This window comes from Bacillus sp. 220_BSPC, assembly GCF_001054655.1.
Classification (GTDB): Bacteria; Bacillota; Bacilli; order Bacillales; family DSM-1321; genus Peribacillus; species Peribacillus frigoritolerans.
Genome location: NZ_JVPL01000154.1, coordinates 1 through 48,128 on the forward strand (window position 1 = coordinate 1; position 48,128 = coordinate 48,128).

The following is a 48,128-nucleotide window of genomic DNA, read 5'->3' on the forward strand; positions in this document are numbered from 1 at the left end:
TACAAGCCATAAAAATAGACAAACTCGATTTTAATCGAGTTTGTCTACAATCTGAGAGCCTTCATATTGAAGGCTCCCTTAATACCTGTCATTCATCTAACTTTAACGGCACGGCCCTTCACTAATGGGAATCGTTTCTTCTCCGTGGTATCGACCTGTGTGATTTCACCATCATGTACGGTTATTAAAACCGATCCATATTGCAGATCTTCCAACCTTGAAATGATATGCCTGATTTTCATTTCTTCTTTCTTTTCCATAATATCTCCCCTTCACTACTGGTAATAAAGCTTCGTTTCATGCCTAATGTTAAAAAGGTTCGCACGACAAGCACATGTGCGCTTCCCACTTTCAATGTGTTCTTGGGAACTTGGTTCACCTATCATATCCTCATCACTTAACTTTCCGTATAAGAATAACCAGTTAATAGGAACTCCATATTCCCTCCCTTCCCTATAAAAAATAAAAGGCACCCGCCATCTAACAGATTAGATGTAAGGGTGCCTTTAGTTAACTAATCGGCAATATTCGGGAATGGCAAATGTTATAGAAAAATACGATTTAATGTGCCAAACCGCATTATTCTTACCAACTAACTTGGTATTTACTAATATAATCCATTTTTATCCTTTTGTCAATCCTGTGTTTAAATTTTCTGATTAGTCCGCCTTTTACATTTTACTTATTTACCACTTTACCAAACTAAACTATTTGAGATATACTATTTTAGTATAAGTTGTCGGTATTAACACACACTTTGTATTTAAGAAAGGTTCGATATAAATGGTAAATAAAAAATGGGGTTTATTGATTTTGACCACTTTCGTAATTGGAAATATGGTCGGCGGCGGAATTTTCATGCTCCCTGCTCAATTAGCACAGGTATCCAGCCCGTTAGGGGCCACATTGGCATGGATCGTTACTGGACTTGGAGTTTTTCTAATAGCTTTGGTGTTTGGTAACCTGGCAGTCCGGAAACCTGATTTGAAGGCTGGACCGCAAAGTTATGCTCAATCATTATTTAAATCTCCTGTTAAAGGAAGAGTTTCAGGGTATAGCATGGCTTGGGGGTATTGGGCTGCGAATTGGGCTGCGACAGCTTCTGTCATCATTTCATTTGCTGGTTATCTATCAACGTTTTTCCCTGTGATGCATAGTCCAAAAGTGATTTATACAGCGGGTTCGTTTCAACTTGAACTAGGTAAAGCATTAACGTTTGCGGTATGTTCCGCTGCCCTTTGGGGGATTCAGGCAATCTTGGTAAGAAGTTTTAACAGTGCTGGGAAAATGAATCTTTTTGCTACAGTTACCAAAGTGCTTGGATTCTTATTTTTCATCATTATCACGATATTCATCTTCGATACTTCCAATCTAGGAAACGGAGCTGAATTTTATGATAAGGCGGGAACTGCAATCTCTTTAGGAGATCAAGTGAACGCTGCTGCCATTTCAACATTATGGGCCTTCATCGGTATCGAAGCTGCCGTCATGCTTTCAAACCGTGCCAAGTCTCAAAATGATGTAAAGAAAGCGACGATTCTTGGTTTACTTATCGCTGTTGCCATTTATATCGGCATTACTTTATTGACGATGGGTGCCATATCACAAGACGAGTTGAAAATATCACAAAAACCGCTTGTTGACGCACTACAAGCAGTAGTTGGTTCAAGCGGCACGTATATAATGGCTGCTCTTGCCGTCATTTCCTTATTGGGATCGACGATCGGATGGATTGTCGTTGCCTCGGAAGTTCCTTACCAGGCAGCGAAATCGGACTTGTTCCCGGCCTATTTTGCGAAAGCAAACAAAAATGGCACACCTGTCCGTTCTATGACTATAACAAATATCATGACACAGATATTCTTATTCTCCACTATTTCAGGTACGATTTTGGAGGCTTATAAATTTTCGATGATCGTCGCTACACTTGCTTACTTGATCCCGTACCTTGCATCCGTTCTGTATCAATTGAAACTGGTGATGACCGGGGAAACCTATGACATCATGAAAGGCTCAAGGATACGTGATGGCATTATTACAATCTTGGCGTTAATCTACTCGATTTGGGTCATCAAGACAGGTACAGCCGATATGAATACATTCATACTTGGCATTGCCTTATATGTATTCGGAATCATCCTATACCCACTCTGGATGAGAAAAAAAGCATAACCTTAAACACCTAGGCATTTATAAATGCCTAGGTGTTTTTTATATTTCTTTCACAATCAATCTGGTTTTCAGCTGTACCGTTTCCCCTGAGCATAACTCCCTCAATCCAGTCAATTTTGCAGGCAAATCCAAATTAGGAGCATTCGTTACCCAAGTATATGGTTCAGGACAAACGAACCCCTCCTGATTGAACAATACCCAAAACTTAAAATGTTGATCGCCTTGATAGATGACTTGTATGCCAGCCTCTTGATCAGTGAGAATGCACTCGTTTTCCGGATTTCTTTCCTTATCATAGCCAAATAAGTCATCAAATTGCCGGCCGTCCAAGCTAATACCGTTTTGGATTTCCAATGTATTGGCCGTTTCATGAATTACACCTGTGGGCAATGATCTTTCATTCAACTCCCAATGTTTATTGACGGGAAGGGATATTCTGCAATCCTCCCATTTACTCACTGCTCCAAATGGAAAATTGAATACAGTATGATAACCTGCTCCCCACGGAAAAGGTTCAATGCCCTTGTTGGCGATTTCCAATTGTATTTCCAATGTTTCAGCCCTTAAAGATAAAGACATATTCACAGTGATATCTTGTGGAAAGCTACCTTTTAGATCAAAATCACTGCTTGAGAATTCAGTATTAATCACGATTTCTTTCCCGTTTACTTCCTTTTTGCGGACTTGCCACGGCATGTCATGCAAAAAACCATGAATATGATTATATTTTTCCATTTCATTGATTGGGAACTTATACGAAGTCCCCTTATATGTAAATTGACCATCTTCAATTCGATTAGGAGGAAACAGGATTGGCATTCCGTATAAAATGGAAGCTTTTTTATACTCCTCTACACTATCCGGAGTTCGCAGCAACTCAATATCCTTATGCTTGTATTTCAATGAAAGCAGATTGCTTCCTAAAGATGGCACAAGTATCCCTTCCACTTTTTCATTGCCGAACTTTATGGCCTTTTCATTTAAAAAAGTGATATCTTCTATATACCCTTTCACTTTTTCTCCTCCTTTGGCTTGAACATATATCCATCCTACTTCCACGGTCCATTTTTTTCAACAAATGGAAAATATATTTCGTCCTTAATCTTTCTAAGTTTGAAATTGTAATCGAGGATTTTGCTTAATTTGCTTTGCTATTTTTCTATTTTTCTTTTATCCTTTTCCTTCTTCCGAACGACTTGTAACTTTTTAAATAAAAAAAGAATGCCGTTACGGCATCCTTTTTTACTTATCTATTACTTTCACTTACCAAAGCCACTATACCTTCATCATCATCCAAAACAAGTTCAATACCTGAGTATGGATCTTTATTCATATATTCATCCAGCCATAAACGAAGCGCTTCTATCAAGTTGATGGTGATTAACACTTGTTTCCGGCCATCGACAAACGCTTCCGCCGAAAAGCCATAATCATCATCATACATTAACTCCACTTCCACATCATTAGGTTGTACCTGCTTTTTACGGGCAATGTAAACACAAACCGCATTGATGATATCTTGTTCGGAAATCTTTAGCCTCTCCATGGGTTTGGATCTTCTTTCTTCTTCTTATCTTTGAAATATGTGAATATTTTACGGATTACAACGATTAATACCACAACCGCCATCACGTTGATTAATAGACCAAGTATAGAACCAAGCATTCCCATATTGGCAAATAGGCTACCAAAAAGTAAACCTGCCAATCCTCCTAGCATAAGTCCTTTCATTAAGCCGCCTTTTGCGAATGTGTTTCCACTCTTGGCTTTATTGGCAGTAGTGGCATCGGATTTCTTCGTTTCTTTATTTTGGAAATTCGAATTATTATTGTTGTTGCTGTTAAAGCTTCTTTTTCCGGACTTGTAACCCCTTGCATCGACTGACTCCGTATGATCCTGGAATACATACGTGCCGACTGGCGAGAATGCTAGTGTAATTGTAAGTAATGCAGCCATAAATTTTTTCATCATGTTTTTTTGCCTCCGTTTAATAGTATGGAATGTTGTTTCATTATATCTTTTCCCAGATTAACTGAAAGTCCACATCACCTATCCTTGTTTTATCTTATAGTATTTACGTTGAAATTCAAAATAAGTTTCATTTTTTTTTGATTTTTTTCAAAAAAATAAGCAGGGGCATTTTCTCCCCTGCTTATTATTGAACTATTAGTTTACACGAACGACACGGCCGTTGAACTTACTTGCCCAATATCCGCTATCCATATTGGCAATTGCAACACCTGTTGAACTTTGGGAACCGATAAATTTGCCGCCGCCGACATAAATACCGACATGCCCATCAGTTTTGTAGGTATTGAAGAATACTAAATCTCCAGGTTGTTTTTGACTGCTAGATACTTGACGTCCTGCACCTTTCAATGCATCCGTACTGGCTGGAAGGTTCACACCAGCTTGTTTATAAGCCCATGCAACGAATCCTGAACAATCGAAAAGACCGTTAGCGATATCGGATGCCGTTCTTCCGCCACCAAATTTATACGTGGAGTTACCGATATATTTATAACCTGCTGTAATGGCAGAGCCTGTATTTGCACTACTTGGCTTACTTGATGTTTCAGTTTTACTTGCTGCAGGTTTAGCTGCAGAACTGTTTTTAGATGAATTTGAAGATGATTCAGCTTTAGACGAACTTTTTGCCGAAGCCTCTCCTTTAGACGAACTTGATGATCCTTCACTGGAAGAACTTGATGATTCTTCACTGGAAGCATTTGAAGAATTCACTTCTTCAGCAGCACGGTCAAGATCTGCTTTTTCCGATGCTTTACGTTCTTCCTCTTTTTTGATATTTTCACGAATGGAAGCTATTTGTGCTTCTAGACCAGCATCTTTATTCTCTAAAGATTGTTTAAGCGCCTCTGTTTCAGATTCTTTCTTTTCGATCTTAGCCTTCATATTGACAGTTTCAGCTTTTTGATCTTCAATTTGCGATTGCATGCCTTTAAGCTCTACTTCCATATCCTTAAGGCTTTGCAATTTCTTCTCAACGGTCGCTTGTTTTTTCTCTAAGTCAGCTTTATCCGCTTCCTGCTCGCTAAGAATCTGTTGGTCAGCTTCCACGATAGTGGCTACCGCCCCAACACGATTAACGAATTCACCAAAGCTTTTAGAACCTAAAACAACTTCCAGGTACTCAACGTCCCCGCCGCTCTCTTGGAAAGAAAGTGCGCGCTCTTTCAAGACTTCCTCGCGTTTTGCGATTCTTTCTTCCAACGCTTTAATTTCTTTCTTTAAAGATTCTATGTCTTTTTCGGTGTCTTTAATTTCTTGTTTAGTATCTTTGATTTTTTGATCATTTTCCTTCATTGCCGATTCGATCTGGGCAATTTGGGCATTCATTTTCGATTGTTCTTTTTTCAATTGCTGAATAACTTGTTCTGCCTCTGAAATATCTGATTGTATTCCTGTACGTTGCGATTGAATATCCGTGATAGATTCAGCTTTTACAGACGGTATGGCAAAAGCGCTTCCTAATCCAAGCATAATTGTCGTGTTCAATACGATAAGTTTTTTCTTCAAACTCATTTCCCCTGCTTTCCTCCCCTTGCATTTCCATCGACCCACTTCTTTTTCTCTATGAAAAATGATTAGTCAAAATAAATTGCTGGGAACTCTTCTCTATTTTTTTTACTCTTTATGTAATCTTCTAAGGTTGAGATAATATTAAATACATTTCTTAAACTCTACTATGTTTTCATCTAAGTCGTAGTATATCATCAGATTTTGTCAAATACGTGATAACAATATTACAATTATATTTCAATTTTAACATTAAACATAAAGATTCGACTTTTTCACGTGATAAAACATCCAATATCTTACATAATCACCTTCACATTTTGATGCAAGACTTTCTATCTAGTGTTTAGCACCAAGGGACCATGGACTATTGGCAGGCAAAAACTTACCACCTGTGAATGCACGGTAGCCCTTTTGGAACAGATTTCAGCTCATTTACCAATCTTAGAGGAAGGTTTACTGACAGCCTATTAAAAAAAACCGCTTTCAGCGGTTTTTCCGACAATATTCGACCCACTCTTAAATTCCAGCCATAAAGTCGACAAAAACTTTCAATTCTTTCGGTCGGACGAATACCCTTTCCCCTTTGCTTATTTCCAGATTCATATATTGTTCCTTCGTCAGTTCGATTTCCAGCGGTTCGTTTGTATCCTGACGAATGACTTCTATCCGGACGATGGGGCCAATAGTATGGATGTGGTCAATTATGGATGCGATCGAATCCTTTTCCGCTGGTTCTCTTTCTATGATAAAGTTATGGGCCCTTACATAACCGGTGCCCGCTCCATCTTCACTGCCCGGGGCATTCATTTCTACATTGCCAGTAACCAATTTCCCTTTATGCACGTTGCCCTTGAATAGATTGACACTGCCTAGAAAATCATAAACAAAGGGATTTTCAGGGTGATCATATACTTCTTCCGGGGTTCCAATTTGTTCAATTTTCCCTTCATTCATGATTACGACCCGATCAGCAACATCCATCGCCTCTTCCTGATCATGTGTCACGAACACGCTCGTTACATTGAATTCGTCGTGAAGCCTTCTTAGCCAACGCCGAAGTTCTTTGCGAACCTTGGCATCCAATGCCCCGAATGGTTCATCAAGCAAGAGGATATTCGGTTCAACCGCCAGTGCCCTTGCCAATGCGACACGCTGGCGCTGGCCGCCTGATAATTGCGATGGATAACGATCTTTATATCCTTCCAGCTTGACGAGTTGAAGCAATTCGGTAACCTTTTGTTCGATAACTTCTTTACTGGGCCTTGTTTTTCTTGGGCGGACCTTTAATCCATAGGCGATATTATCAAAAATGGTCATATTACGAAAAAGGGCATAATGCTGAAAGACGAAACCCACATTTCGATCTTTTACATGCTTATGCGTGTAATTCTCTTCATTAAAAAGGATTTTTCCGTTCTCAGCCTGTTCAAGGCCTGCGATGATACGCAGTAATGACGTTTTTCCCGATCCGGAAGGGCCAAGCAGGGCTACGAGTTCACCGCTCTTTATTTCCAGATCGATGTTCCGGAGTGCTTGATAGGACCCGTAATATTTTGTAACATTTTCAATGATGATACTCATTTCATTCCTCCTATCTCGCTTTGGTTGATTTAAAGTCCGTTTTCCACTCTATGAAGCTTTTAATGATCAACGTTATGATTGCAAAGATGGACATCAGGGATGCAACCGCAAAAGCGGCCGAAAATTGATATTCATTGTATAAGATTTCAATATGAAGCGGCATCGTATTGGTCATGCCCCGTATATGTCCCGATACGACCGATACAGCTCCAAACTCCCCAATTATTCTGGCATTGCAAAGGCTGATTCCATATAGAAGTCCCCATTTTATATTGGGAAGCGTCACATACCAAAATGTCTTGAACCCTCCCGCACCCAGCGTGAGAGATGCCTCTTCTTCAGAAGTCCCCTGACTTTGCATGAGCGGGATCAATTCGCGTGCAATGAATGGGAAGGTGATGAAAATGGAGGCAATGACAATCCCTGGTATTGAAAAGATCACTTTAATGTCAAGTGATTGCAGCAGTGGACCAAGTGTTCCATGTAAGCCGAACAGAAGGACAAAAATCAACCCGGCAATGACCGGTGATACGGAAAAAGGCAAATCTATCAATGTTATTAAGAAGTTTTTTCCCTTGAAATCATATTTTGTTATGGTCCAAGCGGCAACCACTCCAAATATGGCATTGAGCGGCAAGGTGATGAGGACAACGATCAATGTTAACTTAATCGCAGCCACGGCATCAGGATGGGCGATGGCCGCAAAATAAGCTTCGGCACCTTTTTCAAAGGCTTTTACAAAGATTGCGATTAATGGGACTACTAAAAACAAAGTGAGAAATAGCAATACAATGGAAATGAGGATCCACTGTATGGACTTAGGCTCTTTAGTTGCGTTTCTCGTAATAATGACTGGGTGATTCGCTTTTGCAACCACTGAATTATCATGTTCCATCATATCCCCCCTACTTCCCTGAATATCTTTTGCCGGTCCACCATTGTAAGATATTGATGGTGAACAAAATTATAAATGTAATAATGAGCATGACGGCTGCAACAGCTGTTGCACCTTCATAATCATACTGTTCAAGCTTTGTCATGATGATCAGCGGGGAAATTTCCGTTTTAAATGGCATATTTCCGGCAATGAAGACAACGGATCCATACTCTCCAAGTGCCCTCGCAAAAGAAAGGGCAAAACCCGTCAATATCGCTGGGATCAATTCCGGGAAGATGATTTTAATGAATGTCTGCATTCGATTCGCCCCTAAAGAGGCAGATGCTTCTTCCATCCCTTTTTCGATATTTTCAAGCACCGGTTGAACCATCCGCACCACGAATGGCAGACCGATAAATATAAGGGCGATGATGATCCCTGCGGGAGTGAAAGCGACTTTAAAGCTGAAAAATTGCCCGATCCATCCGTTCGGTGAATACAAGGTGGTCAACGTAATCCCTGCAACGGCAGTCGGGAGGGCAAAAGGCAAATCAACCAGTCCATCGATGATCTTTTTGCCGGGAAACTCATAACGAGTAAGCACCCAGGCAATCAATACACCAAAAACTGCGTTAACAATGGCCGCAGTTAACGCTGTCAAGAAACTCAATTTATAAGAAGCGAGAACCCTCGGTTCAGTTATGGTCGCCCAAAAATCCTGGAACCCCATTGAAAATGTGTTTAGAAAAACCATCGATAACGGGATCAAAACGATGATGGTGAGATACAGTAGCGTAAAACCCATCGTCAATCCAAAACCGGGTATGGTCCTCTTTTTCGTCTGTTTACCTTCAGTCACTATATTCATCGCTTCGCCTCAACCCTTTTTCTGATTTATGAAGGAGAAGATGTTAAAGCCACACCTTCTCCTTCATGCTTATTGCTGTTGGTAAATCTCGTCAAATGTGCCACCATCATTAAAATGTGTTTCCTGGGCACTTTCCCAACCGCCAAATGTATCATCAACAGTCACCATCTCGATATTGGCAAATTGGTCTCCATATTCAGCGAGAACCTTCTCATCCCTTGGACGATAGAAGTTTTTCGCGGCAATTTCCTGACCGGCATCCGTATACAGATATTCCAGGTAGGCTTCGGCCACTTCCTTTGTTCCTTTTTTCTCGACCACTTCATCGATAACAGCTACCGGTGGCTCTGCTAATATACTGATTGAAGGGTTGACGATTTCATATTTGTCATCACCGAATTCTTCCAGTGTTAAATAGGCTTCATTCTCCCAAGCGATCAGTACGTCACCGATTCCCCTTTCCACAAAAGTGGTCGTTGCACCGCGGGCCCCTGAATCCAGGACTTCAACATTCTGATAAAGTTTTTTCATGAAATCCTTCACTTTTGTTTCGTCATTATCGAAATTTTTCTCCGCATAAGCCCAGGCAGCCAGGTAATTCCACCTTGCCCCTCCGCTTGTCTTTGGGTTTGGTGTAATGACGGATACATCCTTTTTAGTCAGATCATCCCAATCTTTAATGCCTTTAGGGTTATCTTTTTTCACCAAAAACACAATCGTTGATGTATATGGTGTCGAGTTCTCCGGTAAACGTTTTTGCCAATCCTTCGCTAATAGGTTACTAGCTTCATAAATGGCATCAATATCATAAGCCAATGCCAATGTAACGACATCCGCCTCCAATCCGTCAATGACAGCCCTGCCCTGTTTACCAGATCCGCCATGTGATTGTTGAATCGTTACATCCTGACCTGATTCTTCTTTCCAGTGCTTCACGAACGCTTCATTGAATTCCTGGTACAATTCCCTTGTCGGATCATATGACACATTCAAAAGCTCTACTGACTTCGATGTTCCGTCCCCTTTCGTTTTTTCCGAGTTGCATCCAGCAAGTACACCGAAGGCTAAAATCAAACTTGTCAATAACATCAACTTTTTCATGAGCTTCCCCCCCTTTTTTTTACAGCAAAAAAGGCATTCTATTTCCCTTCAATTATTTTTCGGGAGATAGTATGCCTTCAGTTCTCTGATCAGCAATTATTTTATTTTTTGTATATCCTTACCATAAAACAAAGTTCACCAAGTTGTCAACTAGGTATTGAATGTCCCTTTAATTAAATTCATTCACGCTTTGCAGGTTGAAAAATCCCCTAAACGAGAAGGGCTCGATCCACCGGGGAGATCGAGCCCTTTTGAATACCTTGCCAACAATTATGAATTGGATGATTTTTGATAAAGCTTATTTTCCACGATATACTGATAACACTGATCAGGCAGTAAATATCTTGGTTCCCCGCCCATTGCGAATTCATCCCTTATATATGTAGAACTGATTTCCATGGAAAGGCCTTTATCAATAAGGTGAAATGTATTGCCATCATCATAATTCCTTAGCAATGGACTTTTGGATATGATTTTCAGCATATCGATTCCATCCCGAGCCATGACGATGAATTTATGATTGGCAATCAATTTTTCCCTGAATTTCCATCGTAAGTGTACCGGCAACTCCTGATTATCAATATCTTCAAGTAAATCTGCACCCATTATGAAGTAAACTTCGTCTTTTGGAAATCGTGATTTAAAATATTCCATCGTATACCAAGTATATTGTTTACTCGTTCCGGCACGTTCATTAATTTCATAATCACTGACTTCGAATATCGGGTTGCCCCCTATTGCCAGCTCGAGCATTTGCCAACGGTGTTCATTGCTTGTTTTCATCTGTTTATCGATACGGCCATTTGCGCAAGGTAAAAAAATCACCTTGTCCAGCTTAGCACGATGCGCAATGGTGGATGCTGTCCATAAATGCACATTCGTGACCGGATCGAAGGAAGATCCGTAAATCCCAATTTTGCCCATCCTATTATCCCCCTAATCAGCCTTTCTTTTTCACCACGGCCCTGACCGGGCTCCCGTCCCCTGCTTCCAATGCCAGCGGCAATGCAGCCAAATCGTACAGCCCAGGCTCCAGTCCATCAAGGACCAGCCCTTCGAGGATATGAATTCCGCAGCCTGACAGTTTATTGTGGGCAGGCAATTCTTTGCTGTCGAGACAGTCGACTGAAGGTAAATCAAGCCCAAGGAGCCTAACCCCTTTATTTGCAAGGAAGGGAGCTAAATCTGGTTCAACCGGTGGAATCCATTCCGGAAAACGGCTAAGGTCCTTCCATTGACCTGTTGCCACCAACAACCGCCGGACCCCTGTCAATTCGATGCCTTCAAAAGCTTTAATGCCAATGCTTTCAGCTGCATCCACCTTTACTACGGTAGCAGTGCCAATATATAAATCAAGATCGAGTTCGATGATTTTTTTTCCATTCTCATCAAAATGATAGGGAGCATCAATATGAGTTCCTAAATGTGTACTCATCCGGATTTCCCCTACATTGACGGAAGACCCTTCAGCCATTGATGAATTCAGCCGATATGAATATTGCGTATCTCCTGGCCAATATGGCGTATTTTCATTCAGGCGCTGAGAAATATCTAACCATTGATTCATGTGTTCACCCCTCTTTACAGTTTGGTCCTTAATGTCCATAGCTCAGGAAAAAATGGCTGTTCGACCACTTTCTTCAGATAACTTACACCGGACGATCCGCCAGTTCCCTTTTTATTGCCGATGATACGTTCTACGGTGCTCATATGATTGAATCTCCAGAATTGTTGTTGACTTCCAATATCAACGAGTTTTTCGGCCAGCTCATACAAATCCCAGTAGTTATGCACATCACGGTAAACGGTCAGCCACGCGCTTTCAACACTTGCATTTTCCTGATAAATGACAGACCAGTCCCTGTTCAATACCGATTGATCAATGGGAAGCCCCCTTGCAGCCAAAGCCCCTATAGCCGCATCATAAATACTAGGTTTATTCAAGGCTGCCATCATCGACTCATAAAGCTCAGGCTGATGACGGAAAACGGCCAATATTTGCGAATTCTTTTGACCCATCGCAAATTCTATCAACCTGTTCTGAAATGATTGAAACCCTGAAGAGTTTCCTAGTTTCTCCCGGAATTCCATATAATCGGATGGCGTCAAGGTCGAAAGCACATTCCAGGATTGAACTAGTTGCTGTTGGACCCTGGCCACTCTGGATAGCATCTTAAAGGACGGCTCCAAATGTCCTGCCACAATATGATCAGTTGCCGCAGTCAATTCATGGATGATCAATTTCATCCATAATTCACTTGTTTGATGAATGATGATGAACAGCATTTCATCGTGATGGCCGGAAAGCCGATGCTGACTTGATAAAATTTGATTTAAATGCAGATAGTCCCCATAGGACATATCTTTTTCAAAATCAGTTACCATACTTTCTTCCAAACGATGTTCATCTCTTGGACCCTTATCCATACCATCCCTCTTTCCCTTTACTTTCTTTTGAATTTCGACATCAATAAATAAACGATGCAAAGAAAGATCAGCCAAGGAACCCCGAACTGGAGCACGATTTTAAATGGGCCAGTGAACCAGGTGGATACCGTCAATGCAAACAAAAGAAATGCACCAAGAATCGTTAGATATGGAAATCCATACATTTTAACCGGTAATTTGCGGCCCCCTGATTTCTCCCACCTCTTCCTGAAATATAAATGGGAAATGAACACCATGAACCAGGTTAGAATGGCTCCGAACATCGATATCCCCATCATGAATGCATATGAAGTATCCGGAAGCAGGACTTTTACTCCTGCAGCAAGAAATATTCCTAAAGTGGATATGAGAAGGGCCCTTAGCGGGACACCTTTCCTGCTCACTTTTTGAAATAGGGCTGGAGCCTGATGTTGCTCGGATAATGAAAATATCATTCTGGTGGAGGCATATAATTGACTATTCATTGCAGATAAAGCAGCGGTTAAAATAATGAAATTCATTATCCCAGATGCCCCGGGGACATTCAGGATTTCCATTACCTTGACAAATGGGCTCTTATCAATACCGGCAGCTTGCCAGGGAACAATCATTAACATGATCCCGATAGTCAGTACATAAAAAGTGGCAAGCCTGAAGACAGTTGCCTTCAAAGCTTTAGGTACGGCTATATCCGGGTCCTTTGCTTCCCCCGCCGTCACCGCAATCAGCTCAGTTCCTAAAAAGCTGAAGAGCGAAATGAATATGGCGACCCAGAGCCCCCAAAATCCGAAAGGCATAAAACCTCCATCATTGGCATAGTTCTCTACACCGATCCCGCTTGAAGGTTCGGCGCCAATCACCACATAGGCCCCCAGTAGAATGAATATGACAATGGCGCTTATCTTGATCATTGAAAATACATACTCAAAATTGCCGAATGTATTGACACTCGTCGCATTTACATAGATTAGCAGTGCAGCAAAAAGAAAAATCCAAATGCTTCCAGGTATATCCGGAAACCAATATTTCATATAAACAGCGATGGCACTCACTTCGACACCAATGGCAAGAACATTCGCTATCCAATAGGAATACCTCACAACAAAACCCGCAAATGGACTTATATATTTTTCCGCAATGGTTCCAAAGGATCCCGATGTTGGATAGGCTACAGTCATTTCCGCCAAACATCCCATCAGCAGAAGGACAATGAATGCACCTATTGCATAGCTGATAAGTACACTTGGACCAGCCGTTCAGCCGTTGAAATCGCAAGGCCGCTGCCCAAAAATAACCCGGTGCCAATTGCACACCCCATGGCTATCATAGTGATTTGATTCGATGATAATTCACGTTGCAGCTTATTATTCTCCATATGTTGCTCCCATTCTAGGCAATGATTCCCCTTTTATTTTCATAGTTTTCATATAATCTGCCGTCCATGATCTTCTTGAGTACCTGTACAGTTTCATAGACTTCCTGAAAAGAGGTATAAAGAGCGACAGGTGCTAAACGAATCATATTCGGTTCACGATAGTCGGGAATGATGGCCTCTTGTTTCAATGCTTTACATATTCTCGCAGCTTCTGGATGTTCAAGGATGATATGACCGCCCCTTTTTGATTCATGCCTTGGGCTCCCAATTTCAAATCCATATCCCGTTAATTCCGATTGTATTAAATCCATAAGATATTGAGTCAGCCTCAAGGATTTCTTCCGAACTTGTTCTATCCCCGCTTCCGCAAACATTTCAAGCGAGCCTAAAAGGGGAGCCATGCTTAATATATGGGGAGTTCCAATTTGAAATGCACCTGCCGAATTGGCCTGGGTAAAGGTATGTTCCATAGCGAACTGCTTATCTTTCCGCGAGCCAAACCATCCAGCCAATCCAGGCTTCCTTGCGAAATGCTTCCGATTCACATATAACCCCGCTACACATCCTGGTCCGCCATTCAAATGCTTATAATTACACCAAAAAGCGAAATCCACTTCCCAATTATCAAACAAATGCGGGATGGCACCCACAGAATGACAGGCATCGAATCCTATCATGATTCCACGCGCATGCGCTTCCTTCGTTAACCTTTCCATATCAAGTATCTGACCGCTTCGATATAAAACCGTCGGAAGGACAATCAACGCTATTTCCTCGTTCATCTCTTCAATGATGTCATCTTCTTCAAGGAATTTACCATCTTGGCTTTTCACCTGAACCAAGTGTGCCGAAGGGTCAAGCCCATGCAATCGTAACTGGCTTTGAAGTGCATAGATATCACTTGGGAAGGTTAGTTCATCCGCCAAAACCTTATTCCTGCCAGCTCTCGGTTCAAAAAAAGTGGCTGCAAGCTGATGCAGATTAGCCGTAGTCGACCCTCCCATTATCACTTCATCCTCTAAAGCTCCTACCAACGGGGCACTCAATTCACCCAATCTCTCAGAAAAGTAAAACCAGGGCTCTGCACCCTCCGTCCAGCCATCGATCCCATACTTTTTCCAATCTTCCAATGACTTCATTAAACTTTTCTCAGCCCGCTTCGATAAAAGTCCCAATGAGTTGCCATCCATATAAATCATCCCGGGGTTTAAATAGAACTCCTCTCTGTAAGAAACTAATGGATCTTCCTGATCCAACGTTTTCGCATACTCTTTCGTTGACATGAAATTATTGATATCCATGTTCTCCCCGCTTCCTTCCAATCCACTTTTTTTCACTTGTAAATCCCTACCCCTTCCCATGCCAACCTTATCATTCTGTCAGGATCTTTTTCAATATAATCCTTTTTATCAAAAATCATTGTGTAGTGGTTGGTTTCATCATATTTCGGCCAAATTTCACCTTCCGGGGGGTTGGGGTTTCCATATTTCGCAAAGTTGACCCAATGGCCCTGCATTCTATGGGAAACCTTTAGGGCAGCTGACCTTGAACCATATGAAACAATCCGTTTCCCGAATGCCGAGTCGAAGGTCTGGAAAGCAAAAGGGATATCCATACCATGTGTCGCCCCTAATTTACTTATGCGCATGGCCGCCGTTTTATAATCAAAACGATACATCCATGTTTTTTCAAAGCGGCTGTATGCCTCTGCATACCAAACCGAGGGAATATGGAATGTCGCATCACGGCCAATGCCTAGTACAGCTTCCTTTTCTGGGTAGTTTGTATAAGCATTCGTAATTCGCTCTTTCGCCTTCGGATCAGTATTTTCGAACATTTTATGAATCATCGCCATATTAGTTGGGATTAAAGGGGGGTCCATCTGATCGAATAATGTCGCTTCGTCCCTATTTGTTCCTATAAGCAAGGGTATTCCCCCTGCTCTTCCCGATCGAATCGAATCTAGTGGATAATCGGGCAGGAAGTCACCATCTACGACTGGTCCAAATGCTAGTGAGCCCGGCATTTCCTGTGAATTTTCCTGCAAGAGTTGGTGGGAGGCAGCGACAATCTCTTGAACTGGTAGTGTTTTTAATCGGTGGATTTCACCCTTTCCAATGCCCAATATCTCAAGGAACCTTTCACTGAATTGGCGCGCAAATCCTTTTCCGTAAACAGATGTCGGAGCAGGACTTTCTGCAATGGCCTGTTTAAAAAGCCCCCTCGCTGAAGGTACAGTAAGTAAAGTCGTCACCGCATTACCGCCAGCTGATTCACCAAATATCGTAACATTATCAGGGTCGCCGCCAAACGCTTCTATATTTTCTTTAACCCATTTCAGAGACGCAACTTGATCATGTAAACCTAAATTGTTTTCAAATATTTCCCCTTCACCTGCCAACTCGGTAAAATCCAGATATCCCAGTGCCCCCAGCCTATAGTTGATGCTTACCACGACTACATCTCCATTTTTAGCCAGTAAGTGTCCATTGTACATATCAAGGGATCCAGCTCCCGTTATATATGCTCCTCCTGGAATCCACACCATGACCGGGCGTTTATTATCATCAGCTCTAGGGGACCAAATATTCAGGAACAAGCAATCCTCATCCATTTTTTCATTTCCGCTCATTCCTGTTCTTACCGCACGATCCATCGGCTGCGGGGGAACGGGACCAAAATCCACTGCATCCATGACACCGCTCCAATTATCAACTGGCTCCGGAGAACGGAAACGCAGCCCATCAATCGGCGCTTTCGCATACCTGACTCCACGCCAAACGCATATATCGTTTTCCATAGTACCTTGAAGATGTCCTTTTACCGTCGTAACTATTGATCCAATCATTCCCACTCACCTCTTCATATAGTAGTAGATATGTAAGTTCTTCTTTTTCCATTCCCTTATATCCTTCATCTTTATCGAAAAAAGATCTATGGAGTCCGTTCATCCGAAATAAAGGAATGCCATTGTATATAAAGCTCCGGTTATCCTCAGGAGTTTGAATTGTTATTTTAAATAATGGTTTTCAAATGACCCGTTCAACAAAAAAAGACCCAATCAGGTCTTTTTTGTTGAACTCGGCAAAAATCTTAGGCAAGCATGGCAAGGATACTCAATAAAGAGCTGCCCCGAACGGAAAGCTGCTGTGCAGCATATGTTAATTGCTGTTCATCGAGCTGTTCCAATAAAGGCTTTAATTCCAGCAATTCATTCTCCAGGCCTCTAAGGTCTGTAGATAGCTTGTCCACCATCAAGAGCACTTGCTCAGAATCAACAGTGGTTTCAGACAAGACTTGTAACCGTTCCTTGATTTCATTCAAAGGCATATTCTGTTCTTTATACCGATTAATCATTTGAAGACGATTTAAAGCATCTTCTGTGTAATACCGATATCTTGACCCAGTTTTTTCATAGTTCAGCATTCCTAATTGTGTGTAATAGTCAATGGTTCTTCTCGAAACATTCGCAAGTTCAGCAAGCTGGCCAATCCGATATACATTCACCCAGATAGTCACCTTCTTTAAAAAATCTACTGTTAACGATACTATAACACATCTATCCAAAAAGGTGACTTCAAGATGAAACTATTAGACTACTTTATCCGAATTGCCCTTCAGCTGGTTCTTGGCAAAATACAGGGCATCTTCCTTCGATTTAAAAAAGTGCTGTTTTTCTATTTTATGATACAACCCAGTGCTGAGTAACAATTCCTTTGGTTGCTGCTGAATTCCGGAAATGATCAATTTCCCCTTATATTTTCGAATGCGATTAACGATCGCCAATAGTGCTGCCTCTGCTGAAGTGTCCATATATGTTACCCGGCGCATGCTTAATACCAAAACTTTCGTCTTATTATCCAAGTTAGCCAATATCGATGACTCCAGGACGTCTATCGAACCAAAGAAAAGAGGTCCTTCCAAGTTATACACATTGATCTTTGAATCCGAATTATCAATTGGAACAATCTCGGTAATCTCATGACTTCTTTCCCTAACCTTTAACGTGTGGCTCATTTTTGCAATGAAGGTGATGAATGCAATCAATAAGCCGATTCCCACTCCCATGATTAAATCAGTGAAGACAGTGATGAGGAAGGTGACTAGCAAAACCGCAGAATCCGCCGTCTTCGTTTTCAATACATGAGCGAATTCCTTTCTTTCACTCATATTCCAGGCAACATACATCAATATGGGTGCCATGCTAGCCAACGGTATATGCGCTGCATATGGGGAAAGCACCAGCAAAACCAGTAAAACGACAATTCCGTGAATGACTCCGGACATCGGGGAGGCTGCCCCGCTTTTTATATTGGTAGCGGTCCTGGCGATTGCTCCTGTTGCAGGTATCCCGCCAAAGAATGGGGTCGCGATGTTCGCAATTCCTTGCCCAACCAACTCTTTGTTACTATCATGCTTGGTACCGCCCATGTTATCCGCCACGGTAGCGGATAACAATGACTCGACACCGCCTAACAAGGCAATTGTAAAAGCAACGGGAAGGAGTGTGATAAGGACTTCCACTGAAAGATCCGGTGCTTGGAATTCCGGAAAACCTCTCGGAATCGCTCCATACGTGGAACCAATCGTAGCCACCTTATCGGGAAATAAAAGGTAAGCTGCCATTGTTGATATTAGCAGACCCAGAAGCGGTCCTGGCACTCGTGGCACAAACCTAGGTGCCAGCAGTATGACGACAAAACATATAATCGCAACAATCACACTATATAGATTGATCGTGTCTGCTTTAATCACCAGTTCCTTCATGTTATCCATGAACGCTTCATGTTTTTCCACTTTCATACCAAAGAAGTTGGCAATTTGCCCTGAAAAGATTATTATCGCAATGCCTGTTGTAAATCCAATGATGACAGGACGGGGAATGAACTTCATCAAATTGCCTAACTTAAGCAGACCCATCAGGACTAACATTATCCCCGCTAAAAACCCGGCAATAAGCAGGCTTTCATACCCATATTGCATAACGATTCCAAATAATAAAGGAACGAACGCCCCGGTCGGCCCTCCAATTTGATATTTTGAGCCACCCAAAATCGAAATGAGAATACCAGCGATGATGGTCGTATATAACCCATATATCGGTTCGACGCCTGAAGAAATTGCAAAAGCCAGCCCTAAAGGAATGGCTACAACCCCTACGACCAAACCTGCCGTCACGTCTTTTTGAAAACCCTTCATGTTATATCCTTGAAATCTAGAATCTTTTATCATCTTTATCAAACTCACATCCTTAGTCGTTTTTTAAGATTGGAATCTAGCATCATCATGAAAATGACATTCTTTCAATTTAGAGGGAGTTACTTGTTTGAAAATAATCTAATTATTGTAGGCATTTTTCAACGGGACAAACCAAGCGGGGGACTTTTCAAAACTAAGAAATAATCGTCATATATAATCTCCTTTTGTAAGGTTATTTGACATGGACTCGACCACGCTTCAACATTATACAGTAAAACGTAAAACTGTACATTGTTAGAAACGTTAACATTTGTTTACAACTTTTTGAATATTTTTACATTATTATTACAATCCGGGACCATTTTTCCAGTCTAGTTAATTTGAAGCTGGAGATTCAGACTACGAATCAGGAGGTTTGAACTTTGGTCTAATTCCCCATACCGGAAACTTGATCAGTGGACAATGGAAAAAGCATGTTTTGAGAAAGATTGCTCAAAACATGCTCTGCCCTAATACACACTTTCAGTTTACAGCTCTTCTCCTCTCGTCTCGATAATATGTTTATACCAATGAAACGACAGCTTCTTTTTCCGGTTTAACTGATCATGATGATCCACGTAAATAAATCCGTATTGCTTCTTATACCCGTTTAACCAACTTAATAGATCAATGACAGACCATGCGTAATATCCTTTTAAATGGATGCCTTCGTTGATTGCCCGCTTAATCACTTTTAAGTGCTCCTCAATATATTTAATACGGGGAACATCAACTATTTCACCATCGATAATCGGATCCTCATCACCAAGTCCGTTTTCTGTAACATACATTTTAATATCGCCGTAACGTTCTTTTAACATATGCAGCCCATCTAAAAATCCTTGAGGTGAGATTTCCCAGCCCCATTTTGTATAGGTTTTATCTTCCATTTTTACGGTCCGATAAAAGCCATCAAAAGACGGGTTCCCTGGAGCCAGAGTAGATGTTTCTCTTGAATGCTCCATGTTTGAAACGGCTTCCAGGTATTTTTTCACCCGAATGGGCTGGTAGTAATTGAGTCCAATAAAATCATTTTTCCCCGCATTCCTTTTTAGCGTATCCAGTTCTTCTTCTGTCCAACTTGGTGTCCAGCCTCTCTCCTTTAATTGCTCAACCACATAAGCTGGATATTCACCGTTTAAAATTGGATCATAATACCAAAAAGTTTCATATTCATTGGCATGCCTAGCAGCTAATACATTCTCATGTTTGTCATCAATACTATAAGCTGGCAGGAATACATGGGTAATCCCAATTTCACCGTAATGATTCAGTGCCTTGTATACCTCTACCGCTTTGGCATGTGCATAAAATACATAATGTGTCGCTTGAAAGTATTTATTTTCATCGTTTTGGATTCCAGGCGGGTGAGCTCCTTTTAAATACCCTAAACCGCAAAACATAACCGTTTCATTAAACGTGATCCAATGTTTGACGCGATCTCCGAATGCGCGAAAACAAATTTCCGCATACTTGACGAATGCTTCAGCTGTTCGCTTATTCGTCCATCCCCCATCTTGTTCAAGCGTCAAAGGCAAATCCCAATGATACAGCGTAACAAATGGGACAATCCCATAATTTAAGCATTCATTAATCACATTATTATAAAATTCCAAGCCTTTTACATTGACTTCCCCATCACCTGTTGGCAAAATACGGGCCCATGAAATGGAGAAGCGATATGATTCAAGTCCCATCTCTGCCATTAATTTAATATCTTCTTTGTAACGATGATAATGGTCTATCGCTACATCCCCATTTGTACCTTCAAATGTTTTCCCCGGAATCTTTGAAAAAACATCCCAATTCGTTATACCTTTACCATCTTCATCCCATGCTCCTTCTATTTGAAAAGAAGCAGAAGCTGCTCCGAATAAAAAATCGTGTGGAAATTTCATTAAAAACCCTCCCTTTTCATACCTGCTTATTAAATTGATAATAATATATTTTATTCATTGGTACAAATATTTTTTTTAGTTCACGTAAAACATAAGCCTTATAGATAGTATTTACTATCACGGAATGATTAAATCCAGAATTCCGCTGAATCAATTTCTCTTTTTCTAGCAAAAGATGATTGATACTTAGTAGCATATGAACATACAAAAACCCGTCCACCTTATGGGGACGGGTTACACATATTAAAGATGTTAGCAATCATTCCACAACCGGGAGCCAGCCTTTTATCCTGATCAACTTTTCCCAAAGCGGATCTGGAATGACCAGTTCATGCTGATCTTTTTTTGAGAGGGTAGTCCGTATTTCCGCTTCTTTTCCAGACCTGATTTTTTCAATCCAATGCGGTTCCATAAGAAGTTCACGGCCAAGGGCGATAAAAGGGACCCCCGTTTCCATGGCTTCTGCAACTTCATCGGGTGTATGCAGTGAACCTACACCGACCACCGGGATACGATTACCTACTTTATCGTAAATTTTAACGATACGCGACTTTGTCCTATCACTCTCACGGAATGAGCCATTCCAGAAGTGACCTACCGATATATGTAGATAATCCAGGTTTTGATTCGCTAATCTATCAACGAATTGAATCGTATCATCTAAAGTGATTCCAGGATTGCTGCCTTCTTCAGGAGAAAGGCGGTAGCCAATTATAAACGGCTTTTCTGCATGCTCGGCAACCGTTCTCTCGACTTCATTCACAATGGTAAGCGGGAAAATCAATCGTTTTCCCAATGTTCCACCCCATTTATCTGTACGGCGGTTCGAGTGTGGCGAGAAGAATTGTTGAAGCAAGTAAGTATTGGCACCATGGATTTCCACACCATCGAAACCTGCTTCGATGGCCCTTCTTGTTGCTTCGCCAAATGCCTTAATAACGTCTTGTATTTCATCTTCACTCATTTCCCGCGGTACAGGTGCTTCTTCGCTGGAAGCAATCGCACTTGCAGAAACAGGTTGGTTATCAGGCAATAATTCCGGCGGACTTTGACGGCCTCCATGATATATTTGCAGGATCGCTTTTGACCCATTGGACTGAATCGTTTCAGCTAGTTTTCTCAAGGATGGGATAAAGAAATCGTCATCTGCACCTAATTGGCCTGGGAATCCCTTGCCCCCAGCAGATACATAGGCACATGCCGTGACCACCGCACCTACACCAGCCGAGCGCTCAGCGTAATAGGCCAGTTCATCATCGGTTACAACGCCTTGGTCATCCGAAGAATAAGTGGTCATAGGAGCCATCATGATACGGTTTTTCACTTCTACCCCTGATGGAAATATATATGGTTGAAAGATCTTTTCGTATTTTTGATTCATGCCAATCCTCCCCCTTTACTATTAGTGGTGATGATGTCCATGCGGTTCTTTAGAAGGATTCGTGATCTCAAAGCCTTCTTCAGGAACATAAAAATATTTAATCCAGACACCATCCAGAAATTCTTCACGTGAATCAAGTAAAATATCGATATCTTTATCTGTTTTGACGATTTCATCATATTCTACCGGTGTATCAAGCTTCATGTCATAATGGGCATGATCGCCATGCATATGGGTGATATATACACGAATCATTTTCCCTTCGGCTTCTTCAGTGCTGAGCATCTTTTGTAAGACCTTTGCTGCATGGCGATTTATTTTGCACTTCATTTCCATTCCCCCAACAATTAAATTATCCCTGTACTAGTTCTACCCAATTAAGGGTTATCAGTAACATCCATTTTTCCCCTTCATGATTGGCCTTGTCCGCGGTCTGAAGGAAAGACGATGCCGATTTGCCTTCTTGCTTCATCCATGATTTCCATAGTCAACAGTGAATTCGAATATGTATTTATATCGGATTCCATTTTCCCCTGCTGTATCAAATCAAAAAATTCCTTCGCTTCATAATACATGGTAGGCATATCCTGTTTAACGGAAATATTTTCAGTGGTTCCATCCCGATACTGAATATCCACCGCTTGCGGTCCTGAAATTTTCTGAATGATTATGCTTCCATGTTCACCTTGAATTTCCGATGGCAAATTGGACTCAGTAATTTTGGAAAACATGACGACTGCCTCCATTTCATCATAGGTAAGCAGAATCGTACCTTGCCCATCAACTCCTGATTCGAGCATCGTTCCTGATGCCTGCACCTTATTCGGTTTACCGAACAGTACAACAAGTGGATAGAGCACGTAAATGCCTAGATCCATTAAAGAGCCACTGGAGAATTCAGGATTGAATGCATTCAGCACAGTTCCTTGTTTATATGAATCATAGCGTGATGAGTATTGGCAAAAGCTTCCCGAGAAACGCCGTATATTCCCGATTTTATCCAGATTGCCCTTTATACTTTCGAAATTCGGCATGATGGTCGATTTCATCGCTTCCATCAATAGCACATCATTTTGTTTTGCAGCCTCAATCATTTCCCTTACTTCAGCCGCATTCGAGGCCATTGGTTTTTCACATAATACATGTTTTTTATTTTGCAAAAATAACACGGCTTGCCTGCAATGATGAGAGTTAGGGCTTGCTATATACACAGCGTCGATTTCATCGCTGCTGGCCATTGCTTCTAAATTCGTAAAAGTCGTATGTACTTCGTATTTATTGGCAAATTCCTTCGCTTTCTCCTCTGTACGTGAATACACGGCGGTTAACGATAAACCCTCTACATGCTTTGCAGCCTCCAAAAATCGTTCCGTGATCCAATTTGTACCTATTACTCCTAATCTTATCAACATCCTATCCCCTTTCAAGCTAACTTTATCATGTCCTCAATATACAGACATTTCACTGAAAAACAAAGTATATTGAACACTCGCAATTGCTTAAATTGGATTTTTTAGGCAATATTCGTTTATAATTTTTCTATATTACAACTGCCATGATGTTTCTACATACTCCCAAAATGGGAAAGAAAACTTAAAAGGAGCGTGTGAAGTGTATGACAGAATTAATGAAAAACAAAGTTGCCATCATTACCGGTGGGGGATCAGGAATTGGCCGGGGTGCCGCACTTAAACTAGCTGAAAACGGCGCGAACATCATCTTTTTTGACCGTACAGTCGAAAATGCCGAAAAAGTGAAGGAAGAAGTCGAGAACCTTGGTCGAGAGGCTTTAATCATTAAAACGGATGTTTCCAAGGCTGAGCAAGTTGAACTTGCCTACAAAACAGCCCATGAACATTTTGGGAAAATTGATTTTGTATTTGCAAACGCAGGCATCAACGGAGTGATTGCCCCTATAGAAGACATAAAGCCAGAAGATTGGGATAAGACACATACCATCAACCTCAAAGGCACCTTTCTCACCATCAAATACGCCATTCCTTACATGAAGGAAACGGGTGGCAGCATCGTGATCAACAGCTCCATCAACGGAAACCGATATTTCAAGAATTTTGGTTTTTCCGCTTATAGTTCATCCAAAGCCGGTCAAGTCGCTTTCGGTAAAATGGCCGCACTCGAATTGGCAAGATATAAAATCAGGGTAAATACCATTTGTCCCGGTTCCATCGATACGAACATTGACGATAATACATTCCCGGAAGAAGAAAACCTTAAAAAAATCAGGATTCCCATTGAATATCCCGAAGGTTCCCAGCCCCTGGCGAGGAAAGCGGGGACTGCCGAACAAGCTGGTGATCTCGTATTGTTCCTAGCATCAGACATGTCCTCCCATGTTACGGGCACGGAAGTTTATATCGATGGAGCAGAATCACTATTATGATCCAAAAAGGAAAAGCTGAAATCCACATCAGGATTTCAGCTTTTCCTTTTTAAGCAACTCGCCTTAACCCGCGACGGGCAAGGAGTAAATAAGCGCACATGGCGATGACATGACAACTTACCATCACAATTCCCATCGGCAAGGGCGACTCACCTGAACCTAACCCCACCAGGGGAGCCATTAGCGATCCTAATATGAAGGGAAGCAAGCCAATTAAAGCCGAAGCACTGCCTGCTGTTTTTTTCTGATTTTGCATCGCTAAAGAAAAACTCGTTGTACCGACAATACCGACGCTGGAGACGGAGAGGAATAAAGCGGCCAAGATTCCGGCCAAGCCCATTTCAAGAAGGACTGAGGCAAGAAGTAATATTCCCCCAAACAAAGCTAGGCATAACCCCATTTGAAGCAATCTTTCTTCTTTAACCCTGCCTGCCAGCTTCCCGGCAACTTGTGAAGCGATGATGATCCCAACCCCGTTTATTGCAAAAATCAGGCTGAAGGTCTGTGGGGAAACCCCATAAATGTTCTGGAGAACAAAAGGCGATCCGGAAATATAAGCAAACATTGCGGCACTTATGAATCCTTGTGCAAAAGCATAGCCCATAAACACACGATCCTTCAATAAGTTCCCAAAAGTCCTAATTGTATCATTTACCCCGCCAGCACTCCTGTGATTGGACGATAAAGTTTCCTTTATCCCAAAAAATGCAGCCGCAACCATAATGATACTTAATACTGAAATGACAATGAAAACTCCCCGCCAAGAAGTGAACTGCAAAAGTTGACCGCCAAAAACCGGAGCCAATATCGGTGCCGCCCCATTCACCAGCATTAACATGGAGAAGAACTTGGTCAAATCCGTTCCTGAAAAAAGGTCACGAACTATGGCCCTTGAAATGACAATGCCTCCCGCTCCCGCAATACCTTGGATAAAACGTAATAATAAAAGCAATTCAATGGTTGGGGCAAAAGCGCATAACAGAGATGAAATGCAATAAATGGATAAAGATATGATTAACGGTGAACGCCTTCCTTTTGCATCACTTAGAGGCCCTAAATAAATTTGGCCCAAAGCCAATCCTAACAAGCAGGCAGTCAAGCTTAGCTGCGCTAATGACGTACTGCTTTTCAGATCCTCTGCCAGTGTGGGGAGACCTGGTAAATACATATCAAGTGACAGTGGTCCAATCGCTGCAAAAGACCCTAGCATAAGAGCCATCAACAGCCTTTTGGATTTAGTCATTTCGTTGCCGGATGATATCGTTTCCTTCATTTCAATCATTATTAACCCTATCCCTTTCAACTAATTGTTCTTCCTAATAAACTCGACTTTCTTTATTTTACAAAAGATCGCAACAATTTACGATAAGTATGCTCCACTTGAATGGGATTCTTCCTTTCGGCACTCAGGTAAGCACAGGTGCATCAAAACTCCGAAATCTTCTAAAAAGGACAAATCATATTTCAGGAAATATCATTTGAGAATACTACGAACCAAAGAAAAACTATTAAAGGTCCAACATTCCCCATAAAAAATGACCCCATTTTTGGGGTCATTTCAGATTGTAGACAAACTTGAAGTGAAGAGAGCTTGCCTGCAGTTTTTTTATTTAAAAAAGGTTGCCGGTGATTTCAGAAATCCGCTCCCTTTCCGCCGACTGTCTGCCAAGCCTCCTTGCCACATGCGCCTGTGGGGTCTCGGCAAGCCAGTTATTCGGCAGGAGTGTCGCAAATTTCTTCAATCCAATAAAGATTATAGTAAAAAAACATGAAGGATAATCTATTCTTGTTTTAAAATCTTTGTTCGGGATGAAACCATTCCGAATCCCATTTTAGCGTCATTTTGATTTATTCAACAATACTAAATTACGGGGAGTATCCCCAGATAATCCGTCCACCAAGTTTTGTACAGCAAGAGTTGCCATTTTCATTCTTGTGGCAATGCTAGCACTCCCGATATGCGGTAAAGTAACCACATTGGGCAATGTTAGCAGCGGGTGGTCCAGAGGGACGGGCTCTTCTTCGAATACATCCAATCCAGCCGCCCAAATCTCTCGATTTTCCAGCGCCTGGTACAACGCTTTTTCATCGATAATTCCGCCTCTTGCGGTATTAATGAGCACAGCCGTCCCTTTCATCAATTCCAGCTGCTCCTTGCCAATCATATAAGCCGTTTCCGCTGTGAGCGGCAGCATGACACAAACGAAATCCGAGATTTGGAGCAATTTTTCAAGGGGCTGATATTCGATTCCTAACTCTTTTTCCTGTTCATATTTACGGCTTCGATTAAAATAAACTAAGTTCATATCAAATCCCTTAGCTCTTTTTGCAAGGGCTTCCCCAATTCTGCCTAACCCGATGATACCCAGCGTTGCACCGTGTACATCTTGTCCTGTCAGCTGCATCGGCGACCATGTTTCCCACTTTCCATTCCTTAAATAATCTTCTGCCTCCATCATCCTCCTTGCCGTTGCAAGCAGTAAGCCGAAGGTTAAATCAGCTGTCGTTTCCGTTAAAACCCCCGGTGTGTTCGTTACCATGATGCCCCGTTTTGTTGCACTTTGAACGTCAATATTATTATGGCCCACTGCCATATTCGCGATGATTTTCAGATTGGGTGCCTGTTCAATCAGTGACTCATCGATTTGTTCCGTCAATAAGCAAAGCAGCCCCTCGACTTCTTTCATTTCTTTTACAAGGACTTCTCTAGGGACCGGTATATCCTCTTGATCCCACATCCTGACATCATAATTCCGACTAAGACCCTCGATGATTTGTTCTGGCAATTTCCTTGTAATATAAATTTTTGGCTTCAAACCATAACCTCCTATACCGTTTCTTTCCATTGAACACATTCAGTTTTCATTACACAATAATTAAATTTAAAGAATATTGGCTAAATGACTAGCTTGTTTATTCAATTTTAAAATAAACTAGATAAATAGACCATCCATTTCCAATCAATCTTACTATTATATTTTCTTGATTGCCTGGAAGCTTCCGCTTGACAGTTTCAGTTCATTTAACCAATCATAGAATAATAACCCTTTACATCTATTCGGTCATTAGTAATATCGCAATTTTCCAGATGAAGTTTATCTCGATTTAGGAGGATATGGGACGTTCATGAAAACGAATACAACATATAAAATTTATCCAATTATAGCTCCAAGCGCTTTATCTTTAAAAAGTATAAACTTTTATTTAGTTAAACAGGATGAATCTTTAACATTAGTTGATGCAGGTATGAATGATGATGTTTGCTGGAATGCACTGCAGCAAACATTAAATGAAAATGGATTTACAGTTGGGGACATCACGGAAATTTTGTTAACCCATCACCATGGAGACCATGTTGGTTTGGTCAACCGGATTACCGAACTCCATCCGATTCCCGTTTATGCCCATTCTAAATCCATTCCCCGTTTAAAAAGGGACCCTGACTTCTTAAGTATGAGAATTGAATTTTATAAACAGCTATACCTTGAGATGGGCTGTGGTGAACTTGGAGATAAACAAGTGGCTTACCTATTCAACGCGGTCAATAATAATAAAGATCAAAAACTGAATGGTGACATCATCGCAATCACGGAAAAACACTGGCTGAATTTTGAGGTGATCGAATTTCCCGGGCATGCCCCGGATCAAATTGCTTTTCTTGACCGAGAAGGGAAACGGCTTCTTGCCGGTGATTTATTGATTGAACATATCTCAAGCAATGCCTTGATCGAACCTGATGAAAACGGTAATAGAATGCTGACTCTTGTAGATCATATCGACTCATTAAAACGATGTTCAGCATTACAGGTGAATCTCCTCTTTCCTGGTCATGGTAACGTGATTGAACAACCCGGTCATCTGATTGAAAAAAGACTCAACAGCATAGAGAGGAAATCACAAAAGATCCTGGCCTTGATAGGATCCGGAATTTCTACAGGAAATGAACTGGCAAAGGAGTTTTACAAACAAAAGTATATAGCAGAATTCCCGCTCGTCATGTCAGAAATCATCGGCCATTTGGATTATTTGGAATATCAGGGGAAGGTCACGAAACAACTCGTTGAAAATGTAGTTCATTATCAAGCTAAATGACATCAAAAAAGGCTGAATTGAAATCGTCCCCACTTAGCAGGGACTTTTTTTATGGAAAAATGCACAAAATAATTGAATCTGAAATACATAGGACCTTTTGGGTGTTTTAATGAATCTAACAGGAAATCGATTAGAAAGTGAAGAATTTATTAGAAGAATTTATTATCTGAATATTAAATATTTTCAGAATAGGGGATTTGATGTGAAAAGAAAATTTTTAAAGGTTTTAAGTTCAACAGTAGTAGCCGCAACATTACTTGGCCCAAATGTCAGCTTAGCAGAAAGAGGACCAAATCCGACAGGCGGAACGAATCTTTCTACCGAAGCATTCCTAAATTATGACGAACTTGTAAAAGAATTAAATCAACTTGAGCAAGCGAGTGCAGGGATAGTCAATGTAGAAGTGGCCGGAAAAACGAATCAGGGTCGTTCCATTCAAAAAGTGACTGTCGGTCATGGTGACAAAGTCGTTCTTATTCAAAGTGAAATTCATGGAAATGAAAAAACAGGAACTGTCGCGTTATTGAACATTCTTAAAAACCTTGGTCAAAGTAACTCGCCTGAGGTAAAGAAAGTGCTTGATGAACTAACAATTGTTGCCATTCCAATGATGAACGTAGACGGCTCAGAGCTTGATCGTCGTGGAAATGAGATGAAATGGTCTGAAGTTGTAGGTAAATTCCCCCAACTTTCTAATGCAAAACCTACTTGGAACTATTACACTACTCCCAGATCAGGAGACGACTATGCTACCAAACCGGGATTTGATGTTAATCGTGACTTCAATCCAGACCTAAATTATGTACCAAAACCTCAAGACTTCCCGGGGGCATCTGAAAAGCCAGGCTGGTTTATTACCCCCGAAGCGCAAACGTTACGTAACACATATAAAGGGTTAAAATCGAAATTCGGGAAAGTGGATGTTTTTATCGATCTTCATCATCAGGGATTCCCATATATCGAAGGAACTGATGAGCGTGCAACTATGTCAATATCAGGAAAATTCGTTCCTAACCCAAGCACTCCAGAAGGTGCTAAATATGCAGAGTATGCAGATAATTTCAAGTATGATTTCTCTCGTCAGTTAACACTTACTGCGTATAATGCACTGCAAGCAAAAGGGAATTCAGTTTTTACAAATATTTCATTATATGATCAATCTATTGACCTGCCAGGGACTGCTTTAGGGACGTTTGCTTTAAACGGAAGTGGGACGGTTCTATTTGAAGTTAGTGGTCAAACACAAAACTTTGGGCAAAAAAAGAATGGCCAGCTCGTAAAAACGGTTGAAACGGGGCTAATGGGTATTATCAATGGTGTAACAGATGGATCTGTTCATAATCTTAATCCATCAGACTATGAAAAAATCCCTGAAAGTTCATCTACACCCGGAATCTAGTAAATTTTGAAACTTAATTGTAAAGGGGACTTGTCCGCGATCTGGCATCGGTTGAATATCGAAGCCAGATGGCAGCAAAGCCCTTTTTATTTGTCTAATTGACACTGGAATTCCAGCCTTTTCTTGCTGAAGATACTTACACGCACACGACAATCTCTCTGGAAAAAATGCCTTTCCTGGCAACACAGCGATCAGCAATCTCAAATCCAGCTTCTTCAATCATATGATCCATCGTATCGATCGTTACGACGACGACCTTATCAGCAAAGCCCCTTGCGTGTTTAAGGATTGATAGCTGATCCTCCGGCGTCGCATGTGTATATAGATTATAAGGCATATCGATAATCGCTACATCATATTTACTGGTGACCTCCGAAATCGGACCTGTAGTTACATCACCTTCGAGTCCGAAATAGGCAATATTCTCCCTTGAACCGTCGGTAACAAGCGGGTTGATATCCCGGCCATCAATATTGATCCCCATCGAAAGGGCTTCCACCAATACCGTTCCAATTCCGCAGCATGGATCAATTGCCTTCACCCTATCCGGATGTGGAACGGCAATGTTGGCAATGGCCCTCGCCACTCTCGTGCTAAGCGCAGTTGAATATTCACGGGGCTTCTTCATATGTTTTAACCAAACCGCTTCAGGTTTGACATACTTCCCAAAATACCAACGACCGCCAAGCGTCACGATTCCAAAGACCTGATCTGGATTACGTACATCGGCATTTCCCTGAATGTGCCAGCCAATCTCCCGTTCAATTTCACGCTGTCCATCATAATCTATTTTTTCTTCTTTATTCCAATCATTAATTTTCACGAATAATACTTTGAACGTCGAATCAGGCAAATGAATATCCTTAACTTGCTCAACGATTTCGGATATGCTTTCCCCTTCAAACATGATATCGACCCGCCCTTTTATAAAAGGGCTCCTGCTCGGTTCAATGGCTATATCACTTTTCAAAATATCCCCTGAAGTCTCAAAGCCAAAGAAAGAACGCATCTCCATTTTAGATAATGAGCGTTCGTCAGGGGTGCATGTAAATGTATATATATATGCCGGTTTGCGGCTATGATTAGTCAATCCATTCCCATCCTTCATTACATTAGATTATACCTTTCTATCAAACATAGCTGTAATAGGATAGAAAAGCAAATGGAATCGTGCAGAAAAAAGCAGGAATGCTTTTTATTCAGCATTCCTGCCACCATATTTTTCATTGTTCCATCTCTAACGAAAGGATTTATTAATCCAATTTATACAGGTGGCTATTTATATACTTCGCACGGGCCTCAATGAATTTCAGGATGAATTCGGGCTCATCATCAAATTTCTCAATATTCCCCTTGATATATGGATCTTTTGATACATAAGGTCTTAATTGATCATGCATTTCCTGAATGATAGGTTTCATATAGGCCACGTTATAATGATTGTTCAAAATCTCCTTAAGAAGTTCTTGGTACCTGACACGAAATCCCCTTACATCAAGGATCCTAGCAGTCAATGTATTGAACCCCCCGATTCCCACATAATCCTCTTCCATCACTTTCCCGTTAACATCCCTGCCCCATGTCGCATCATAATCCCATGGAATCATTTCAAATAGACCGGTATCTCCATTTCGATACAAAGCATAGTTATGAACGAACCCATCATAGTTTTGCGTGAATATGACACCGGCCAGCCAGCGCAGGTACTTTTCCACATCGACATATTTTACGATTTCCTTTTCAAAATCCACTCTTGAAATTGTATTGATTTGGAGGATCAGCTCTTGTAAATATAATTCCTCCTTTTCTGTCCCGCACTTTTTTTGATAGCCCATCTCCAATGATTTTTTGATTCCTTTATCCAAATCGCTCATCAATGAGAAATTGGCATCACCATCCACTGCATAGAAAATTGCCCCCTTGGGGAGCCCCCTTTTCTTCAAATAATATTCATCCACCGATTCCAATTCGAGGTATATCCCCTCGTCCTTTCCGTTTAGATTTAGGAAAACGAACTGGGCTTTCGGTGATAAAGTCCCTATATCTGCAAAAAAATCTAAAGATAATTTATTTCTTAGTAAAGATTTATCTTTATATTCGGCATTTAAATGAACTTCCTTGGCATGCTTGAAAGTATTAGGCTTATAAAAGACTACATTATAGGATTTTTTCCGAAAACTTCGGATATGTGAGCCACGGTAAACAATATCAATATCAAGTTTTTTTTTGTTGATCGTTAACTTTGCAGGTAAAGGATCATTGCACCATATATCTCTGCGAAGTTCCATTAAATGAACTGGTGGTATATAAAGCTGGTACACAGGCACCTTCTTGTCAGAATTCATATAACCCTTCCCTTCACTTTCCTATTAAATTATGGAAAAAAAGCGAAGGGTGTCACCCTAAGAACACTATTTTTAAAAAGATTGGGGATTATCTTTAGCACATCACGTACAAGCAACATAGTTTAATGTATAGAAAGGGGGATTATATATGTCAGACATCATTCGTGACATACAAAATGCGGTGGATAGAGCCAATTCCATGGGGTTAAGCGATTTCATGTTTAATGACCCACATCCAATAGGCAGACATTCACGTACAAATAACAATAAAGGGTGCTCTTCTTGCAGCACTAAACGTTGCATGGGCAGGAATCGGTCCACTCGTGGCACTCAAAGGCGCACGAGCAGTTCCACTTGCCGCACGCAAAGGCGCACAAGCAGGAATACTCATAGGGGTTCTTGCTGGAAACGATCAACTTCCGGAACGCAAAGGGGCTCTTGCTGGAAAAGGAGATCTACATGCAGCAGACAAAGGCGCACAAGCAGAAACCGGTGCTCCTCCAACAACTGCAGGTGGCTCTGCTGCAATAACTTTCGCAATAAACGGAAATGGTGCTTCTAGCTTCTCGAATCCGTTTTAATGCACAATCAATATTTTTCACTGGTCATTAAGCTTTACCTTAACATTTTAAATACACAAAACTCGTCGTATAATGACGAGTTTTTGTGTTTTATAATTATCACGTACAGTTATAACCATCTAAATGTCTCTCCTTACCTGCAACGGTTATTCCAAATCTAGCATAATCCTGTTTAGAACCTGTACCTATAATAAAAGGATCCTACCCTCTTACATACGGTAGGACCCTTCAGGTTACTTATTTAACGGAGACCAATTCGAACTGTGCATACACATCCTTCAGCCCTGCTTGAATGGCTTGACCAGCCTTCCCACGATAATGCATTTGCACACGATCAATCAATTCTTCGATACCATCTTTCAGGCAATAACCGCGCAGCAGTTGACGGATGAATTCCCTGCCATGCTCTGTAGCAAGCGTACAGGAAGCCTCGACTATTACTCCATATTTAAAGTCAAGCTCCACCGTGATCGTGATCGAATCATATATATTTCTCGCTGCCATCCCTTGTGGAAGTTTTGCATGCCCTGCAATAAAGTATGTGTTCATCATCTGATCTCCTCTATCTATAGTTAATGTACGGAAACTTGCTCGAAGGGCCATGCAGGCAATTGCTTGCGAAGCTCTTTATCTTGTCTGTAGCCAAGTGCGTATTCACCCTGCATTACAGTATGAATCTCACGGGTTCCTTCGTAAATGACCGGAGCTTTTGAATTCCGCAGAAAACGTTCGACTGGATATTCATCCGAGTAGCCATAGGCACCATGAATTTGAACGGCATCATTGGCCGCTTCATTAGCAGCATTACATGATATCCACTTGGCAAGTGATGTTTCCTTCGTATTCCTTTTTCCTTGATTTTTCAAGGTGCCCGCTTTAAAGACCAGCAATCTGGAAATCTCTAAATTTGCTGTCATCTTGGCAATCATCTGTTGAACGAGCTGATGCCTGCCAATCTCTTTTCCGAATGTGCTTCGTTCATGGCAATACTTCAAGCTTGCTTCTAGGCTTGCTTCTATTAACCCTACAGCACCTGCGGCAACTGTAAACCGGCCGCTGTCCAATGCCGACATGGAGATTTTAAAGCCCTCACCTTCTTCACCAAGCCTATTCTCCACCGGAACTTTTACATCCGTTAAAAAGATCTCGCCTGTATTCCCTGCACGAATTCCTAATTTTCCTTTAATGGCTTTCGACTCCACTCCCTCGAAAGTCCGTTCCACGATAAAGGCAGTGATTCCCCTTGAACCGGCATCATGATCCGTCTTGGCGAAAATGAGGAAATGATCCGCATAGTCACAGAGCGAAATCCATGTTTTTGACCCGTTCAAGATATAATGGTCCCCAACACGTTTTGCCGTTGATTTCATTGCCGCTACATCAGACCCTGCATTCGGTTCAGTCAGCCCAAAAGCACCAATCTTGATTCCTTTTGCCTGGGGTACTAAATATTTCTGTTTTTGTTCTTCCGTCCCCCATTGAAGCAGGGTCATGCTATTCAACCCTGTATGTACAGAAACTGCAGTTCGGTAAGCCGTATCTCCTCGCTCCAGCTCTTCACAAACGATGGCTAGGGTATTATAATCCATTCCGACCCCGCCATACTCTTCGGGTATACACACGCCCATCAACTGCAATTCAGCTAACCTTTTTAAAATATGCGGCTGGAATTGACCTTGCCTATCCCACTCTTGAATATATGGAATAATTTCCTTATCCACAAATTTCCTTACCAATTTCTTCACACTTTGCTGCTCTTCTGTTAATTCGAAATTCATCATTAAAATTCCTCCTAAATAATTTTATTTTCCTTGAATTTGCTTATTTGATCTGGACTATATCCTATTTCAGCCAAAATGGAATCGGTATGCTCGCCATAGAGAGGTGGATGCTTTCTCATGGTAACCGGTGTTTTTGAAAGGTTCAGGGGCGATCCCGTCACTTTAAGATCTTCGATTGTGGGATGTTCCATGCTCACCAACATGCCTCTTGCGATGATTTGCGGATCCTCGAACATCTCTGCTATATCATTAATCGGACCATTCGGTATCCCTGCATCATCAAACAGCCTTTTCCATTCCTTCTTTGTCTTACCTCTCAACGAATCCTCTATTATCGGTATTAATTCTTCCTTGTTTTGCAAACGTTTTTCATTATGTTTAAACTGTTCCTGTTCCGCTAAATCAGGTCTGCCTATAACGGCTGAAAATCTCCTGAACTGATCATCATTTCCTACAGCCACGACAAGCTCTCCATCGCTTGTCCCGAACGTCTGGTATGGAACGATATTTGGATGTTGGTTCCCCATTCTTTCAGGGGTCAAGCCACTGAATAAATAGTTGCTGGCGACATTCACCAATGAAGAAACCTGACAATCCATTAATGAAATATCAATTTCCTGTCCTTCCCCCAATTTATCCCTATGATGTAAAGCGGATAAAATGCCAATGCATGTATACAAGCCAGTCAATATGTCAGCTATGGCCACTCCGACCTTCACGGGACTCCCATCTTTCTCTCCGGTGATGCTCATCAAACCACTCATCGCTTGAATGATATAATCATAGCCTGGCAAATCTTTATAAGGACCGGTTAAACCAAATCCTGTAATCGAGGCCATGATCAGTTTGGGGTTGATTTCCTTTAAATCCTCATAACCCAACCCCAGTTTTCCCAATGTGCCTGTCTTGAAATTTTGAATCACTATATCCCCTGAAGCCACCAACTTCCGGAAAATCTCTTTTCCTTCCTCAGATTTTAAATTCAAGGTCATGCTTTGCTTATTTCGATTGGCACATAAATAGTAAGCGCTTTCTCCTTCGGCAAATGGCGGCCCCCACCCTCTCGTTTCATCACCTGACTCATGATGCTCGATTTTAATGACATCGGCACCCAAATCGCCGAGAATCATTGAACAAAACGGCCCCGCCAAAACACGGGATACATCGATAATCCTGACTCCCTCCAAAGCTCCATTCATATCATCACCCCTTTCAAACTGTCATGGATACACAAAAAAGAGCCAGCAAAACCAACAATGTCATTACATTGAATGTTTCACTGACTCTTATCCACGAACCGTCTTCCTGCAAAGGAAGATCAAGTGAACCAAGTCAATTTTTATGGATTCCAGTTTTTTATGTCAAGCCGGCCATGCAACAAGGTAACTTGTTGTCATCGGTTTGGTAAATTAAGTATAGTTGCATTTTTTGAATTTTGCAATAATTTTGTTTGAGTGTTTTATTACATTTCCCGGAATACTCTTTCGCATACTTCCCGTATACCTCCAGGACTCCCCCCATCCAAAGTATCGGAATTGCCTTTATTCGTTTGGCATGTGATGATTGAATAGGTATAACTGTCAATATATGAATTTTACATATTATCAATTGTCACTCGGCAGACAAGGAAAGGTTAAAAAGGGGATTGCGCTATGGACAATAAAAAAATGGAAATAATCGAAGCGATCAAGAAATACCACACAATCATCATTCATCGTCATGTAAATCCGGACCCGGATGCATTGGGATCACAACTCGGTTTAAAGAAGCTATTGAAGCACTCCTGCCCTTCTAAAGAAGTCTATGCGGTAGGCGAGGAAGTGGATAAGCTTCTATTCATAGGTGATATGGATGTCATTTCCGATAACAAATACAAAGATGCCTTAGTGATTGTTTGTGATACTGCCAACATTTCACGGATCAGTGATTCCCGATATGATCATGGAGACATGCTGATCAAAATTGACCACCACCCCGAATACGAACAATTCGGTGATATTTCTTGGGTCGACCCTTCTTATAGCTCTGCAAGTGAAATGCTTGTTGATTTATTCTTGGAATTTCCAGAAGGCTTCATCATGAATAAAGAAGCGGCTAAATCTTTTTATGCAGGAATACTTAGTGATACAGGGAATTTCACGAATGGGAATACCACTCCCAGGACATTAAATATGGTTTCGCACTTAAGAACCTATAATATTCAGCCAGAAAGAATCCATAACAGCCTTAATGTTAAGGCGAAAAACGCTTCCCGACTTCAAAAAGACATTCTCATGAGCTTCAAGGTAACTGATAAAGGGGTAGCTTACTTCATTATTACGGACGAGCTTTTAAATATGTATGGTGTGGATCGACTCGAAGCTTCGAATTTAGTCAATACGCTATCAAGTGTCAGGGACAATAAAATCTGGGCTTTCTTCATCGAATACCCTTCTGAAATCCGTGTCAGGATACGTTCACGGAATATTCCCATCGCATCGGTCGCCCGTCAATTCAATGGTGGAGGACATTCACTGGCTTCAGGCGCTACCATCCATTCCTGGGAGGAGGTTGATCATGTTATCCAAGCATTGGATCAAGTCTGCCCATAACAGGGCGTTCATGACCTGAGGTGTTTATATCAGGATTATTTCCCGCTTAATTAAAATGGATAAATCCGACCTTTTAAAAAAAGCGCCAAAGCCAGGATGGCTGAGGCGCTTGCTTGTTATTTGGACACTTCTTCAAGAATTGATAAATCGATCATGCCTTTTATATCACTGCTAGGGATATAACCGGCTTCTTTGCTTATGTCGGCCATTTCTTGAATGACTTGCTCATTAACTTCTGTTGTCACTTCAAGGCGTGAAAATGCTGAAGCCACTTCTTCTTTGCTTAATTCTTTTCCAGTCAGTTCCTTCAAATGCTTAATAACCAGTTCTTGGCTTTCTTCAGGGTTTTCCTGTATGAACTTCACCGCTTTTTCATGCGCTTTCAAATAGGAAGCAGCGAGCCCCTTTTTATCCAAGAACTTCTGGCTTGCAGCCACTACCGTGTTAGGTGAATCTTTTCCCCATGCAAATTGATCCCAGTCAAGCACCAGCTTACCTTTTGCCTGGTTTTCCAATACATACCCCCATGGTTCCTGGGTCGCTGCTGCATCGACAGACTTTTGAACAAAAAGGGCGGTTGTGTCAGCAGGTGCTGCCGCATACAGTTCAACTGTGCCCCCATTTGTAGTCGGTTTTAAATCTACATCTTGAAGGGCCTTCCTAAGCATGACATCCTGTGTGCTTCCAATGACGGGAATCGCTACCTTTTTACCGGCCAAATCTTTTAAATCCGTGACCTTGCTGCCTTCGCTAGCCACAAGTACGGCACCTCCATTAACAGCCCCGGAGATCAGGTGGTATTCAGGGTTTTTCACGTAAAAGTTAAGCAATGGACCAGGCCCGACCGTTCCGACATCAATGGCGTTTGTGGCCATTGCTTCCATGAATAATCCGCCATTGGCCACTGTTTTGGTTTCAATCTTGACATCTTTACCGAACTCTTCTTCGAAAAAGCCTTTTTCAAGTGCAATGATCGTTGCACTGTGGGTTAGGTTAGGAAAATAACCAATTTTCACGGATTCCCCCCCGGACCCTTCCCCTTCTTCATCATTACTGCTGGATTGAGTGCATCCGCTTACTATTCCGATTAACAAAACAGACAGAATAAGGGCAAAGAATGATTTTTTTAGCATATTTTTCTCTCCTTTTTAACTAGTATTTTATTAAACTACCGTTACTTCACTCCCCATTTCAGTTGAACATTACGTTCAAGACGGGAGAAGACGACATTATCCACGATTGTTCCGATGATTGCGATGATGATCATCACCGAGATGACCAAATCCATTTGTCCCAGTGATCTGCCCATTTCCAGCAATTGGCCAAGACCGCCTCCCCCGCCAAGTAATTCACCTGCCATCAATGCACGCCAGGAAAAGGCCCATGCAATTCGGAGACCGGATATTATTTGCGGGACGGATGCTGGTAAAATCACGGTACGAAGAAAATGAAACCCGGTCGATCCATATGTTTTGGCAACCCGCTGATACAACTGGGGTACATTCCGGAAGCCACTGGTTGCATTAACCGTCATCGTCCAAGTTGCGCCGATGGTGACGATGAAGAGGATCGAAAAATCATTCAATCCAAACCAAATGATCGCCAAAGGGAACCACACGATACTCGGGATGGACTGCAATGCCGTCACGACGAATCCTAAAGTGTCTTCAACCAATTTAAAGCGCCAAATGAAATATCCTAATATCAGACCTACTATAATGGCAATCATAAAACCGATCAGTATACGGCCAAGGCTTTTTCCGATGGCTTCGGTTATTTGCCCGCTCATCAGTCCCTTAAAGAGAGTTTCCAAAACCTGAGACAGGCTCGGAAACATGAAATCCGGAAGACTGGAAAGTCTAGATGTGACTTCCCATATCCCCGCTATCATCGCGATGAATATGATTCGTCTTAAAGCTGTAATCATTCCCCATTTCCTCCTTCAGCACTTTTTCAATTTCCTCCTGCAAAATCGATAGAACCCTTTGTTCTGTATGCAAAGTTACACTATCCGGCATAACTCCATCTTTCATGGAAGGGACGGAAATCGTCTCTTTGATTTTCCCGGGACGGGTAGCAAAGACGATAATTTTTTCGGAAAGCTGAACGGCCTCACGAATATTATGGGTAACGAAAAAGATCGTCACTTTAGTTTTTCTCCAGATTTCGAGCAGCTCTTTATGCAAAACCATCCTCGTTTGCTCATCAAGTGCGGAGAATGGCTCATCCATCAACAGGATATCCGGCTCCATCACCAACGCTCTTGCGATGGCTACCCTCTGTTTCATTCCTCCTGAGAGTTGATGAGGATAGGAGTCAACATATCTGCTGAGGTGAACCATCTTTAAAATGTCCAATGCCTTGGCTTTTGCCTCTTCTTTGGGCATTTTCTTTAACTTCAATCCGTATGTAACATTTTCAAGTACTGTCAGCCAAGGAAATAACCCCGCCTCCTGAAACACGACAACCCGTTCCGGACCTGGCTTCACCACTTTTTTCCCAGCTACACGTATTTCACCCGCATCTGCTTTATCAAGGCCGGCAATCAGATAAAGGAGCGTGGATTTACCACAACCTGAGGGTCCGACGATCGAAACGAAGCTTCCTTTCTCGACCTCTATGTTTATCTTATCGAGCACCTTTATGCTTTCTTTCTTTTCATTCTTAAAACTTTTTTCAATGCCATCTATTGTTAAATACATAAAGTCACCCCACTTTTATATCGCATCGATTTACTAAACATTATTTCTTAATAATGATTAATCCAATGGTTTTTGTCAACTATAAAAATGCAAAAATTCTAAATTTATCGGTATCTTTCTATTCAACTGTCCATGTATTGATAAATATTCCAAACCTACATAAAAATACATATCTATAGATACCATTCAGCAAATAAAAAAACCTGAGCCCCTTTTAAGGGTTCAGGCTGATTATATCCATAATTTTGAACTTAAGTTAACCGCGTTCACCAGTACTCTTTCGATTACCTTAAAAAATCCTGCTTCCATACAATTTATCCTTCATCTTTTGTGTCCTTGCATGCAGAGGCTTTTTCAAAATGACACCTAAGATGAACGTGATTAGCAAAAAGAGAATCAAGATAAAAATGTCCTTGCCAGCTACACTCCAGGTTATTCCCCCAACAGATTCACGAAGTAAACCCACAGCATAGGTGAATGGCAAGAAAGGGTTAATATGTTGAAAAAAGGGCGGTGTGACTTGAATGGGGAAGGTGCCTCCTGAACTAGATATTTGAAGGACCATCAAGACGACGCTTATCCCTTTTCCAACATTTCCAAGAACGGAAACGAAGGTGTAGACAATGAGTGTAAATACCGTACTTATCAGAACGGAAAACAGGATGTACTCAAATTTATCAGCTACATAAACACCGATAAGGACGATATTCCCAATGGAAACACTAAGAGCCTGCATTACCCCAATGATGAAAAATATAAGATACCGCCCGATATAAATTTGATACGGGCTGTAGACTTTTTGAGAAACACCAACGCTAAGCATGGAAATCAATATTGTACCGCCGACCCAAAGGGAAAGTGCCGTAAAGAAAGGAGACATGGCGGATCCATAGTTCGGAATCGGAAAGAGACTGTGTTTATTGAGCAGCACTGGTTCTGAAAAAAATTCACTTTCTTGTTCAATATCATTCCTTAGGAAATCAATCACTTCTTCCATATTATAAGACTTATCAATTTCCCTCATTTTAGAAGCTAAAGCTTTTATTTTCATTTCGATTTCCGGAAACTTATTCTGTAACTTATCGATATCCCCTGTACGTGTTTCCAATGTTCGATTGGTCTCATTCAACAGCGTCCTCACCTCAGGAAGAACCTTGGTTCCCTCCTCCATCGTAAGCTGGACATTATTCAATATTGCTTCTGTTTCAGTCCAGATTTCAGTGAATTTTGGCCCCGTTTCCTTTGAATAGCTCTCCTGGAATCTTGCCAAGACTTGATCATTGTTCCTGCCAAGTTCGATAAGATTGCCAAAGGCTCGGTCATTCAGCGCTTGAAGTTGGTTCGAAGCATTATCCCTTAGTTCATCAACCAGCTTTATTTCTGGCTGAAGCACGTTATTCTCATTAAACTGATTGACTCTAACCAATAAATTATACATACTGTCCAAAAGGTACAGCTCTTTATTTATCCTCGCTATCCCTTGTTCCACTAGCTGATCATTGCCAGTTAAATCCTGACCCGATAACCGGTTCGCCAGCACTAAAACGGATTCATTATCGCTCCTGATGTTCGCAATATCCTTTTTCAAAAGGGGACTGATTCCTTCGAATGCCTGCCTTGTTGAATCTACATAACTAGAAACGTCCGATACCAATTTGTCCTTCTGTGACGTTATTCCTTCTATCGAATTCAGGCCATCATTGACCCTCTTAATGATATCTTCAGCCTGTTTGACATGTGTTTGAACGGTTTTGATATTTTGTTCAAGCTCAGGCAGTTCAGCCTCTAATAAATAAACCATATTCTTCATTTTTTGAATCGTCGGCAACTCGTTTTGCAAGGTGATTCCCAGTTCATTAAAGATTGCAAGGATGCTCCCACTGGCTGATTTGATAAAGGTTTTGCTCACATTGTCCACTATGCTGTTCGCACCCGCTGCCGTAATTTTAGGAGCAATGGAATTGATTTTTTCATTAACATAGTAATCAATCTCCGCCTTCTTAGGGTCATCGGTCATGATCGTCGCAATATGTTCGGAAAAGTTCTCCGGAATGATGATGGATGCATAAAAATCACCCTTTTCCACCTTTGCTATCGCCTCTTTTTCCGAAGTGAACCTCCAGCCCAGATCCTTATTCTCCTTTAATCCCTCTAGGACTTCCTTTCCTATGTTCACGTCTTCGCCATTTAACTCCGCTCCTTTATCATTATTGGCAACACCGACAAGAATTCCTTCCGTGTTTGCATACGGGTCCCATGATGCGACAATATTAAACCAAGCATAAATGGAAGGGATGAACATGAGAAAGACTATTACGATACAAACAAAGAAATTTTTATAAATGCTTTTTAAATCGTCAATAAAAAATTTCCTGAATATTTCCAAAACATACCCCCGTGCAAATGTATTTTGATACTATTATTCGAAGAAATTTCTTAATCGATACTAAGTAATCATATCCATGGATTCATCAAACCAAATAAAAAAGAAGCAAGTAATGAGCGGCTTGCTTCCTGATATTACACTTATATGAATGCCTGTTTTATAAGAAAGTTGTTTATCGTAACCGTTAAATTAAATATACCAATTGTAATACTGGTTCCCTTAACAAAGACGGTTACCTTGTCATTTTCCTTTACAGAATAAACGGCAAGATACAAGAACATACTATCACAAATGAACTGTCGGGAGTTTTGTAAGGGAGAAATCACCATGTCGGAATCTGTTGAAATCATCTTTCGAACCTTTACCTCTTTTATTTTATTATGGATATTTGTCCAACTCCTCGGTAAACAGACGATTGCCCAGAGGACCTATCACCTTTATATCGCTTCCATTACGATGGGGACAATTGCAGGAAATCTAGCATTCAATATTAAAATTAAATTCCTGTATTTTATCATTGCAATCATTATTATGGGTACCGTCGTTTTCATGCTCAATCTTCTAGCGGTTCGAAATCCGCGTTTCGGGAAATGGATTGCTGGAGAACCTGCTACTTTAATTCAAAAAGGAAGAATTCTCGAAGAGTCAATGGAACGGATGGGGTATTCTCTGGATTCTCTTAAACAGGCTTTGCGGGGAAAAGATATTTTCAACATAGATGAAGTTGAATGTGCCATTTTAGAGATAAATGGTTCACTCTCTGTATTAAAAAAAGAACAATACCAAAATGCCGCCAAGCAGGATTTACCAATACTGCCCCCAGCAGGTTCTGTACCGATTGAACTGGTCTATGACGGGAAGATCTTATATGATAACTTATCCAAAGAAACCTACAATGACGAATGGCTGATGGCTGAGCTCAAAAAAAGAAACCTTGCTGTTTTTGATATCTCGTATGCTGTCGTAGGGACAAAAGGTAATTTGTATATTGATTTGATTAAGGATCAATCAAGGGTATGATCTTTAGCATTTCATAATCAGCATTAAAAAATAAATTCGGGTATGGATAGAAAAAGTGGTTTTTCCAGAAGGAAAAACCACTTTTTCACCGTACTATGGATTTAACCCTTTTCAATCACGTTTATCAATTCTCTTAAATAATCCGGCAGATCAGGCGGACGTCTGCTTGACACAAGGTTTCCATCTACGACGACGGGCTCATCCATCCAAGTTGCCCCTGCGTTTTCCATATCATCTTTAATGCCAGGTGTACTCGTTACATTCTTCCCCTGTAAAATTTTCGCGGATATCAACACCCAACCAGCGTGACAAATTTGCCCAATGGGTTTTTTATTTTCTTCCATGCTTTGGATAAGTGATATCACTTCAGGAAACCGGCGAATTTTGTCGGGTGCCCAACCGCCTGGTACAAGAATGGCATCATATTCTTCAGCTTTGATACTGCCATACTCATAATCAGATATGGCTGGTACACCATATTTTCCAATGTATGTTTCATTCGCCTTTTCTCCGGCGAGATGAACAATCGCCCCTTCTTCTTTTAAACGTAAAATCGGATACCAGAGTTCTAAATCTTCAAAATCATGGTGCACAAGACTGATTATTTTCTTTCCTGCTAATCTCATGAAAATCTCTCCTTCTTTCGTACTTTCCGCTTTACCATTCTTCCCTATTACTTCCCTTTTTCTACTGCCTGTACACATTACATGCATTAACACATGCATCAATAACCGGTCTAAAAATCAACCTTTACCAAGTATAACCCAGCTGCCTCCGCCATACGGCCCGTTTGGAGTCTTTCTTTTGACTCAATAATACTTGGTATATTTTCAGCATCTATTTCACCCAATCCAACTTCTATCAACGTCCCGACAATCTTTCTAACCATATTATAAAGAAATCCATCGCCTCGTACTGTAATTTCGATGAAACCGGCATTTTCTTCTATATCAATGGAATATATTTCACGTACCATGGATTTTTTCTTGGATTTTGCATTTGAAAAAGCAGTGAAGTCATGTTCACCTACAAAATATTGACATCCTTTTTTCATTCTAGTGATATCCAGCTTTTTCTCTACATGCATACTGTACTTTCGCATGAAAGGATTTGTATATGGCTCGTTCCAGATTTTATACAAATAGGTTTTATCCTTAGCATTATAACGGGCATGAAAACGTTCAGGGACTAGCGTAACCTCGACAATGCTGATATCTCTTGGTAAATATCTATTCAAATAATTCATGATTTCAACTTCAGTCAGATTTTCACCGATCTTAAAATTGGCGATTTGAGCAAGGGCATGAACACCGGCATCCGTTCTGCTGCATCCGATGATCTCGATTTTTTCCCCTGCCATTTCCGTTAATACATTTTCTATTTTCCCTTGAATCGTATCATCACTATTACCAAGTCGCTGCCAGCCTTTATAGCGCCCGCCATCATATTGAATGGTCAATTTATAATTGTTCATTGCTTCCTCCTTATTTCATCTAAACAGAAAATTCTCAATAAAATACAAGCCCCCATACAACTCCTGCTGTATGAGGGGACAGATGGTCTTCCTAGAAAAACATTTATATTGTTAAAGTTTTGTACCATATTTCGTTCGGGAGCACCCCATCGCTTACAAAGACCAAATTATGTAAATACGATAGCATCTTATCTACATGCGATAGTAAATCCTAGCTGAAATGCACTTCTGCATAGTGTACCAAAGTGGCTAGCGTCATGCAACGAACGAGCCGGCGTCACATATGTAGTTTCAGTGCAACTTGAAGCTTGATTTTCGTAATTCAACGTTTTCAAAGCACGTACGAAATGAATTTATTTCTAAATCTCTTTACATCACACGACTTAAATGAATAAATGTGCTATTCCCTATGGGTATATGCTTGGTCAAAATCTCTCCTGCTTACTATATGATTAGAGAGAAAAGAATTTCTCTACTCAAATTATGAAAGGGAGATAAAATTATGTCATATGAATATGGGTCTGGATTTGGGAATAACCCATCCAAAAAGCGTATCATCTGCTCTAACTGTCATTTTGAAAAAAAAACACGATGGGAGCTGTGAATGTAGCATGCGTAAAGATAAAAAAGAGGAAAAATGTCAGATTCACAAGCAAAAAAAATGTAAGTGCCGTGATGGAGGGAATAACGGTAGAACAGTAGTAGACTTCCAGTATGATGTAGCAAGACCTAATGTATTTCTTGGTGCTGGACTTGCGGATATTTATTAGCAGCACTTGCGGAAACCCCTGTTGCAGCAATTACATTTATTAATGTTCAAGAAGACAGTGCCATTGAATTAAAAGGTCTAATAACAGTATTAGCTGCTCTTGCAACTAGTGGAGTTGTAAGAATTCGGAGAATTGATAATAATACAGAATTACCAACAGCGGGTACTGTAATTTATCAAATACCTGGCCTTACTATACCTCTTGTTTCCGCAGAAATCCCTGTTTTACATGTCGACGATAACTTTACAAGATGCTTTGATAGTGTCACTTACGTCTTAACTATCACACCAGTATTAGCTGCTGTTTTAACTCCACCTCGTACTTTCACTGGTACAGAGTATAATTAATTCCATTTAAAAGAATGAGATGAGGTCGACTGCCGCCCATTTAGGGCGGTAGTTTTTTATCATACATTCGATTAACAGAGGGATAACTTTTATATTTAAATGGAGAGATTTCAATAGTTAGATAGAACCATTTTCTGGTGAGATTTTGGACTCATCGTTTCAAACCGAGGTTTCAGACACTTTTTTGCTGTGCAAAAAGGTTCTCCATTGAAGAAAGCTGTTTTCATATTCATTTCAACGTCTTTGTTAATTGCGTCATAAATCAATAGTCTTATGAACAGAGCCTTACCATAAAATAAGTTCTATTAGTTTGAAGGCACTGAAAAAGGAGCATGATTTTATAAAAAATCATGCTCCTTTTTCCTGTTAATTTGTTGAAATATTCAAAACAACAGTATTATCAGCACTTCATTTGGCTTGTTGTACCGTTATTACCAACCATTCATTTCGCATTTACTACAATGGCTGTTAGTATTGCCTTTTCTTCCTACCCCGATTTTTTTGCTTTTCATCCCATGATCCTGTTTCATTTCTGCATTCTTCGATTCCATTTGGCTTCGAGTTTGTTATATGATAACCAATTGCCTTTTGTTGGTTTCAGAAATGATTCCGGTAGAGTATGACTTTGATTTAACACCCGGCTTACAGTACCCATCACTGACAATGCTTCGTATCGCACGTGATGTCTTACTTTTGCGTCCTTACCCTTGCCGAGGCTTTGCGTATCTTAAATGACCAGCAGGGGCATCATCCTCCTCATTTTCAATCACATCTTTAATTCCGTCGGAGCTGTTCTTTCGTTTTCTCAATTGGATCTTTATCTACCTGTGTTTTTTCAGAAAAAAATGGTTGTTCTTCGTACATCCCTTTCCCTGGCTTAAATTGGACTTCTAATCTATGTTTATGGTTTTTCGATTGTATACTAGATCAGGCATGGATCCTCGGGGTTAATTTGTTAAAAATTATATATAAGCCATATTGTAGATGGATCTAAAAAGGAAAGTTCTAATTGTTTGGAATGTAGCATATTTCTCACTCTCCTATTTGTTAGTAGTACTTTTATATCTAAATAACGCAGTGAATGGATAAAACAAAAAAAATGCCGATATTAATATCGCCATTTTTTCGTTTATATTTCTTTTTAGTTGTTTACTTTCAAACATGCTAACTTTCTTTTACTGGGTTTTCGGAAGGTGTTTCTTGTACCGCTAAATTTGATTGTATTTCATCAATTTCTTTTGTTAATTCTTGTAACTTATTCTCTAGTTCATTTATTATAAGAATCCTGGAATCCAATTTTTCTTCGTATTCAAAAGATTGTTTCAGCATTCCATGGATTTGCTGTTCTAATTGCACAAAAGCATCAAAACCTCCCACTTTATCACTTGACTGTAAACTGTCAGTGGTATGCTCAATTGAAGGTTGAAAATGTGTAGCCCTCTCACGTTTTATCTTTTCTCTTAAGGCTTCATTTCCCCCCTTTAGTGAATTAATTTTGCTATTTAAGTTTTTTATGGTTTCCTCTTTAAAGTGTTGATCCTGTTGATGGCGTGCTTTCATTTTTTTTTCATTTTCTGTTAAAAGATCTATTTGTATAAATAATGCTTGGGACACCCTTTTCTCATCTTTTAATTCTTGTTCCAATTCCAGTGTTGTTGATTTCAGCTCGTTTTTTGCATCATTTATTTGTTCTAACGATTCCTGAAACTGTATTCGTTCCTTTTCTTGATTAGACTTTAACTGATTGTTTTTCCCGATTAATTCATTGTTTTCTTTCTCTA

Annotated in this window: 42 protein-coding genes and 2 pseudogenes; 9 read left to right on the top strand and 35 right to left on the bottom strand. The window is 40.9% G+C overall.

Annotated features, from left to right (window positions below; translation table 11 throughout):
- Positions 1-92: 92 nt before the first annotated feature.
- The gene (locus tag ADA55_RS27960) at positions 93-242 is read right to left on the bottom strand and encodes a DUF2292 domain-containing protein (RefSeq protein WP_375564143.1); all 150 of its coding nucleotides are present in this window, start codon (positions 240-242) and stop codon (positions 93-95) included.
- 541 nt (positions 243-783) lie between these two features.
- Here ADA55_RS27960 and ADA55_RS10090 point away from each other — a divergent pair.
- Positions 784-2,172 carry an amino acid permease gene (locus tag ADA55_RS10090; RefSeq protein WP_048682921.1) on the top strand — a complete coding sequence of 463 codons (1,389 nt, stop codon included), beginning with the start codon at positions 784-786 and terminating at the stop codon, positions 2,170-2,172.
- 39 nt (positions 2,173-2,211) lie between these two features.
- Here ADA55_RS10090 and ADA55_RS10095 read toward each other — a convergent pair whose 3' ends face one another.
- From ADA55_RS10095 to ADA55_RS10195, 20 genes and pseudogenes are all read right to left on the bottom strand, one after another.
- Complete coding sequence (locus ADA55_RS10095; protein WP_048682924.1) at positions 2,212-3,186, bottom strand: aldose 1-epimerase; 975 nt, start codon at positions 3,184-3,186, stop codon at positions 2,212-2,214.
- Between the two features lie 232 nt (positions 3,187-3,418).
- Positions 3,419-3,718, bottom strand: a complete 300-nt coding sequence (locus tag ADA55_RS10100; RefSeq protein ID WP_048682927.1) for a YxcD family protein — start codon at positions 3,716-3,718, stop codon at positions 3,419-3,421.
- Positions 3,706-4,140 carry a hypothetical protein gene (locus ADA55_RS10105; protein ID WP_048683039.1) on the bottom strand — a complete coding sequence of 145 codons (435 nt, stop codon included), beginning with the start codon at positions 4,138-4,140 and terminating at the stop codon, positions 3,706-3,708. The genes ADA55_RS10100 and ADA55_RS10105 overlap by 13 nt, the downstream gene beginning before the upstream one ends.
- 198 nt (positions 4,141-4,338) lie before the next feature.
- Positions 4,339-5,715: a PcsB-like coiled-coil domain-containing protein gene (locus ADA55_RS10110; protein ID WP_048682930.1), complete on the bottom strand. Its 1,377-nt coding sequence runs from the start codon at positions 5,713-5,715 to the stop codon at positions 4,339-4,341.
- Positions 5,716-6,228: 513 nt separating this feature from the next.
- Positions 6,229-7,293 carry a sulfate/molybdate ABC transporter ATP-binding protein gene (locus ADA55_RS10115; protein ID WP_048682932.1) on the bottom strand — a complete coding sequence of 355 codons (1,065 nt, stop codon included), beginning with the start codon at positions 7,291-7,293 and terminating at the stop codon, positions 6,229-6,231.
- A gap of 10 nt (positions 7,294-7,303) precedes the next feature.
- Positions 7,304-8,188, bottom strand: a complete 885-nt coding sequence (cysW, locus tag ADA55_RS10120) for a sulfate ABC transporter permease subunit CysW (protein WP_105718832.1) — start codon at positions 8,186-8,188, stop codon at positions 7,304-7,306.
- 10 nt (positions 8,189-8,198) lie between these two features.
- Positions 8,199-9,038 carry a sulfate ABC transporter permease subunit CysT gene (gene cysT, locus ADA55_RS10125; protein WP_048682939.1) on the bottom strand — a complete coding sequence of 280 codons (840 nt, stop codon included), beginning with the start codon at positions 9,036-9,038 and terminating at the stop codon, positions 8,199-8,201.
- A gap of 69 nt (positions 9,039-9,107) precedes the next feature.
- Entirely contained in the window at positions 9,108-10,139 is a 1,032-nt protein-coding gene (locus ADA55_RS10130; RefSeq protein WP_048682942.1) for a sulfate ABC transporter substrate-binding protein, read from the bottom strand.
- 270 nt (positions 10,140-10,409) lie between these two features.
- Positions 10,410-11,063, bottom strand: coding sequence for a nicotinate (nicotinamide) nucleotide adenylyltransferase (nadD, locus tag ADA55_RS10135; RefSeq protein WP_048682944.1), 654 nt, complete (start codon positions 11,061-11,063; stop codon positions 10,410-10,412).
- Positions 11,064-11,079: 16 nt separating this feature from the next.
- Positions 11,080-11,706 carry an arylformamidase gene (gene kynB, locus ADA55_RS10140; protein WP_048682948.1) on the bottom strand — a complete coding sequence of 209 codons (627 nt, stop codon included), beginning with the start codon at positions 11,704-11,706 and terminating at the stop codon, positions 11,080-11,082.
- A gap of 14 nt (positions 11,707-11,720) precedes the next feature.
- The gene (gene kynA, locus ADA55_RS10145; RefSeq protein ID WP_048682951.1) at positions 11,721-12,566 is read right to left on the bottom strand and encodes a tryptophan 2,3-dioxygenase; all 846 of its coding nucleotides are present in this window, start codon (positions 12,564-12,566) and stop codon (positions 11,721-11,723) included.
- A 17-nt stretch (positions 12,567-12,583) separates the two neighbouring features.
- A pseudogene (locus ADA55_RS10150) lies at positions 12,584-13,941 on the bottom strand (amino acid permease).
- Between the two features lie 14 nt (positions 13,942-13,955).
- Entirely contained in the window at positions 13,956-15,242 is a 1,287-nt protein-coding gene (kynU, locus tag ADA55_RS10155; RefSeq protein WP_048683044.1) for a kynureninase, read from the bottom strand.
- Between the two features lie 32 nt (positions 15,243-15,274).
- The gene (locus tag ADA55_RS10160) at positions 15,275-16,789 is read right to left on the bottom strand and encodes a carboxylesterase/lipase family protein (RefSeq protein WP_048682954.1); all 1,515 of its coding nucleotides are present in this window, start codon (positions 16,787-16,789) and stop codon (positions 15,275-15,277) included.
- 245 nt (positions 16,790-17,034) lie between these two features.
- On the bottom strand, positions 17,035-17,448 hold the full coding sequence (locus ADA55_RS10165; RefSeq protein WP_048682957.1) for a MerR family transcriptional regulator: 414 nt from the start codon (positions 17,446-17,448) through the stop codon (positions 17,035-17,037).
- 84 nt (positions 17,449-17,532) lie between these two features.
- Positions 17,533-19,173, bottom strand: a complete 1,641-nt coding sequence (locus ADA55_RS10170) for a SulP family inorganic anion transporter (RefSeq protein ID WP_048683047.1) — start codon at positions 19,171-19,173, stop codon at positions 17,533-17,535.
- A gap of 494 nt (positions 19,174-19,667) precedes the next feature.
- Entirely contained in the window at positions 19,668-21,077 is a 1,410-nt protein-coding gene (locus ADA55_RS10175; RefSeq protein WP_048682962.1) for a glycoside hydrolase family 1 protein, read from the bottom strand.
- 259 nt (positions 21,078-21,336) lie between these two features.
- The gene (locus ADA55_RS10185; RefSeq protein ID WP_048682968.1) at positions 21,337-22,458 is read right to left on the bottom strand and encodes an NADH-dependent flavin oxidoreductase; all 1,122 of its coding nucleotides are present in this window, start codon (positions 22,456-22,458) and stop codon (positions 21,337-21,339) included.
- Positions 22,459-22,479: 21 nt separating this feature from the next.
- Complete coding sequence (locus ADA55_RS10190) at positions 22,480-22,788, bottom strand: heme biosynthesis protein HemY (RefSeq protein WP_048682973.1); 309 nt, start codon at positions 22,786-22,788, stop codon at positions 22,480-22,482.
- 80 nt (positions 22,789-22,868) lie between these two features.
- The gene (locus tag ADA55_RS10195) at positions 22,869-23,867 is read right to left on the bottom strand and encodes a Gfo/Idh/MocA family protein (RefSeq protein ID WP_048683051.1); all 999 of its coding nucleotides are present in this window, start codon (positions 23,865-23,867) and stop codon (positions 22,869-22,871) included.
- A 206-nt stretch (positions 23,868-24,073) separates the two neighbouring features.
- Between ADA55_RS10195 and ADA55_RS10200 the strand changes: the two genes are divergently transcribed.
- A complete protein-coding gene (locus ADA55_RS10200; protein WP_048682977.1) occupies positions 24,074-24,859 on the top strand; it encodes an SDR family oxidoreductase in 786 nt (261 codons plus the stop codon).
- A gap of 49 nt (positions 24,860-24,908) precedes the next feature.
- Here the strand turns inward: ADA55_RS10200 and ADA55_RS10205 are convergent, their stop codons facing one another.
- Both ADA55_RS10205 and ADA55_RS10210 read right to left on the bottom strand, forming a co-directional pair.
- Positions 24,909-26,141, bottom strand: a complete 1,233-nt coding sequence (locus ADA55_RS10205; protein WP_373689787.1) for a multidrug effflux MFS transporter — start codon at positions 26,139-26,141, stop codon at positions 24,909-24,911.
- A gap of 556 nt (positions 26,142-26,697) precedes the next feature.
- Positions 26,698-27,675 (bottom strand): 2-hydroxyacid dehydrogenase, encoded by a 978-nt coding sequence (locus ADA55_RS10210; protein ID WP_048682980.1) that lies wholly within the window; start codon positions 27,673-27,675, stop codon positions 26,698-26,700.
- 310 nt (positions 27,676-27,985) lie between these two features.
- On the opposite strand from ADA55_RS10210, the gene ADA55_RS10215 reads away from it, so the two are divergent.
- On the top strand, positions 27,986-28,951 hold the full coding sequence (locus ADA55_RS10215) for an MBL fold metallo-hydrolase (protein WP_048682984.1): 966 nt from the start codon (positions 27,986-27,988) through the stop codon (positions 28,949-28,951).
- 202 nt (positions 28,952-29,153) lie between these two features.
- The gene (locus tag ADA55_RS10220) at positions 29,154-30,350 is read left to right on the top strand and encodes a M14 family metallopeptidase (RefSeq protein WP_048683058.1); all 1,197 of its coding nucleotides are present in this window, start codon (positions 29,154-29,156) and stop codon (positions 30,348-30,350) included.
- A 136-nt stretch (positions 30,351-30,486) separates the two neighbouring features.
- Here ADA55_RS10220 and ADA55_RS10225 read toward each other — a convergent pair whose 3' ends face one another.
- Together ADA55_RS10225 and ADA55_RS10230 are read right to left on the bottom strand one after the other, a co-directional pair.
- On the bottom strand, positions 30,487-31,458 hold the full coding sequence (locus ADA55_RS10225) for an RNA methyltransferase (protein ID WP_105718833.1): 972 nt from the start codon (positions 31,456-31,458) through the stop codon (positions 30,487-30,489).
- Between the two features lie 145 nt (positions 31,459-31,603).
- Positions 31,604-32,695 (bottom strand): CotH kinase family protein, encoded by a 1,092-nt coding sequence (locus ADA55_RS10230; protein ID WP_048682986.1) that lies wholly within the window; start codon positions 32,693-32,695, stop codon positions 31,604-31,606.
- A 148-nt stretch (positions 32,696-32,843) separates the two neighbouring features.
- Between ADA55_RS10230 and ADA55_RS31365 the strand changes: the two are divergent.
- Positions 32,844-32,921, top strand: a pseudogene (locus ADA55_RS31365) (CotG/ExsB N-terminal domain-containing protein); the annotation flags it as partial.
- 97 nt (positions 32,922-33,018) lie between these two features.
- A complete protein-coding gene (locus ADA55_RS10235; protein WP_048682991.1) occupies positions 33,019-33,276 on the top strand; it encodes a hypothetical protein in 258 nt (85 codons plus the stop codon).
- Between the two features lie 237 nt (positions 33,277-33,513).
- On the opposite strand, the gene ADA55_RS10240 is transcribed toward ADA55_RS10235, so the two are convergent.
- The 3 genes from ADA55_RS10240 to ADA55_RS10250 are packed head-to-tail and all read right to left on the bottom strand — an operon-like array spanning position 33,514 to position 36,256.
- On the bottom strand, positions 33,514-33,825 hold the full coding sequence (locus ADA55_RS10240; protein WP_048682993.1) for a DUF3870 domain-containing protein: 312 nt from the start codon (positions 33,823-33,825) through the stop codon (positions 33,514-33,516).
- Positions 33,826-33,848: 23 nt separating this feature from the next.
- The gene (locus ADA55_RS10245) at positions 33,849-35,054 is read right to left on the bottom strand and encodes an acyl-CoA dehydrogenase family protein (RefSeq protein ID WP_048683066.1); all 1,206 of its coding nucleotides are present in this window, start codon (positions 35,052-35,054) and stop codon (positions 33,849-33,851) included.
- Between the two features lie 14 nt (positions 35,055-35,068).
- The gene (locus ADA55_RS10250) at positions 35,069-36,256 is read right to left on the bottom strand and encodes a CaiB/BaiF CoA transferase family protein (RefSeq protein ID WP_048682997.1); all 1,188 of its coding nucleotides are present in this window, start codon (positions 36,254-36,256) and stop codon (positions 35,069-35,071) included.
- 453 nt (positions 36,257-36,709) lie between these two features.
- Between ADA55_RS10250 and ADA55_RS10255 the strand changes: the two genes are divergently transcribed.
- On the top strand, positions 36,710-37,648 hold the full coding sequence (locus tag ADA55_RS10255; protein WP_048683002.1) for a DHH family phosphoesterase: 939 nt from the start codon (positions 36,710-36,712) through the stop codon (positions 37,646-37,648).
- A 116-nt stretch (positions 37,649-37,764) separates the two neighbouring features.
- Here the strand turns inward: ADA55_RS10255 and ADA55_RS10260 are convergent, their stop codons facing one another.
- From ADA55_RS10260 to ADA55_RS10275, 4 genes are all read right to left on the bottom strand, one after another.
- On the bottom strand, positions 37,765-38,781 hold the full coding sequence (locus tag ADA55_RS10260; RefSeq protein WP_048683006.1) for an aliphatic sulfonate ABC transporter substrate-binding protein: 1,017 nt from the start codon (positions 38,779-38,781) through the stop codon (positions 37,765-37,767).
- A 41-nt stretch (positions 38,782-38,822) separates the two neighbouring features.
- Positions 38,823-39,575, bottom strand: a complete 753-nt coding sequence (locus tag ADA55_RS10265) for an ABC transporter permease (RefSeq protein ID WP_048683011.1) — start codon at positions 39,573-39,575, stop codon at positions 38,823-38,825.
- On the bottom strand, positions 39,508-40,350 hold the full coding sequence (locus ADA55_RS10270) for an ABC transporter ATP-binding protein (RefSeq protein ID WP_048683014.1): 843 nt from the start codon (positions 40,348-40,350) through the stop codon (positions 39,508-39,510). Before ADA55_RS10270 ends, ADA55_RS10265 begins: the two co-directional genes overlap by 68 nt.
- 289 nt (positions 40,351-40,639) lie before the next feature.
- The gene (locus ADA55_RS10275) at positions 40,640-42,736 is read right to left on the bottom strand and encodes a YhgE/Pip domain-containing protein (protein WP_048683018.1); all 2,097 of its coding nucleotides are present in this window, start codon (positions 42,734-42,736) and stop codon (positions 40,640-40,642) included.
- Positions 42,737-43,063: 327 nt separating this feature from the next.
- On the opposite strand from ADA55_RS10275, the gene ADA55_RS10280 reads away from it, so the two are divergent.
- Entirely contained in the window at positions 43,064-43,756 is a 693-nt protein-coding gene (locus ADA55_RS10280) for a DUF421 domain-containing protein (protein WP_048683021.1), read from the top strand.
- Positions 43,757-43,857: 101 nt separating this feature from the next.
- Here the strand turns inward: ADA55_RS10280 and ADA55_RS10285 are convergent, their stop codons facing one another.
- Both ADA55_RS10285 and truA read right to left on the bottom strand, forming a co-directional pair.
- Positions 43,858-44,382, bottom strand: coding sequence for a type 1 glutamine amidotransferase domain-containing protein (locus tag ADA55_RS10285; RefSeq protein WP_048683025.1), 525 nt, complete (start codon positions 44,380-44,382; stop codon positions 43,858-43,860).
- A 110-nt stretch (positions 44,383-44,492) separates the two neighbouring features.
- Positions 44,493-45,230 (bottom strand): tRNA pseudouridine(38-40) synthase TruA, encoded by a 738-nt coding sequence (gene truA / locus ADA55_RS10290; RefSeq protein WP_048683028.1) that lies wholly within the window; start codon positions 45,228-45,230, stop codon positions 44,493-44,495.
- Between the two features lie 509 nt (positions 45,231-45,739).
- On the opposite strand from truA, the gene ADA55_RS10295 reads away from it, so the two are divergent.
- On the top strand, positions 45,740-46,000 hold the full coding sequence (locus ADA55_RS10295) for a hypothetical protein (protein ID WP_048683032.1): 261 nt from the start codon (positions 45,740-45,742) through the stop codon (positions 45,998-46,000).
- Between the two features lie 1,511 nt (positions 46,001-47,511).
- Here ADA55_RS10295 and ADA55_RS29850 read toward each other — a convergent pair.
- Positions 47,512-48,128 (bottom strand): hypothetical protein (locus tag ADA55_RS29850; RefSeq protein WP_048683035.1); only part of this gene is annotated, 617 nt, incomplete at its 5' end.

Coding starts and splice junctions, on each gene's coding strand:
- ADA55_RS10280 (WP_048683021.1), top strand. CDS start 43,064: ATGTCGGAATCTGTTGAAATCATCTTTCGAACCTTTACCTCTTTTATT.
- ADA55_RS10255 (WP_048683002.1), top strand. CDS start 36,710: ATGGACAATAAAAAAATGGAAATAATCGAAGCGATCAAGAAATACCAC.
- ADA55_RS10205 (WP_373689787.1), bottom strand. CDS start 26,141: ATGATTGAAATGAAGGAAACGATATCATCCGGCAACGAAATGACTAAA.
- ADA55_RS10200 (WP_048682977.1), top strand. CDS start 24,074: ATGACAGAATTAATGAAAAACAAAGTTGCCATCATTACCGGTGGGGGA.
- cysW (WP_105718832.1), bottom strand. CDS start 8,188: ATGGAACATGATAATTCAGTGGTTGCAAAAGCGAATCACCCAGTCATT.
- ADA55_RS10245 (WP_048683066.1), bottom strand. CDS start 35,054: ATGAATTTCGAATTAACAGAAGAGCAGCAAAGTGTGAAGAAATTGGTA.
- ADA55_RS10230 (WP_048682986.1), bottom strand. CDS start 32,695: ATGAATTCTGACAAGAAGGTGCCTGTGTACCAGCTTTATATACCACCA.
- ADA55_RS10225 (WP_105718833.1), bottom strand. CDS start 31,458: ATGAAGGATGGGAATGGATTGACTAATCATAGCCGCAAACCGGCATAT.
- truA (WP_048683028.1), bottom strand. CDS start 45,230: ATGAACAATTATAAATTGACCATTCAATATGATGGCGGGCGCTATAAA.
- ADA55_RS10160 (WP_048682954.1), bottom strand. CDS start 16,789: ATGATTGGATCAATAGTTACGACGGTAAAAGGACATCTTCAAGGTACT.
- ADA55_RS10110 (WP_048682930.1), bottom strand. CDS start 5,715: ATGAGTTTGAAGAAAAAACTTATCGTATTGAACACGACAATTATGCTT.
- ADA55_RS10285 (WP_048683025.1), bottom strand. CDS start 44,382: ATGAGATTAGCAGGAAAGAAAATAATCAGTCTTGTGCACCATGATTTT.
- cysT (WP_048682939.1), bottom strand. CDS start 9,038: ATGAATATAGTGACTGAAGGTAAACAGACGAAAAAGAGGACCATACCC.
- kynB (WP_048682948.1), bottom strand. CDS start 11,706: ATGAATCAATGGTTAGATATTTCTCAGCGCCTGAATGAAAATACGCCA.
- ADA55_RS10185 (WP_048682968.1), bottom strand. CDS start 22,458: ATGAATCAAAAATACGAAAAGATCTTTCAACCATATATATTTCCATCA.
- ADA55_RS10215 (WP_048682984.1), top strand. CDS start 27,986: ATGAAAACGAATACAACATATAAAATTTATCCAATTATAGCTCCAAGC.
- ADA55_RS10270 (WP_048683014.1), bottom strand. CDS start 40,350: ATGTATTTAACAATAGATGGCATTGAAAAAAGTTTTAAGAATGAAAAG.
- ADA55_RS10115 (WP_048682932.1), bottom strand. CDS start 7,293: ATGAGTATCATCATTGAAAATGTTACAAAATATTACGGGTCCTATCAA.
- ADA55_RS10090 (WP_048682921.1), top strand. CDS start 784: ATGGTAAATAAAAAATGGGGTTTATTGATTTTGACCACTTTCGTAATT.
- ADA55_RS10260 (WP_048683006.1), bottom strand. CDS start 38,781: ATGCTAAAAAAATCATTCTTTGCCCTTATTCTGTCTGTTTTGTTAATC.
- ADA55_RS10265 (WP_048683011.1), bottom strand. CDS start 39,575: ATGATTACAGCTTTAAGACGAATCATATTCATCGCGATGATAGCGGGG.
- ADA55_RS10105 (WP_048683039.1), bottom strand. CDS start 4,140: ATGAAAAAATTTATGGCTGCATTACTTACAATTACACTAGCATTCTCG.
- ADA55_RS10295 (WP_048683032.1), top strand. CDS start 45,740: ATGAATATGGGTCTGGATTTGGGAATAACCCATCCAAAAAGCGTATCA.
- ADA55_RS10130 (WP_048682942.1), bottom strand. CDS start 10,139: ATGAAAAAGTTGATGTTATTGACAAGTTTGATTTTAGCCTTCGGTGTA.
- kynU (WP_048683044.1), bottom strand. CDS start 15,242: ATGGATATCAATAATTTCATGTCAACGAAAGAGTATGCGAAAACGTTG.
- ADA55_RS10100 (WP_048682927.1), bottom strand. CDS start 3,718: ATGGAGAGGCTAAAGATTTCCGAACAAGATATCATCAATGCGGTTTGT.
- ADA55_RS10170 (WP_048683047.1), bottom strand. CDS start 19,173: ATGATAAAAGATTCTAGATTTCAAGGATATAACATGAAGGGTTTTCAA.
- ADA55_RS10250 (WP_048682997.1), bottom strand. CDS start 36,256: ATGAATGGAGCTTTGGAGGGAGTCAGGATTATCGATGTATCCCGTGTT.
- ADA55_RS10240 (WP_048682993.1), bottom strand. CDS start 33,825: ATGAACACATACTTTATTGCAGGGCATGCAAAACTTCCACAAGGGATG.
- nadD (WP_048682944.1), bottom strand. CDS start 11,063: ATGGGCAAAATTGGGATTTACGGATCTTCCTTCGATCCGGTCACGAAT.
- ADA55_RS10190 (WP_048682973.1), bottom strand. CDS start 22,788: ATGAAGTGCAAAATAAATCGCCATGCAGCAAAGGTCTTACAAAAGATG.
- ADA55_RS10175 (WP_048682962.1), bottom strand. CDS start 21,077: ATGAAATTTCCACACGATTTTTTATTCGGAGCAGCTTCTGCTTCTTTT.
- kynA (WP_048682951.1), bottom strand. CDS start 12,566: ATGGATAAGGGTCCAAGAGATGAACATCGTTTGGAAGAAAGTATGGTA.
- ADA55_RS27960 (WP_375564143.1), bottom strand. CDS start 242: ATGAAAATCAGGCATATCATTTCAAGGTTGGAAGATCTGCAATATGGA.